Below are 55,878 nucleotides of genomic sequence, written 5' to 3'. Positions count from 1 at the left end.
GCCCGAACAGTTCGGTGCCCCACTGCAGGTTGGCGAAGCTAGCAAACAGGTGCGCCGACGCCACCGTGCTGAACGCGCCTTCGAGCATCGTGCCGCCGTACAGCTCGATACCCGCGGCGTCCGCAATCGTCGCCACCCGCTGCGCCGCGAACAGTCCGCCGCTTTGCTCGATCTTGACGGCGAACACATCGGCGCCCTCGTTCTTCGCGATCTCGAACGCGCTTTCCGGTCCTTGCAGGATTTCGTCGGCCATCAATGCGACCGGGAAACGGCGCATGAGGCGCGCCAGCGCCGCGGGCGAAGCCACCGGCTGCTCGACCAGTTCGCAGCCGGCTTCCGCCAGCGCCGGAATCGCCCACGCCGCCTGCGTCTCGCTCCAGGCCATGTTGACGTCCACGCGCACGGCGCCACGATCGCCCATCGCCTTCTTGATGTCGGCCACGTGCTTGATGTCGGTCTTGAGGTCTTTCGCGCCGATCTTCAGCTTGAAGATCTTGTGGCGGCGCACTTCGAGCATCGCCTCGGCTTCGGCGATGTCTTTGGCGGTATCGCCCGAAGCGAGCGTCCATGCTACCGGCAGACGCTCGCGGCGGCGGCCGCCCAGCAGTTCGCTCACCGGCACGTCAAGGCGCTTGCCCTGCGCGTCGAGCAGCGCGGTTTCCAGCGCGCACTTGGCGAAATGATTGACCTTCACGAGCTTGCCCAGTTGCGCCATGAGCACCTGGATTTGCGTGGCGTCCTGGCCGATCATCGCGGGGGCGAAGTACGCGTCGATCGCCAGCTTCATCGCTTCCGGGCTTTCGGGACCGTAGGCCATGCCGGCAATCGTCGTACCTTCACCAATGCCAGTTACGCCATCGCTGCAATACACCTTCACCAGCATCAGAGTTTGCCCGTACATCGTGGCGACGGACAGCTTGTGAGGGCGAATCGTCGGCACATCGACGAGGCGGGTTTCGATACGTTCAATCGTCGTTGCGGTCATGGCAGAAGATCAGTGGTGTACGTGGAATCCGGTGGACATCAGCCCGCGGGCGCTTGAACTTGGTGTCTGTAGCCCCGATGGGCATGTTGGGGCGCTGACGGCATTAGATATCCGGGCCCGCGCGAGCGCTATCCGTCTATTGGACACTCACTATCCGTTTTTTCCGGCGCGGCGCGAAACGCCAGGCGCCGGGCCGGTTGTGCGGCGTCGCGAAGACGCTTCCAGCGAAGCGGAAAAAGCTGCAAAAAAAACGGATAGCGAACGGCGACCAGGTGGATAGCGTCCGCACCGAATCGGGTATTCAATCCAGTTCATCAAGACCCCGGTCGCAAGACCGCTGAACAGCAGGAGGAGAACCCATCGTGAGTGCAGAGAAAAACACGTCGCAATGGCAGGATTTCATTGGCGGATGCCTCGATTTCCGCCCGGCGGAGGGCGTCTATCGCATTGCGCGGGAGATGTTCACGGAGCCCCAATTGTTCGACCTGGAGATGGAGTTCATCTTCGAGAAGAACTGGATCTACGCGTGCCACGAAAGCGAGATCCCAAAGCCCCACGACTTCATGACGATGCGCGCGGGCCGACAGCCGATGATCATCTCGCGCGACGGCAACGGTCAGCTCAACGCGATGATCAATGCGTGCCAGCATCGCGGCGCGACCCTCACGCGTATGGGCAAAGGCAATCAGTCGACCTTCACCTGCCCCTTTCATGCGTGGTGCTACAAGAGCGACGGACGTCTGGTCAAGGTCAAGGCGCCGGGTGAATACTGCGATGACTTCGACAAATCCTCGCGCGGCCTGAAAAAAGCGCGCATTGCAAGCTACAAGGGCTTCGTGTTCATCAGCCTCGACGCCGATGCGACCGACACGCTCGAGGACTACCTCGGCGATGCACGCATCTTCTTCGACATGATGGTCGCGCAATCTCCCACCGGCGAGCTCGAGGTGCTGCAGGGCAAATCCACGTACACGTATGAAGGCAACTGGAAGCTGCAGAACGAAAACGGCCTCGACGGGTACCACGTGAGCACGGTGCACTACAACTACGTCGCCACGGTGCAGCGCCGTCAGGAGGCCAATGCACAAAGCGGCGGCTCAACGAGCGGGACGCTCGACTACAGCAAGCTTGGCGCAGGCGATTCCGAGACCGACGACGGCTGGTTCGCATTCAGGAACGGCCATAGCGTGCTGTTCAGCGACATGCCGAACCCCAGTGTGCGTCCGGGCTACGGCAGCGTCATGCCGCGCCTCGTCGAGGCACAGGGGCAGCAGAAGGCCGAATGGATGATGCATCGCCTGCGCAACCTGAACATCTATCCGAGCCTGTTCTTCATGGATCAGATCAGCTCCCAGCTTCGCATCGTGCGTCCGGTCGCCTGGAACAAGACGGAGGTCATCAGCCAGTGCATCGGCGTGAAGGGCGAATCGGATCAGGATCGCGAGAGCCGCATTCGGCAGTTCGAAGACTTCTTCAATGTTTCGGGCATGGGCACGCCGGACGATCTCGTGGAGTTTCGCGAGCAGCAACGCGGCTTCCAGGCGCGCCTGGAGCGCTGGAGCGACATCTCTCGCGGACACCACAAGTGGGTGGCAGGCGAGACGGCAAATACGCGCCTGCTCGGCATCGAACCCGTGCTGTGCGGCACGGAGCTGACCCACGAGGGGCTTTACGTCAACCAGCACGGTGCGTGGCAGACCTACCTCATGAAGGGGCTCGCACAGAAGTCGAACGTTACGAAGGAAGCCTGAATCATGTCCGTCACCCTGCAACAATCAGTCGAGCAGTTTCTCTATCGAAAGGCCGAGCTCTGCGACGCGCAGAGCTGGGACGAGTACCTCGCCCTCTTCGACGAGAACAGCGAATTCCACGTACCCCAGTGGGACTCCGAGCACGTGTACACGACCGACCCGAAGCGCGGCATGTCGCTCATTTACTATGCGAACCGCACGGGGCTCGAGGATCGCGTGTTCCGCCTGCGCACGGGAAAGTCGGCGGCGTCGACGCCGCTGCCGCGCACGTTGCACCAGATCACCAACGTCCGTATTTCGGAGCGTGATCGCGGCGAGCTGGAAGTCAAGGCCAACTGGGCCACGTTCTACGCCCGGCATGGCGCTGCCGAACACTTCTTCGGACACGTCACCTACCAGCTGCGCCCAGCCGGCGAGACCTGGAAAATCGCTCGCAAGCACGTGCTCCTGCTCAACGACACGATCAACGCAGTGCTCGATTTCTACCATCTGTAAGCGGGAGTGCCACGAGATGAGCCACAAGGTTGCCTTCAGTTTTGCCGATGGCAGGACGGCGTTCTTTGATGTCCGGGCGGGTGAACTCCTGCTCGACGCCGCACTGCGCAATGGCGTCAACATCCCGCTCGATTGCCGTGAGGGCGTGTGTGGAACTTGCCAGGGGCGCTGCGAATCGGGCAGCTATACGCAGGACTATGTCGACGAGGAGACACTGTCTGCCGACGACCTCGCTGCGCGCAAGATCCTGTCCTGCCAGACGCGCGTGCAATCCGATGCGTCCTTCTACTTCGACTTCGATTCGAACCTGTGCAGCGCCGGCGGCACCACGCTGCTCACCGGCAAGGTCACCGCCGTGAAGCAGGTTTCAGAAACGTCGGCGATCCTGCATCTGGACGCGAGTGCCCATCCCGGGCGGCTCGATTTTCTGCCGGGCCAGTACGCCCGCGTGAAGGTGCCGGGCGCAGACGTTTGGCGATCCTATTCGTTTGCGCACCGTCCCGAGGACGGAAACCAGATCCAGTTCCTGATCCGTCTGCTGCCCGACGGCGCGATGAGCGGCTATATGCGCGAGCGCTGCCAGCCGGGCCAGACGGTCGAGTTCGAGGCGCCGCTGGGCACGTTCTATCTACGCGAGGTCGAGCGAGCGCTGGTGATGGTCGCAGGCGGTACGGGCTTGTCCGCATTTCTGGGCATGCTCGACGATATCGCTCACAAGGGCGGCTGTGGCCAGAGGGTTCATCTGTACTATGGTGTGACGAACGTGCGGGATCTATGCGAGCTAGATCGTTTGAAGTCCTACGAGGAACGCATTCCGCACTTCGCATGCGATATCGTTGTGATGAATCCCTCTGAAGCATGGCAGGGCAAGACGGGGCTCATTCCCGAGCATTTCGACCGCGGGATGCTCGAAGCGAACCCGTTCGACATGTATGTTTGCGGACCGCCGCCGATGGTTGAGGCAATCAAGACGTGGCTTGCAAGCGAACAACTGGAAGGCCGTCTCTACTACGAAAAATTCGGGGACAGCAACAGTGCGCAGTCGTCCGCCTGACGCTGCTGATGCCGGAGCGCCTTGGGGTGTTTCGGTATTTTGTCCGGGCACGGGGTGGTTTACCATTGAGCATTCGTCAATCCTCCCGTGAAACGCCATGCCTTCCCCCGCCTTCAACGACAGTCGAGGTATTGACGCGCTGAGTCGCGATCTTGAGGGCGCGCGGGACTGGATGGCGTCGATTTGCGGACCCCATGGGCTGCAGGTACGCAGCCCGAACGAACTGCAATTCCATCATTCTGGAACGGTGATGCGTTCCATGGCCAGCACGCTGGGGTATGTGGAGTACGGCACCGATGTCACCGTCTCGGTGCACAATGATGCGCCGCTAAACAGCTATAGCGTCAGCCTGCCACTCACCGGCCAGCAGGAGCTCGCCGCGCAGGGCCGCCTGTGGCTGTCGGACCAGGACAGGGGGCTCGTTCTGTCGCCGCATGAGACGCAGGACCTTGCGATCATGGGCAACTGTCGCAAGATCATCGTTTCGATTCCGATTCCGGCCCTGCGTCAGGTGCTTGAGGGACTTCTGCAACGTCCGCTCGACGCTGCATTGACGTTTGAGCCGCAGATGAATGCCGCCGAAGGCGACCAGGCGGCCTGGTGGCGCATGGTCAAGTTCCTGCTGGCCGAGATGGGGCAGGCGGGGCCGCTGCTCAGTCACCAGCAAATGGCAGGAGATCTCGAGCAGGCGCTGATCAAAGGGCTGCTGCTTGCTCAGCCCCACAACTACTCGAAGGCGCTTGCCGAGGCAATGCGTCCTTCATGTCCGCACTATTTGTTGCGCGCGAAACAGTTCATTCACGACAACGCACGCGAAAATATCGCACTCGAAGACATCGAGCGTGCTGCGGGCGTGTCGCGCTACAAGTTGTTCGAAGGCTTCCGGCAGCACTTTGGGCTTGCGCCCATGGCCTGGCTCAAGAGGCACCGGCTCGAAGCGGTACGCCGCGAGATGCTCTCGGACTGCTCGGAGCGCAACGTTTCGTCAATCGCGATGAACTGGGGATTTTCACATCTCGGGCGATTCTCCAACGACTACAAGCAACTCTTCGGCGAAACGCCATCGCAGACACTGAAGCGCGCTTCAAGACGTTAGATTGCCCGGCTTCGAGACAAGCAAAGGTAGTGTGGACGGAGTGCTCGCGCTCAGGCATCGAGGCGACGTGCGCCGCTTGACGAGGCAAGCTATGCGCCGTGGCATGGCGTGGAGGCGGCTTCAGGACATGCGAGCAGGATTTTGCGAACTGTCAATGCAGCGTGGCACTGAGCAGCCGGGAAGGGATCCAAGGGGTGGGCACTAGCGAATCCCTCTACAAGCATTCGCGTGCGCCATATCCGCAGACTCGACTCCAGCCGGCGTGCATGGCGCGAACACTTGATAAGCGTGTCACTGGAAATGATGCACGTAGCGCAGCACCAGGCGCGTTCCCTCGGGCCGGTTGCGCGCATCCGCCTCGAAATAGGCATTGAACATCAGGTGGTCCTGCCGGGAGAAACTGTACATTGCCCCCGGGCCGATCGCCCACACCGCCTCACGCTGCCCCTGCACATTCTGGCCATTCACCTTCATGTCGGTGATCTGGCGCAGCCAGTAACCATTGAGGCCGATTCGAAAACCAGGCATCACCTCGTATTCCGTGGCGATGTTGGCGTGCAGCGCCTGTCCGGCCTGCGACGAAGCTGCCCCATCCCCCAAGCCCTGATATGGTCGGTTATTCGTGGCGTTCCAGAGATAGTGCAGCCGCCAGGAAACTGTCCACTTCGGATTGATCCAGACAGTCGCGGCCCAGTATGGATCGATTGACCAGAAGCCGCTGCCCGGGTTGATCGCTTTGCCTGCGTCATAGGCACCCGTTGGCACAATGATCTGGAGTTCGAAACGGTGCGCAAAGCGCGGTCCGTCCGGGCCGACTACCGGGTCGAACTGGATGAACGGCCCAACAAGCAGATCGCCGAACCCTGTGCGCGCATTAAGCGCCACGTCGCCCATGCCGTCATCGGTGTGGGCTGATGCCACCCACGGCAGGATCACGTCGACGCCCGGATGCGCACCAGCAATCTTGAAGGGCGACTGATAAACGAGTTGCGTCAGGCCCGCGAAGATGTCGACGTTCTGCTTCGGCAAGGCGACCTTGTTTCCGGCATTCTCGTTGAGACGATCTGCAGTGTAGTACTCGAGGTACTGCGTTGCATACCAGCCGGGCCCCGCCGGCGGTGCACCATCGAGGAAGCTCGTGAAGCCGAGATTGACGTTGGGCAGGTCGCCCGCTATAGCCGATCCGGTGTGCATCAGTCCAGACACAGCGAAGCAGAGCAGCAGGCGGGACGCGGAGCGCTTCATGCGGTCACCTTATATATATGTATTACTAAATAAATCGATTAAATAAATTCTGAATTACGGGCTACTGCGCCGTACTGCCCGGAATGGAAGACCAGCGGCGCGTGGCCATCTGCTTCGAAATGTTCGATTTGCCCGATGAAGATCAGGTGATCGCCGCCTTCGTGCTGCGCCAGGTTGCGACACACGAAGTGCGCGCTGCAGCCCTCGAGCACCATGGTGCCGCCAAGGCTTTCACGGCAGGCAACACCGGAGTACTTGTCTGGCGACGGTTTCGAAAAGCGGCGCGACAGTTCCGTCTGGTCTTTGGCCAGCACGTTGATCGCGAAGTAGCCCGCCTGGACGAAATCCCCACAACTGGGTGAAGTCTTGCCGATACTCCAGATCACGAGTGGTGGATCGAGCGACAGTGACGCAAACGAGTTTGCGGTCAGACCGATCTTGCGGCCATCCCGCGCTGCGGCCGTGATGACAGTAACGCCCGTCGGATATTGCCCGAAGGCGTTGCGCAATTGCCGCATCGCATTGAGCTGGTCATCGGGTTTCGCGGCGGTGAGTTCGAGCGTGCTGCACATGAGCTTTCTCCTTTTCGTGTTCGTTACGCGGCGCGCGCAGCGTGTTCATCGATCAGCGCCATGCAGGCCGCCGGATCAAACCACCACGGCGAGAACGTGCGCGGGTCGTCGAAGCCGTTGGCAATCGTCGAGGCGAGCGTTGGGAACTGACCGGCCGCGCCGAGCAACTCGAGAATGTGCGGCGGCGGTGGCGTGAGCAGTGAGTTCGTCCACTTGACGACCTCTTGCGCATACGACCAGTAGCGGTCGAACGTCTGCTGCATCCAGTCCTCGCTGAAGGCAGCGCTGTTGCGCTCCAGAATGGCATCGAGATAGACCTTCGTGCACTTTGCAGCATTGTTCGAACCCTGGCCTGTAATCGGATCGTTCACGACGATCGCGTCGGCCATGCCGAACACGGTCTTGCCGGAAGGCAGCCTGAAGTAGGGATTGCGCACAGTGGGCGCGAAGCGCCCGCTCAACACGCCGTTGGGGTCGGTCAGTTCGACGTTTGCACAGCGCTCGGCTTCCCAAGGCAGATATTGGCGGAGAATGGCCAGACTGGTCTCGAGATGCTGCTCGGGTGTCTTGACGCCCGCCCAGCAATCGAGCTGACCGCCGGGAATGCCTTCGAACACCATGATTTCGCACGGGCCATTCGTGGTAAGAGCGGGGAACGCAAAGTACTCGCCCACGCCCGGAATCAGATTGAAGCGTACGCGCGAGTAGGGCGTGGACGGCGTCATGCCCTTCACGTAGGTCAGCGCCAGCGCGCGCTGCGGCTTGTCGAAGGGGCTGCGTTCGGCGTTGCGGCCCAGCAGATTTACGATCTCCCCCTTGCCGGCTGCCAGCAGCACGAGATCATGGCTCCTTGCGAGCTCTTCCATTTCGGGTACGCCGACGTCGCTGATTCGCACGTCGGCACCGCGTTGGACGACGGCTTCGAGCCAGGCCGACATCTTGACGCGCTGATCGACGGATTGGGCCGGTCGAGTCAGGCGCGCGGACCAGTCGATGAGCTTGCGGCCCGGCAGGTCCGGATGCGGCACCGCGAAGCCAATTCCCTCCACGGGGGGGCAGGACGCATCCCACCAGTTCAGGCCGAGATCTCGCTCGATTTGCAGAGAAGTGTTGAACATGCACTGACTCGACATGACCTTGCCGGTGCGGATTTGCTGTGCATCGCGATTGGTCGCAAGCGTGACTTCATAGCCGCGGTCGAGCAGGGAGAGCGCCAGTTGCAGACCAGACTGGCCGGCGCCGACGATGGCAATTTTTCTCATAGCGAATACCTCGAAGTCGATACGTCAGGGAAGAGTGTTTGCGAAGTGATGGGTCTTACTCAGCCAGCCTCGGAATGGCCGGCACGGCCTGCTCGGGGCCCATCGCCGAATAGCCGCCATCGACGGCGTAATCGGCCCCGGTCACGAAGCTGGCTGCATCGCTGCACAGGAAGGTGACGACATGCGCGATTTCCTCCGGGTTGCCGACGCGTCCAAGCAGATGAAAGGGCGCGGCCACGCGGTCCGTCTTTGCGCGATCGCCATGCGTGAGTTCGTCCATCACGCGCGACCAGGTCCAGCCGGGCGAAACCGAATTCACGCGGATCCTGTCCTGGGACAGGTCCATCGCCATATTGCGCGTGAGCGCCTTGAGCGCGGCTTTCGATGTCGGGTAGAGCCAGCGCCCCGTTTGAGCGCACTCGGCCGAGATCGAACTGAAGTTGACGATCGAGCCGCCGCCGCGCTTGACCATATACGGATGCACGGCCTTGACCAGCATGACCGCCGAGATCACGTTTACATTCATTGCGGCGAGCCAGTCGTTTCGGCCTGCCTGGATGCCGTTGTCCACATAGCTGCAGGCCAGATTGACGAGAATGTCGATGCTGCCGAACTGCCGCGCGGTTCTGGCAACAGCTTGCTCCAGCGCACTGTCGCTGGTGATGTCGGTTTCGACGAAGAGACCGTTGGTGCCGAGCGTTTCGGCTACGCGTCTGCCGTTCTGAACGTCGATATCGAGCACGGCAACGCTGGCTCCGGCGGCGGCGAGATCCCGGGCGACAGCCGCGCCGATCAGCGTGGCGCCACCCGTCACGATGGCGGTTTTGCCTGCGAGTGAATTCATGATGGCTTGCTCCATGTTCTTGAGAGGATGATTCGGTTAGTTCGCGTCGTTGGCGGGGGCACTGTCCCGCCAGCGCTTCATCAGCGTGTTTGATGGGAGCGTTTCGTCAAGCAGTTTGCAGGCGGTATCAGCGCCTGTTGTGGGCAGTCCACTCGGGTCGAGCAGACCGATCTGCACCAGCACGCTGGCCTGGTCCCAGTAGATGTGCTCGTGGTAGAGCTTGTCGCCGCGGAATTTCACCACGGCAAGCAGCGGAATCTCGACGCGCTTGCCCGTCGGCGCAATGCCGGGCAGCATCCAGTCGATCTCGGTGGTATGCGTGAAGCAGAACAGCGTTTCGTCGACGATCTGCGTTGCGCCGATGGTGCGCGAAACCGGGATGATCGTCGTATCGGGCGGATTGGCGTGCACGAAGTGGTGGCGATAAAAGCGCTTCAACTCGGTGTAGCCCACGCCGCCCGTGAGCGTCGGAATATGGTTGACGTAGGGCTCGGCCACCATCGTCGCCATCGTGGCTTCGACGTCGCGCGTCGCGAACTCGTGGGCGAGGTGCGCCTCCCACAGTGCAGAGAGATCGTATTGCGGCCCTATCGTTTTGCGAAACGCGGCGACCGCGCGCTCGTGCGCCATCATGGCCGAGGGCTTGTCAAAATGCTCACCACCCTTGCGGGCGAACGCGTGATCGACGCCCGGATAGACATACACTTCGACATTTTCGTTGTTGCCCAGCGCGGCCGTGATCTGCTGCTGCGCATCGGCCGGGCAGAAGCGATCGAGCGCCGCGATATTCAGGACGACGCGCCCCTTGATGTTCTTCGCTTCGTCCAGTGCCTGCTCAATACCCACGCCGTAGTAGCTGACTGCGCAAGCCACGGGAAGACGGCAGGCCGCGAGCCAGGCCAGCTTGCCGCCCAGGCAGAATCCGAGCACACCAGTCTCGCCGCGGCATTCGGGCAATGTCCGGAGTACGGCGAGCGTCGCGCCGATATCTTCGACACCCTGGTTTTCGTCGTATTGCTGATAGAGTTCGAACGCACGCGCAAAGCCGGCCTCCGTATAACCGAGTTCGATGCCCGGTTCGACGCGCCAGAACAGGTCGGGTGCCAGCACCGTGTAGCCTTCCTCGGCGTAGTAGTCGGCCACGTCGCGCATGGTCTCGTTGACGCCGAAGATCTCCTGGCACAGCACAATACCCGGCCCCGTGCCACTTGCAGGAGTTGCCAGGTAGGCCCGGAACACGCCGCCTTCCGGTGCGGGAATATCGATGTATCTTCCTTTCATTGCGGGCTCTCCACCAAGGTTGTGTCTCGAATGCCCCCAGTGTTCTGCGACAAAACAATGGGCTCTATCCGTTTCATTCAACGGGTATCCGCGGAATCCAAAAACGTGCGGAACGAGGGAAAACCCTGCCAGGCGGGCGAGGGTAATTGAGGATGGCTGCCGCGGCAGGGCAGGCCTACAGTACGCAGCTTCCGGCAGAGGGCACAGCTCCTGTGCCTTTGGCGTCGCCCGGCTTGCTGGAGGCTTCCGGAGCGAGGAAACTATCTGGATCTCCCACGCGACTATCCGCTTCCTTCAGACGGTTCGTGGAGTCGGGAAACTCGTGCACGGATCAGGTGCGCGCGAACGTTCTTGGAGCGCTTCTATGGAGCATCTTCCCGCTGCGAATGTGCTGGTCGGCGCGGCCTGCTTCAACAGCGACACCCTGTTGCTCGAATCGGGCGACCTCAACGAGGTGCGCGAGTGCGTCGGCTCTGTGTTCAAGCCTCACAAGCTCGCGCTGCCGGGCGCTTCACACCAGTTGCCGAGCCGCATGTATCACGCCCGGCACGGGAGCCTGTCGCTCAATCTGCTCCACTACGATGGCGACGTGACGATCGATCCCGAACGTCTCGACAGCTTCTTCCTGTTGCAGATCCCCGTGAGTGGCGGTGCTGAAATCGAATGTGGGGATCGCCGTTTCGACTCGTCGCCGGCTGTTGCGTCGCTCGTGTCGCCGACGCTGCCCTTGCGGATGCGCTGGATTCGTTGTCCGCAGGTCGTGCTGCGCATCGAGCGCGAAGCGATCGAGCGCCACTGCGCGCGCCATTTTGGCACCGAAGAGCACGCAGCGGTGGAGTTCGAGCCTGCATTCGAACTAGCTTCGTCATCGGGGATGTGCCTGTTGTCACTGCTTTCGGTGCTGGGGAATGCATTGAACGATCCGGCGCACCCGCTGCGTCATCCACTGGCCTACGAGCAGTTCGAGTCGACCTTGCTCAACGCGCTCGTCTATGGGCAGCCCAACACGGCGCGCAGTGGCATGCGGCCCTCACGCGGACCGCTTGCGCCGTTCTACGTGAAGCGGGTTGAGGAGTACGTGCGCGCGCATCTGCATGAACCCCTGACGATTGAACGGCTCGCCGAGTTCGCAGGCGTAAGTGCAAGCACGCTGTTTGCCGGCTTCCGCAATTGCCACGGCGTAAGCCCGATGGCCTGGGTGCGTCAGCTGCGCCTTGAGCGTGTGCGCGATGAACTGCGCGGCGCGGCGGCTGAACCGATGTCCGTTACGGACGTCGCGCTCAAATGGGGGTTCGCCCATCTGGGCCGGTTCGCAATGGACTACAAGCGGATGTTTGGTGAATCGCCATCGGTTTCGCTACGAAACCGTTCCGGCTAAGCGATCGGCAGACAGTCTGCGAGCGTCCCGTCGATTTTAAACATACAAGAATGGACCCAGCGGTTTGTTCAGCAGGCGTTGCCGTGCCGCGCTGATGCAGCGCTTCGAGACGACCTCGTTTGCCGATCTGCTGCGGCGCGCCGCGCCGATTGTCGGCTAGCCGCGCATGCCGATTCAGGGCAACTGCCCCAGCGATTGCTGCAAGCTGATCAAATTGACCGGCACCACGCGAATCATGCCGCCGCGCGGGCTGTCGATATCGGCGATCAATGAGAGCGAAAGCGCCACGGTCACGGGCAGCACGAACATCAGCACGCGCCGGCCGGTCGTGCCGCGTGCGCCGTAACCCTGCATGAGGTTGCTGACAAACGCGATCGCCATCATCAAGCCCCACGCCGACACCGGAATGCGATTGAGCCAGGCCGCCTGCGTATAACCTTGTGTATTCAGCACGTCGTTCATGCCGGACACCGCCAACGCCGTGATCGGCGTGGGCCGCGCGAGCGCTGCGCCGCGCACGTTCTCCCACAATTGAGCCTCGAGCCCCGTGGTTTTGTTGTTAATGACATCGAGTTCGTGCGCATTGCGCGTTTTGTAATAGTCAATGCGCAATTGGAGGTATTGAGCCAGCAGCGCCTTGATTCTGGGCGCCTCGGCTTCGCCGATCAGATCGGCACGCACGTATTCGGTGCCGATTGCATTCGCTTCTTCTTCCTCGTAATTTTTGCGCTGGTCATAGCGGCTCACCGCCATCGAGAGCGTAAAGCCGATTAGCAGCGCGAGCAGCGTGAGCGTTGCGCCTTGCACGACGTTGTAATTCTCGCGCGCATCGTCGGAGAGCGGAAAGGCGCGCTGCATGAAGAGCGCGCCAAAAGCGGCGGCCACACTGAACAGCACGATCAGTGCGACGAACAGGACGGCAGGGTGGTGAACGAGCATGGCCATTTCAATTATTCCTGGACTGGAGTTTTATTGAGTAGCAGGGCCGGGCGTCAGGATTTTACGGCAATTGACTCGTTTCGGGTTCTTGCAGCGCGGCACCAAAAACAATGGCTTCGGATGGAGTATCAGGCGCGTACTTTTTCTGAATTGCCGCGCGGGGCAATTAATTGCCCTTACTACCTATAGCGGGTTTATGCCGAATTACGAAAACTTGCATGCGGAGGTGAAAGGTCGCCATCAAGCGGGCAGGACGGCAATAACCAGCGCGGCGGCGGCAACGCAACATAGTTCCAGTTGCTGGCCGACTACAATCTGTCACGCACCACCGACGTCTATATCGAAGGCGATTGCGCCATGCACTGCGGCGGGCTGGTTGGGGCGCAGTTGAAGGGCTTCGTGGGCTTCGAGCGCGGCGGCGAAGACCACGCAGGGGCTTGATGGCGGACCCGTGGCACATGTTCTGCGTAGAGGGGCTGGCCCGGGGCGATGCAGGTTGACGTGGCCTCGGGCGGCAGTCGTTGGTTCTTGCAGTGGACGCCGCGCGACGCGGCGCGTGATCTCACTGCGCGTCTTGAAGCCCCCATGCCTCGCTCGTGCTTCGGCAGTATTGCGGGCGCAGCTTGACTGTGTGGTCTCCCGCATGCACCGTCACGGCGACGAACCGGCAGGTTTTGCGGTTCTTGATCGAGGTGTTCTCCGGCGTGATGTCCGCGCTGACTTCGGCGCGATCGGCGGTGGCGGGGCGGACCCATTGCGTGGTCTCGCCGTCGTTCTTCGTGTTCAGCACGACGTGCACCGTGCTGTTGAGCGCAGCGATGTCGTTCTTGTCGAGCTGGGGCATCGGCGTGCTTTCGAGAAAGTCGCCAGGCGCGGACCAGGCGGGCACCGATGCCAGCGCGAGCAACAGTGCGCCGAGTGCGGCGCCCAGGTGAGTTTCCCGTCTGGCCAGGCCGGTCGAGTCGTGGTTCGACATGGTGAATTCCAGTCTCTCAAAGCATGCGGTGGAGGAGCGCGGCGCAGCGCCTTTGCACGTTTGCGGCTCGCAGGCGGATCAGCTGGCTCCGAATCCATATGCTGCCAGATTCGCCGCTTCAGCGGCAATTCGACGATTTGATTCAGCCCAGGCGGGCATCGGCATCGGCGGCGAGCACGGCGACGGCGCACTGCGCGTGGGCGGCAGCACGACGGGATATTACGGCCTCTTGGCCGCTTCGCTTGGCGCGACCCTCGGCATGCAGTCGAAGGCCGTGGTCTATCTGTTCATGACGCAGGACGCAGGACGCGCTCGACAAATTCCGCGCCTCCAAGGGCTGGTCGGCGAGCGGCGACGCATCGGCTGCGGTCGTGAAGATGGGCGCCAATGGCCAGCTCGACACCACGACCACCACCAAGCCGGTCGAGGTGTTCGTGCCGACGAACAGCGGCTTGATGGGCGACCTCTCGCTCTCCGGCACCAAGATCACCCGTCTGGACCTGTGAGGCCGAGTTGCGGCTCACGGGCGCCGCCCGCGGCCCCGAGATGAAAAAGCGCCTCAACGCCATGCTCGCGCTGCTCAGCTACACGGTCACGCCGGATCAGACCGCGAGTTCGCTGGGCATTAACAACGGCAACACGTGCAACCCGGCGCTGAACATGACCCCGCTCGGCGGCCCAGTCCCGATCAACCGGCACATCGACGAGAACAAGAACAGCCCGAATGTGTCGGGCGCTTCGCTCGGGATTGCGCTCAGCTTTTGATCTCCGCGCTCCAGCGTTGAACGCGATTGCGCCCGGCATGTTTCGCCGCGTATAGCGCCGCATCGGCGCGCTTGAGCGTGGCTTCGAGGCTGTCTTCCGCTTCGTCGTAGCAGGCAATGCCGATGCTGCAGGTCTGCGTGAGCGTGCCGCCATCGTCGAGTTCGATGGGCGTGTCCTGCAGCGCATGCCGAATCCGTTCGGCCACCATACGGGCGCGCTCTTCGGGCGTGTCCAGCAAGATCGCGGTGAACTCCTCGCCGCCGATGCGCGCGGCAAGATCGTCTTCGCGCAGCGCGTGCTCGAATACCCGCGAGGTCACCGCGAGCACGCGGTCCCCAATGGCATGGCCCCACGTGTCGTTCACGCGCTTGAAATAATCGAGGTCGAGCGCGAGCACCGAAAGCGGGCGATGATGCCGCCGCGCATGCGCCACTGCCTGCCCGGCGGCCTTTTCGAAGTAGCGGCGATTGGCGAGCCCCGTGAGCGGGTCGAAGTCCGCATCGGTCTGCAATTGCTTGAGCAGCAGATGCTGATGGGTGATATCGGTCAGCACCACGAGCAGGGGATCGTCGTCGCCGGGCTCCGCAAGTGCAGGCAGTCTCGTGCAGTGAACCAGCATGTGGCGAACGCCCGAACGTGTCTGGAACGGTTCGGGGTCCATGGTGTCCTCTGCCTGCATGCGCACCCAGTTTGTATCGTCGACCAGCAGGCGCGCAAACGGCTGGCCTTGGTCAGCCACCGCGCCGAACACGGCAAGCAGGGCGTCGTTGCCGAGCAGAATGCGTTGCGATTTTGCATCGACCACGGCCACCGGCGTCGGCATATTTTCGACGATGGTGGAAACCGTGCTCGCGTAGCGTTGCACGTGGCCGACGAGATCCTTTTGCCGGCCCAGCAGGACGAAGCTGCTGCCCAGCATGACGAGCAACAGCGCCGTGCCGCCCAGATTGATGTAGAAGCTCGCCCAGAGGCTGTCGCGGTATGTGCTGATGGCATAGCCCAGATCGAGCGTCCAGTACGCTGTGTTCGATCCGAGTCCGATCCTCTGCTCCGCAACGAGACGCTCGGTATGGTCGCGCCGCCATAGCGCATAGACCGTGCCTTCCATCGGCCCAGCGCGCGTACCCCCGTCGTCGGTGAGCCGTTGCCCGATGGCGAGCCCTTGCACGTCAGGATAGCGCGCGACGACGCGATGCTCGTTGTCGCGCAGCAGCAGCGCGGTGCCGGGAACCAGCTTCACGTTCTCCAGCAGATGCTGTTCGAGCGGCACGAGGTGAATCGTGACCGCGTTCAGCTGGCCGGCCTGGTCGAGATGCTTTTCGGCGACCACGAGGGCGCCCCGGTTGCCCCACACGACAGGCAGCCACAGCCGCCGGGACGGCGCGGCCCGCACCTGCGCGAAGATCGCGTCGAAGCCGGGGATCGCGTTGCGCGCGTTGGGGCGCGAGGCAGCCACCAGGCGCGCGTTCGCATCGAATACTGCAATCAGGGATTCGCCCAGTGACATCTGCAGCGTTTGCGTGAGATCGCCGAGCGTATCGTTGGTGGCCTTGCCTTCGTCGACGAGCGTCGCGGTGGCCGACATCATGCCGTCGAGATCGTGAAGACGGTCCTCGATGAGCCGTGCGACCAGCGAGGTTTGTGCGGTGAGCCGCTGGGCGGCTTGCAGATTCGCGGCGCGGAAGTCGTGCCACGACTGCCATGCATTGATAAAGATATTCGCCGCGACCAGCACCGAAAGCAGGACGAGGAATTCACGCATCCACGATTTGCGCGTGACCGGCTGCAATGTCCAGCGATGATTCCTGGGGGGCGGCGAGTGCATGGGTCGTTAATGCGTTTTGATTTTCCGGCTAATTGAAGGAACGCGGGCGTGAATGCTCCTTTGGGACATTCGGCTTGCCCAAAACCCGGATGGTTGCGGCCTGATTTCGGGGCAATACGTACGATGTTCGCATTCATCGCGCGCACACCGATCGCGATTTCGCCGCCGACTGAGCAGAAAAATGCCCGCTCAAGGCGGGCACAAGTACGAGGAGACCGGATAAGGGCGTCGGGGTATGCCCTTGGGACACACTGTAGCGCACGGTGCGCGTGCGAAACACCTATCTGAATGAACAGGGGAGGGCCGTGACCTGGCGCGCATCGCGCGATCGGCTCAGGTGGCCTGCCGATCCTTGATCGTGAGCCGGCACACGGTTGCGAGCGCGAGCAGATTCGGGTCGCGCTCGCGCCGGCGCAGGAAGCTCAGGCCGATGGTCTGCCGCATGTTGAACCGGGCGGATAGCGGGATCAGCATGATCTTGTGCGCGAACAGGTCGCGCACGCGGCCCGGCAGCAACGTATAGCCCACGCCGCCACTGACGAGGTTGATCAGCGAGAAGATGTCGCTGACTTTCATCACGACGTTCGGCGTGAAGTCCGCAATGCGGAACGCTTCGAGAAAGTCTTCGGACGTCGCGAATCCCTCGCTCAACGAAACGAAGGGCTCGTCGCGGCACTGGCGCAGGTCGATCGCGTCGTATTGGCCGTATGCGGAGCCGATTGGCGCCGCGAAGAAAATCTCGTCCTCGAACAACTCGATCGATTCGATCTCCGAATCATGCGAGGGAGCCGCCATGAGCGAGGCGTCGATCGCGCCGCGCTTGAGCTTGTCGAGCAGGTCGGCGTTCGAGCCGAGAATCAGCTCCGCCTGCAGATCGGGGCGCCGGCTCTTGATGACGGTGACGATTTCGGGCACGGCGCGGATCGTCAGCGAGTACAGCGAGCCGATCTTCAGATGTTCCGAGCCGTAGCCTGCGGCTTCGCGCGTCGCGCGGATTCCGTCGATCATCGTATTGAGGACTTCGCCGGCAACTTCGGCGAGCACACGGGCCGCGTCGGTCGGGGTCAGGCTGCGGCCTTCGTGACGGAACAGCGTGCAGCGCAGGCCTTTCTCGAGCGAATGCAGCGCGCGATGGACGCTGACCGTGCTGATGTCGAGCGCCTCGGCCGCCTTGGCCAGGTTGCCGCATTGCATGAACGCGAGCAGCACTTCGAGCTTGCGGAAGGTGATCTCTTCGTCGACGCGGGGGAGCATGATGGGGCGGCTGTTCGGGAGGCGGCAGGAAATTCTGCACCAGAACACGAGCCGTCGCAATTCGGGCGGGGCGGCTGGAAGGACGCCGGCGGTCCTCTGCGATCATTAGCCGGAGAGTAACGTTCCGAACGCCAACGAGATTGATGGAGATTGTCCGCGTATCTATTATCTTTCGAAATCCGGCTTTCCAATACGAGCAACGTCGCTGCGCACGGGCCGCCGCCGTTGTCGGTAATGCGCTCGAATGGTATGACTTTATCGTCTGCGGCCTTCTTTGCCGGCATTTAGCGCTGGCGCTGGAATCGCGCGGAACTATGAAGCTCTCCGGTCCCCATCCACAATCCTTCGTTCAAGAAAGTCACGCATGAATCAGGCATCGCCTTCTCCCGCCCAGCCCACGCATGGCGAAATCGTCGCCGCCAGCGCGCTCGAACTTTCGCAATGGATCCGCCTTCGCAAGGTCTCCTGCCGCGAAGTGATGAGCGCCTTCCTCGACCACATCGAGCGCGTGAACACGCCGGCCAACGCGATTGTCTCGTTGCGCGAGCGCGCCATCCTGCTGGCCGAGGCCGGCGAGCGCGACGCGCAACTCGCGCGCGGCGAATACCTTGGCTGGCTGCACGGCATTCCGCAAGCGCCCAAGGACCTCACCGCGACGGCCCGGATTCCCTCCACGCAGTGCTCGCCGATCTTCCGCGACGAAGTGCCGAAGGCCGACGCGCTCGTGGCCGCACGCATGCGCGCGCAAGGTGCGATCTTCATCGGCAAGACCAATTCGCCGGAGTTTGGCCTGGGTTCGCATACTTACAACCCGGTGTTCGGCACCACGCTCAACGCTTACGATCCCACGCGCAGCGCGGGCGGCAGCAGCGGCGGCACGGCGGTGGCGCTCGCGCTGCGCATGCTGCCGGTGGCGGATGGCAGCGACATGATGGGCTCACTGCGCAATCCGGCGGGTTGGAACAACATCTTCGGCTTCCGGCCTTCGCAGGGGCGCGTGCCATCGGTGCCTGCCGTCGACGTGTTTTACAACCAGCTTGGCTGCGCGGGGCCGATGGGCCGCAGCGTGCCCGACGTGGCCATGCTGCTTTCCACGCAGGCGGGCTACGATGCACGCGCGCCGCTCTCGATTGCCGAAGATCCGGCGCAATTTACCGGTCCGCTCGCGCGTGAATTCGGTGGCGCGAAAATCGGCTGGCTCGGCAATTACGGCGGCTATCTGCCGATGGAAGACGGCGTGCTCGCTCTTTGCGAAACCGCTCTCAAGGACTTCGAATCAATTGGCTGCAAGGTCGAGGCGACGCGTCCCGACTATGCGATGGACAAGCTCTGGGACTGCTGGCTCACGCTGCGCCACTTCTCCGTGGCGGGCACGCTGGGCGCACTGTATCGCGATCCCGCCAGGCGCGCGCTGCTCAAGCCCGAGGCGCAATGGGAAGTAGAGGGCGGGTTGAAACTTTCGGGCGAGGACGTGTGGAACGCCACAGTCGCGCGCACGCAGTGGTACAACGCGCTGCTCGCGCTGTTCGAGCGCTTCGACTACCTCGTGCTGCCGAGCGCGCAGATCTTCCCGTTCGATGCGAAGGAGCACTGGCCGAAGTCCGTCGCGGGCCGCACGATGGACACCTATCACCGCTGGATGGAGGTGGTGATCGGCGGGACGCTCGCGGGCCTGCCCGTGATGTGCGTGCCGGCGGGCTTCAACGCGCAGGGCCTGCCGATGGGCTTGCAGGTGATCGGCAAGCCGCACGCCGATCTTGCCGTGCTGCAACTGGCGCATGCCTACGATCAAGCCACGCAGTGGGTGACGCGGCGTTTGCCGGGGGGGCTTGGGACGTAAATCCCAAACAGCGGGGTATTGGCATTATCAATGCGCATTGCATATTCCAGATGCGGGATTTGCCGATGGACGTCATCGCCATCGAGCAGCCGAAGAGGTGCACCGGGAAAGTCTATGTCGCATTTTCCTAACATGCATGGCATTCCAAAATATTTGAGCGCTACAAATCGGACCCGAAGCTGCGCACGGCGCGGATGCAGTACATCGAGCCTTCGAAGTGGATCGACGGTGGCGAGGATGCGCATGGGCATGCGGTTACCGCGACCGAAGCCGCCATTGACGACGTGCTTGAATATCTGCCGGCCTTCGATCCGAAGCAGCTCAGCCTGCCCGACGACAAGCAGCCGTTCAGTACGGAAAAAGGCGATTACAGGGAAGACTGGCTGAAGCTGAAAGCCACCCGCTATCCGCTCTCCATTCGGCAGGTCTCGCCGCGCTCGGCGAGCCAGGCGCTGGTAAAACTGATGACGCGGATCGGGACGGACGCTTCCGGTTCACACCACCCTCCGATGCTGTTTGGCGCTCTGGGACAGTATTGGCACCGTCCACGAACTCAACGGATTTCGGGGCGATCCCGTGTCGTGGCTCGACCGCTACGTCGCGACCGAACGGACGTTGCAGGTCGGGGCGCAGCATGACATCGACGCGGCAAAAGCGATCGTAGAGTCGCGCAACGAAACGATGTACAAGGCGCAGGATGTCGTCATGAACCCGCTGGCGAGTCCGGACGCGCAGACGATGCTGGCGAAGCAGCGTGCCAAGGCACTGGTGGGGGCCGATCCGGCGCGAGCTGCGCAGATCAACGCGTTCTACGACGACCAGGCCTGGATGGCGGCGAACAATACGCCGCCCAGTTACCAGCGACGGCTCAACATAATGGGCATTAGCAGTTCAGTATCCAATCCCGGTTCGAACGTGCCCTACACCGGCAAGTACCGCGACGAAATCATGTCGGAGGCTCGTGCGTACGCACAGAAGAAGGAGGCCAGCATGCAAGCGATCTGCAAAAGCAGATCGATTCGGCGACGGCCTACGACTGGTCGAAATATGCTGCCCGCCTGAGGGGAAAAGACCTCGACCATTTCCGCGACCAATACCAGAAACTCCGGACTTCCGTTCATGAACAGCAGGAAACCAGAAGTGCCGATGTGGGCGCCTGGCTGCAGGCGTCATTGCTGTTCGACACGCTCGAGGATTATGGGTCCACCGACCTGAATGATGCTGCCGCGTTCGAAGTTGTCGTCACCGACGCAACGCCAGGTCTGGGCAGCACGCCAAAGGGGAACGTTCTTCGCTCCGTTGAGCGCGCCGTCCATGCCGGAGATGTCGAACCGGGCGATCGAGCACGCCGGAAACGTTCGGAGATATTGGGGGAACACTACGTCGAGCAATGCGTCGGCAAACTCCGGATAAGCGTCAGAGGCGGCTGTCGAGACGGGCGGCGAGCAGCGCGAACGATTGCAGGAGCCGTTCGACATGGGGATCTTCGACATGGTCGCCAACCATTCCGAGGCGGGCAGCAATCTTGGGGTAGCGCTCCGCAAATACGCCGATTGAGCGGCGCAGCAGACCTGGTTCCCTTTCGTAATGCGGAAGCAGATCCATCGTGTAAGGCAAAAATTTCCAGGATGCTGAATGTGCGCGGGGGGGGTGGGTGGCGGATATTGTCGAGGCCCCCGACCTCAACGCAATCCCATTTGCCTGTCCGCGAGACTGACCAGTTGCACGAGTTCAGGTCCGAGCGTGTCGTGCAGTTCCTTCTCGCCCATGCGCAGGCCGGGAACCGCGCAATTGAACAAAAGCCTTCTCGGCCCGTAATGGATTCGGGACGCCACGCCAACCGCGAGCACGCCGAGCCCCGAATCGCCCATGTTGATCGCATATCCGCGTTGGGCGTAGCCCGCCACGGCGTCCATCGCGCGCTTGTGGGTGCGGGCATAGCTTTCGGGGCGAAGCTGGCGGGCGCGTTTGAGGAAGTCCTGCCGTTCGGGCGCCGTCAATTGCGCTAGCCACGAGCGCCCCATGGCCGTCTCCAGCACGCCGTTCACCGCGCCCACGCCGGGGCGCTTGAGCGTGCCTTCCTCGTAAGCGCAGGTTTCCAGATACACCACGTCCAGATCCATCGTTACGCCGACCGAAACCGCGCCCTCCACGCGATCGGCCAGCGCCTGCATGGCCGGGCGCACGAGCGCCAGCATCGGCGTCTTGATCAGGTACGGATACGCAAGCATCACGGCGGCGGGCCCGATAAAGTAGCGGTCCAGCCGTTCGTCGTGGTCGAGAAAGCCCAGCGCATGCAGCGTTCGGCATAGCCTCGAAACCGTCGGGCGCGACAGTCCCAGCCGGGCCGCAAGCTCGCTGTTGGCATGGGCGCGCGGCTCGCTTACGAAGCACTTCATGATCAGCAGGCCCTTGGCCAGGGTGCCGGAAAAGTATGGGTCGTCTTCCTTCACGCGGCGCAGATCGGTGTCGTCCTGCATCGAATAAGCGTTCAGCGATTTGCGCATACGAATTCCCCGAAATAGCCGCCAATGGCCTTGCTGCAACCGGATTTCAATATTTGAAATTCTAGTTCATTCCCTGTGATGCTTGCGCGTAGAGTCGCCGCATTGGTCGGGCGCGTCGCCACTGACGCATCCCTTATCACCAGCCAAGACCGGTGAAGCCCGCCCCCATGAAGGAGACATCGTTGAACACCGCCAAATTCGTCACCGCAACGGACGATGCCCATACGCCCGCCGCGCCCGCCGACGTCGACGCCACCTATCGAAAGATTCTGTTCCGGCTCTTGCCGCTCCTGATTGTCTGCTACGTCTGCGCGTACCTCGACCGCGTGAACATCAGCTTCGCGAAACTGCAGTTCATGAGCGATCTGGGCTTCAGCGAGGCGGCATACGGACTGGGCGCCGGATTGTTTTTCCTCGGTTACGTATTGTTCGAAGTCCCGAGCAATATGCTGATGCAGCGTATCGGCGCGCGCCGCACGTTGCTGCGCATCATGGTGACCTGGGGCGTGATCTCCAGCGCGACGATGTTCGTGAAGACGCCCATGCAGTTCTATGTCTTGCGGGTGCTGCTCGGCGTGGCCGAAGCGGGCTTTTTCCCCGGCGTGCTGTTCTATCTGACGATCTGGTTCCCTTCCGCACGGCGCGGACGCGTAACGGGCTATCTGATGGCCTCCACGGCGCTTGCCGGCATTATCGGCGGCCCGGTATCCGCGTGGATCATGGTGCACATGGCGGGCCTGCTCGGCTTGAAGGGATGGCAATGGCTGCTGCTGGCCGAGGGGCTGCCGTCGCTGCTGCTGGGGGCGCTGGCCTTCCTGATCCTTAGCGATCGCCCGGCCGACGCACGCTGGCTCAGCGACAAGGAAAAGGCCATCGTCATCGAGCAATTGCGCGCCGACGAGGGCGGCGGCTCACGGGGGCACGCAGCGGGACATGGGATCCTCAAGGTGCTTGGACAACCGCGGATCTATGTTGCGATGGTCGCCTATTTCTGCGTGATCATGCCGTTCAATGCGATCGGTTTCTGGACGCCGACCATCCTCAAGGACATGGGCATCAAGGACCTGATTCACGTGGGCTGGCTGTCGAGCCTCGTGTTCGTTGCCGCTGCAATGGGGACCTGGATCCTGGGCGCGAGTTCTGACCGTCTCAAGGAGCGGCGCTGGCACCTGCTGATCAGCAGCGCCGTCATGGCGATCTGCTTTGGCATGCTGCCGCTGGCGCTGCATAGCCAGGGCTTCGCCGTCGCCATGCTCGGTGTCGCCGCCGCGGCGTCGTACGGCGCGTTCGTGGTGTTCTGGACGATCCCGCCTTCGTTCCTCGACGGCGACGCCAAGGCCGCCGGGATTGCCCTGATCACCAGCATCGGCGGCACGGGCGCCTTCGCCAGTCCGACCCTGGTGGGCTGGATCAAAACCAGCACCGGCAGTCTCTATCCGGCGCTGACCGCGCTGGGAGTGATCGCAGTCGGCGGCGCCGTGCTCATGATGTTGGCGACCCGTCGCGCATCGCCGGACGTGCGAACCTGAATTCGCTTTGGCGTCTCATCCCTATTCACGCTTGCCCGGAGTTAGATTCGTGATCCGAAATAATGCAAACCTTGAAGCCCTGATTGCCGATGTTCGCGCTTTTGTGCGCGATCAGTGGCTCCCCATCGAAGAACAGGTCGCCCGCGACGATCTCGTGCCGCCGGACATGGTCGAAGCGCTGCGGCGCAAGGGCTATTTCGGCTGGAGCATCCCGGAAGCCTACGGCGGCCTGGGCTTGACCACGGAAGAACTGGTGCTGTGCGCGATGGAGTTGTCGCAAGCGTCCGTGGCCCTGCGCGCCCGCGTGGGCACCAATACCGGAATAGGCTCCGAGGCGCTGGTGGCCGATGGAACCGAAGAACAGAAGCGTCGCTGGCTGCCGCGCATGGCGACGGGCGAACTCACGGGCTGCCTTGCCTTGACCGAACCGGAGGCCGGCTCCGAAGCGAGCAACGTGCAGACCACGGCGCGCAAGGACGGCGATCATTACGTGCTGAACGGCACCAAGTGTTTCATCACGAACGCTCCCGTGGCGGACGTATTCACGGTAATCGCCCGCACCGAAGAAGGCACGCGCGGCAGCACGGGTCTCTCGGCGTTTCTGGTCGAACGCAGCGACGGACTCACCACTGGCGAGCCGTATCGCAAGATGGGCCAGGCCGGATCGCCGGTGTCCGATGTATATTTCAAGGATTGCCGTGTGCATGCGAGCCAACTGATCGGCGGGCGCGAAGGCGTTGGCTTCCAGACCGTGATGAAGGTGCTGAACAAGCAGCGCCTGCACCTCGCGGCATTGTGCACGGGCCCCGCGATCCGCATGCTCGACCTCGCCATCGACTATGTCACGCATCGCACGCAATTCGGCCAGCCCGTGGCGAACTTCCAGCTGGTTCAGGCGATGATCGCGGATTGCCGCACCGAAATCTTCGCCGCGCGCTCGATGATCGTCGAAGCCGCGCGCGCCCGTGACCGGGGCGAGGACGTCGCGCTCCCGGCATCGATGTGCAAATACTTCGCGTCGGAAATGTGCGGGCGGGTGGCCGACCGCGCGGTCCAGATGTTCGGCGGCTCCGGCTACGTGGCGGACTTCAGCCCGATCGAGCGCTACTACCGCGACGTGCGCCTGTTCCGCCTCTACGAAGGCACCAGCCAGATTCATCAGTTGAATATTGCCAGGCTCGTGTTGCGCGGCGAGGGGAAGTAGGCAGATGGAGACCGCACATTACCCGCTGCACGGCGTGCGCATCCTGGACATGGCCACGGTATTTGCCGGTCCATTTTCGGCGACGCTTTGCGGCGACCTGGGCGCGGAAGTCGTCAAGCTGGAATTGCCGGGAGGAGGCGATTCCCTGCGCACGCTGGCGCCGGTGCACGACGGCATTCCGCTTTTCTGGAAGACCGCCAATCGTGGCAAGAAAGGCATTTCGCTCGACGTTCGCAAGCCCGGGGGGCGCGCGCTCTTTTTGCGCCTGATTCGCGATTTCGACGTGCTGGTGGAAAATTTTCGCACCGGCACGATGGACAAGTGGGGGCTCGATCTGGCGACTTTGCATGAGCACAACCCGCGATTGATCGTGCTGCGCATTACGGGTTTCGGGCAAACCGGACCGTATGCGCGCCGCCCTGGCTTCGCACGTATTTTCGAATCGATGAGCGGCTTTGCGAACCTGACGGGAGAACCGGATGGTCCCCCGCAGCATATGAACTATCCGCTGGGCGATGCGGTTGCAGGCCTGTTCGGCGCGTTCGCCATTTCTGCCGCGCTGGCCGAGCGTAACGCGTTGCCGGCCGGCCAGCAAAAGGGCGTGGAGATCGACCTGTCCGCCACCGAGGCAATGCTGCGTCTGCTCGACCCTCTGGCGGCCGAATACCGTTACACCGGAGAGGCGCGGATGCGCACCGGATCGCGCGCGACCTATACCGCGCCGTCGAACGTCTATAAGACGGAGGATGGCCAATGGGTCACGCTGGTCGGCACCGGCGACGCCATTTTCGCGCGCGTGTGCCGGGCGATGGACAAGCCCGAATTGACACAGGATCCACGCTTTCTGACCAATACGGACCGGGTTGCGAACCTGGCTGAACTGGATCGCTGCGTGCAAACGTGGTTCAGATCCTTGCCGTATCCGGAGATCGCGAAGCGGCTCGAAGATTGCGAGGTGCCGTTCAGCAAGATCTATACGATTGCCGATGTGGAGGCGGACCCGCATTTTCAGGCGCGTGGCGTACTCGTCGAATTGCAGGACCCGGAATTGGGCACGGTTCCCGCGCCAGCGCCCGTGCCGCGTTACGTGGGAAGAACCCCGGCCGAGATGACGACGGGACCGCAAACGGGACAGCACAATCGGGAAATCTATGCACGCCTCGGCATGGATGAGGCGCAACTGGAAGCGTTGCGCGCGGCAGGAATTATTTAGGCCGTGTGACGGGTATGGTGCGCTGAAAGGCCATTTAAAACAAGGCCTTCTACATACTCGAGTTCGATTTGGAAAAGCCCGGGCAAGCGGGAAAATTCGCCACTCAGGGATACCGGAGCGTGCCGGTTGTCCCGCACGAATATCGTAAGTCGCGCAGACCGATTGCTGTCCGACCCCAAACCCCTGAGACGAGGCAACCGGCGGCGCTGCATGCCGTGGCCAAATTTGTCACTAGAGCGGCAGGTTTGGCCAGGCTGCCCCTTTCCCCGCGATGCTAGGATCGCCGCATGACGATACGTAATAGTACGTAATAGCAACGCGTGACCGTGCGCGCAGGAGAAACTTGCGATGAAAATCGAAACATTGGGCGTCATCGGCGCTGGAACGATGGGCGCCGGCATTGCCCAGGTCGCCGCTGTCGCGGGCCTCAAGGTCATCATGATCGACGTGGCCGACGCCGCACTGACCAAAGGCATCGCCGCGCTCAGCAACAGCCTCGGCCGTCTCGTGGCGAAGGGCAAACTGGAGGCGGCTGCGCAGGACGCCGCGCTCGGCCGCATCGAAACGTCCACCGACTACCAGCGTCTCGCGGGCGCGGACCTCGTGATCGAAGCGGCCACGGAAAACCTCGATCTGAAGATTCGCATTCTGAAGCAGATCGAATCGGTAGTGGCGCCCACCGCCATTATTGCGTCCAACACCTCGTCCATTTCGATCACGACATTGGGCGCGGCACTCGGCGATCCGGCGCGCTTCGTCGGAATGCACTTTTTCAATCCGGTCCCGCTCATGCCGCTGGTCGAAATCATTCGCGGCCTGCAGACCAGCGCCGCCACGGCGGAGGCGATTCGCGAACTGACCACGCGGCTCGGCAAGTCGCCTATCAGCGTCAAGAATTCGCCGGGCTTCGTCGTCAACCGCATTCTCGTGCCGATGATCAACGAAGCCTTTTTCTTGCTGGCCGAAGGGGCTGCGACCGCAGAGGAAATCGACGCCGGCATGTGCCTGGGCGCGAATCATCCTATTGGGCCGCTCGCGCTGGCGGATCTCGTGGGTCTCGATGTTTGCCTTTCCGTGATGGATGTTTATCTCAAGGATTTTGGCGATCCTAAGTATCGGGCGTGCCCGCTCCTTCGCGAGCTGGTGTCCGCGGGCCGGCTGGGGCGCAAGACCGGCCAAGGTGTTTATAGCTACGCTTGATTGCTTGGCCCGGGCACGCCCACCCGAGGCGATTCAAACGGGCGCGGTTTGATAGCCAGCGTCTGCCAGCGCATGCCGCAGTTCCTGATAGCTGCGCAGCCCGGCCAGACCGAGCTCGCGCCCGATACCGCTGAGCCCGAGCCCGCCCCAGCAGATTTGCGGAAAGATCAGTTGCGGCGTGTTGATCCACACCAGCCCCGCACGCAACTGCATTTGGTAGCGGCGCGCGGCGTCGCGGTCGGCGGTTACGACGGTCGCGACAAGTCCATAGCGCGTGTCGTTGGCGAGCGCGATGGCTTCCTCGTCGCTGCGGAACGACTTGACGCACGCCACCGGGCCGAATACCTCGTCGGTCCATAGCAGGTTGTCGGCTGGCGGCTCGGCAATCACCACCGGGGCCATGAAGAAGCCCTCCGCGCAGGCTTGATCGAGGCGGCCCGAGAACGCGATGGACGCACCGGCTGCCAGGCCTTGCTCCACGAGAGACTGCACGCGCGCGCGCTGCGCTGCGCACACGAGCGGTCCCATCGTGATGTTCGCCGCTTGCGGCGGTCCGACCACGATGGCGCGCACCGCAGTTTCGAACGCGGCCATGAACTTGCGGTACACGTCGTCGTGCACGAGGATGCGCGCGGTGGCCGAGCACATCTGGCCCGCGTTCGTGAGCGCGCCGCCCACGGCGAGCGTGACGGCGTGCTCCACGTCGGCATCGGCGCGCACGATGAGCGCGGACTTGCCGCCGAGCTCCAGCGTGACGCGCTTCATGTCCTGCGCGGCTGTCTGCATCACTTTCTTGCCCGATGCCGTGCTGCCCGTGAACGAGATCTTGTCGACGAGCGGATGCGCGGTGAGCAGCGCGCCCACTTCGCCGCCGCCGTTCACGAGGTTGACGACGCCGTCTGGCACGCCCGCCTCGTCGATGATGGCGGCGATCATGTGCTCGACCGGTGACGTGATCTCGGATGGCTTGAGCACCACCGTGCAGCCGGCGGCCAGCGCGGGCGCGATCTTCCATGCGGTGGTGACCATCGGGAAATTCCACGGCACGATCAGCGCCGCCACACCAACGGCTTCATAGAAACGCTCGCCCGACACGCTGTCGTCGGGCAATGCGAGCGATTCGGGCGCGAAGGTCTTGTCGTCGAAGCACAGGTCGGCGTAATAGTTGAACGTGGCCGCAGCGTCGCTCACGTCGATGTCGGCTTCCGCGGGCGGCTTGCCGCTCACTTGCATCTGCATCGCGCTCAGGCGCGCGCGGTCCGATTCGATCAGCTCTGCGATCTTTTTCAGCAACTTGCCGCGCGCGATGGGCGTGGTGGCACGCCATGAGCCAAGCGCGGCGTGGGCCATACGCACCGCCTTGTCGACGAGCGCTGCATCGGCGTGCTCCTGCCAGCCGATGGTCGCGCCCGTCGAGGCGTTGACGATGGGCGTCGCGTGATGCATACCGTTTTGCGCGCCGTTGCTCACAGGCGCGCCGGCAATCGTTGCGGCCGGCAAGACGAATTCGCGTTGCTGTTCTGCGGGCGTCGTAATCGAAGGTATCGTGGCCATCGTAAGGTCTCGTGGATCACCGGTACGCCACGCCCGGCATGATGCAGAGCATTTCGAACGCGAGGTTGGCGCCGACCAGTGCGGTCGTGCCGGCCTGGTCGTACGGCGGCGAGACCTCGACGAGGTCGGCGCCCACGACATTGAGGCCTTTCATGCCGCGAATGATTTCGAGGCCCTGCTGCACCGTGAGGCCGCCGATTTCGGGCGTGCCCGTGCCGGGCGCGAACGAGGGATCGAGACCGTCGATGTCGAAGCTCAGGTACACGGGCGTGTCGCCCACGCGCGCGCGTACTTCTTCCATGAGCGGTGCGAGCGACTTGTTCCAGCAGGCTTCGGCCTGCACCACCGTGAAGCCCTGCTTGCGGCACCAGTCGAAATCGTCGGCGTGATAGCCCGTGCCACGCAGACCGATCTGCGTGACCTTATCGCACTGCAGCAAGCCATCTTCCACCGCGCGGCGGAATGGCGTGCCATGCGCGATTTTCTCGCCGAACATGGTGTCATTCACGTCCGCGTGCGCGTCCACGTGAACCACGGCCACCTTGCCGTACTTCTTGTGCAGCGAGCGCAGGATCGGCCACGCGATCGTGTGGTCGCCGCCTAGCGTGATCGGCCGGCAGCCGTTGGCGACGATCTCGTCGTAGGCTGCTTCGATCAGGTGGATCGAGTCCTTGAGGTCATACGGATTGGTCGCGACGTCGCCGATGTCGGCCACTTGCAGCGAATCGAACGGCGCCGCGCGCGTGGCCATGTTGTACGGGCGCAGCAGCACCGATTCCGAGCGGATCTGGCGCGGGCCGAAGCGCGCGCCCGAACGGTTCGAGGTGCCGATGTCGAGCGGGACGCCCACGAAGCAGGCGTCGAGGCCTTCGGTGGTGGCGGCTTGCGGCAGGCGCATCATGGTGGCGATGCCGCCGAAGCGCGGCATCTCGTTGCCGCCGAGCGGCTGGTTGAATTCGCTTTGCATGGACCGTGTCTCCGTCTGATTGATGCAGGTTGATGCGGGTTGATGCGAGTGCGCCGATGGTAGGCGACACGCCGCCCATGCAAATCACGAAGTTGAGATGTTTACATCGATGCCGATCGATGTTGGCGGGGTGTTACGCCGGCGATGAGGAAGGGTATCAGGGATTAACCGGAGGAAATAACCCGGCTGCGCAACGGCGGCGGAGGTGCAGCAGAGAGGCAGCGGATGTTATGGCGCTTGCAGACGAGTCGGCGCATGCCCCCACGCAACCAGCTCGCGCTTGGTGCGCACTCCCAGCTTCGCGAATGCGCGCTTCACATAAGTTTCGGCCGTGGCCGCCCGCACGCCGACGATTTCCGCCGCCTCGGGCACCGTTTTGCCCTCGATGAGATGCGCGCAGATTTCGTATTCGCGTTTCGAAAGCCGCACGCTATCGGCCGCGATGCGCGCGTCGAATTGCGCGAGCGGGTGCAGATACGAGGTGGGATGGGCCACGCGCCTGGCCGCGCTGGTCGAGGCATGTAGTTCCAGCAGCGGAAACAGGAAATCGCTCACGTTGCGAAACAGGCTCATTTCCGCGAGCGAAAACGGCGGTTCATGGAGCGCGCGCTCGATAGCGATGGAGTGCTGGGCGTGGCGCGTGCCTCGCGCGAGCACGCATTCATGAGCGATGAAGGCTTCATCGAAAAGCCGTTGGCGGAACTCGCCGGGCGGAATCGCGCCGATGTCGCGCACCACGAGCAGGGTGCCGATCTTGCCGCGAATACCCGCGAACAGCGGATCGACTTCATGGAACCGGTCGTAGTAGAGCGTCATGACCTCGGAGATCGCGCCGGTGTCCATGCCCACGCCGCTGCTGCCGATCCATTCGCACAGAAAGCCGTTGGGCATCGTGCTGTCCGCGCGTGAGCGCTCGAGATGCACGACGTTCAGCGGAATGATCTCGTTGAGCAGCAACGTGAGGCGCCGCACGAAATCGGGCGTGCCGACGGCCTCGATAACGTTGCCGAGGGTCTTGAACGAGAGCGGAAAATTCGACGGATCGCTGGCTGGGGAGGGGACGGAAATCTGCATGGCGTGCCCCGATTGAAAGGCGAACTCATTATAGCCGAAGCCTCGAGCGCCCCCCGGAAGCCGTCAAAACGCACGTTGTCCCCCCTGAGGGAGGGCATACCGGGACGTCGCGAATCGGTAACTTTGGCGTCACTGATTTCATTGAATAAAACAGGACACACATGAGCAAGCTGATTCAGGACATCGTGCAACTGGGCGCAGACCTGGGCGAATTCACCAAACTCGATTTCGGCATGGACGAAAGCGACTGGCGTGCGGCCGAGGGGCAGAGCGGCAAATACGTGATCGGCTGGTGGGAAGGCAAGGTGGGCGCGGTGGACTTCCCCGAGACGACCGCTGACGAAGCCGTGTGGCTCGTCGAAGGCAAGATCGCGCTCACCGATGCGAACGGCGGCCGCAAGGAATTCAAGGCAGGCGAGGGCTATCTGCTGCCGGCGGGCTTTGCAGGCCGCTGGGAAACCATCGAAGACGCCAGGAAGTTCTACGTCCTGCTCGAAAAGCAATAAGCCTTAAACCCGGAATAACCAGGAATAACCTGGAATAGCGTGTAATTAAACCAGGCATTAAATCCGGAACCGCGTCAAGCCGTGCCGTCCTCTTGAGGGCGGCATGCTCCCCTCACGCCTCAAGCAGTGAACGCCATCATGAGTAAAAGTGCGCAACTCTACGAAGCCGGCATGCCGGCGCCCGCCGCCGCGCGCCAGGCGGGCCGCAAGCCCAACGCGCTGAGCGTCGAAGATGCGCTCTCGCGCACCAGGCTCTCGCCGTACTGGCTTGATAACCCTGACCAGCCGCCGGCCGAGCCCAAGCTCACGTGCGACACCCAGGCGGATCTGCTGATCGTGGGCGGCGGCTTCACGGGGCTGTGGGCGGCCGTGCAGGCCAAGGAGCAGATGCCCGAGCTCGACGTGGTGGTGATCGAAGCGGGCCGCGTCGCGCATGGCGCATCGGGCCGTGCGGGCGGCATCATCTCGACTTCGGTGATGCACGGCCTGCCCAATGCGGTGCGGGTGTTTCCGAACGATATCGCGCAGCTCGAGGAATTCGGCCATCGCAATCTGGATGGCTTCGAAGAAACGCTCAAGCGTTACGGCATTGACGCCGACATCGAATGGAACGGCGAAATGACGGTGGCGGTGGACCCCGACCACGTCGAGCATCTGCGCGCCGACTACGTACTGCACAAGCAGCACGGCCACGACGTTGTGCTATTGGGCGAGCAGGCCACGCGCGAGCAGCTGGATTCGCCGTTGTTCGCGGGCGCGCTGTGGTCGCGCAATCGTAGTGGCATCGTGCACCCGGCCAAGCTGGCATGGGGCCTCAAGCGAGCGGCGCTCGCGCTCGGCGTGCGGCTATACGAGCACTCGCCGCTCACGAGCGTGAAGGATGAGGGTGAGACCGTGTTCGTCAAGACGCTCGGCGGCAGCGTGCGCGCGCCGCGCGTGCTGTTCGGCAGCGGCACGGCCAAGGTCGGCATTCCCGATATCAACCGGCGCGTGCTGCAAGTGCGCGATCACGTGCTCGCCACCGAGCCGCTCACCGAAGAACAGCTTGCGCGCATTGGCTGGAAGAACCGCCAGGGCATTTACGACACGCGCACGCAACTCAATTATTTCCGCCTCACCAAAGACAACAACATTATTTTCGGCGGCCTCGTGAGCTATCACTTCGACGGCGATCCGCATCCGCCGCAGGACGGGCAGCGCGAAACCTACTATCGGCTCGCGGAAGCGTTCTACAAGACCTTCCCGCAACTCTCCGACGTGCGCTTCTCGCATGCATGGGGTGGCCCGATCGACTATTGCTCGCGCGGCTCGGTGTTCGCCAAGCGCTACCTCGGCGGCAAGGGCGTGTTCGTTGCGGGCTACACGGGTTTTGGCGTGGCCGCGAGCCGCTTCGGCGCATTCATGGGCCTCAATATCCTGTTCGGCCGCAACAGCCCGGAGCAGGAACTCGATATCGCCAGGCTGGGACCGAGCTGGATTCCGCCCGAGCCGGTGCGCTGGCTGGCGGCCAAGGTCACCTTCCATGCCTTCGATGGCGCCGACGCCGAAGGCGGCTGGAAGCGCGCGTGGATCAAGGGCATCAAGGCCATGGGCTTTCCGATGTGAGTTGCGGTGTGAGTGTGAGTCGGCATGTTTTCCAATACCTCTGACCTCGACCTGCGCCTCGTGCGGGTCTTTCTCGCGGTGGTGGACGCGCGCGGCATCACCGCCGCCGAAGCCACGCTCGGTGTGCGCCAGTCGACCATCAGCTCGCAGCTTTCCGCGCTTGAGGCGCGCGTGGGCTTCACGCTGTGCGAGCGCGGGCGCGGCGGCTTTCGCCTGACGTCGAAGGGCGAGCGCTTCGTGGCGTCGGCGCGCGCGCTGCTGGCGGCGACTTCGCAGTTCGTCGCGCAGGTGCGCGACATCGACCGCAAGCTCGTGGGCACGCTGTCGATCGGCTTGATCGGGCAGGCCTCGCAGGTGGAGAACGCCCGTCTTGCCGAAGCCATCGGCGCATTTCGCAAGCGTGACCAGGCCGTGCGCTTCGCGATGCGCGTCGCGCCGCCGCAGGAGCTCGAAGAAGGCCTCGTGAATCAGCAGCTCGATCTCGCGATCGGCTACTTCTGGCACCGCGTGGCCGGGCTCACCTATACCGAGCTATTCAGCGAGCGCCAGGTGATCTGCTGCGGGCGCGGGCATCCGCTTTTTCACGCGGAGCCGCACGTCACGCTCGACGACCTGCGCGCGCACGACTGGATCTGGCGCAGCTACCCGGTGCCCGAAGAGCTTGCGAGCATCGGCGAGCGTCAGGTGACCGCCATCGCGGACAGCATCGACGCCGCCACCGTGCTGATTCTCTCGGGCAGCCATATCGGCTACCTGCCGGAGCATCACGCGCAGACTTTCGAGCAGCGTGGCCTGATTCGCGTGCTCGGGCGTTCGGCGTTCGGCTTCGACGTGCCGCTACACCTTGCGATCAAACGTGGCGCAGCGGACAAGCCGATCGTGCGCGCTTTCTGCGACGACTTGCTCAATGTGTACGGTGCGCGTGTCCTGGTGGAGGAGCCGGCGTGCGCGTGATGCGTGTGCGCATACATCGCGCGGGCTCGAAGTGAACGTTTTAAATACGCAATATGGCGCGCACTCGACTAATTTAGAGTGACCGCCTGAGACTTGTACCGGCCGGCCTCGAGCGATCCTCGGGGCGGCGCCGTGCCGGTGCGCCAAGGAGTGAGACATCATGGCTGAAAATACCAGTATTACGCAGATCGAAGCATTCGGCTTCGAGCGCATTCCCGACGCTTCGCGCTATGCGCGTCCCATCGATCTCTTCCGGCTGCTGTTCGGCGGCTGCAATACCTTCTCCACTTCGGTGCTCGGCAGTTTTCCCGTTCTGGTCGGCCTTTCGTTCAGGGCGAGCGTCTACGCGATTGTGCTGGGCGTGCTCGTGGGCACCTGCATTCTCGCGCCGATGAGCCTGTTCGGTCCGCGCAACGGCACCAGCGATCCGGTTTCCTCGGGCGCGCACTTCGGCATTCATGGGCGGATCGTCGGCTCGTTTCTTGCGCTGCTGACTTCGATTGCGTTCTTCTCGCTGGCGGTGTGGAGCTCGGGCGATGCGCTCGTGGGCGGTGCGCACAACCTCGCGGACGTGCCGGTCAATCACTGGACGCTCGGCACTGCGTACATGATCTTCGCGGTGCTCGTGCTGATCGTTTGCATCTACGGGTTTCGCTTCATGCTGTGGGTGAACAAGATTGCGGTGTGGGCCGCCAGCCTCATGTTCATCGTCGGTGCATTTGCGTTCGCGGGCACGTTCGATATCAACTATGCCGGCACGCTGCAAGCGGGCGGCGCGGGCTTCTGGGCCGCGTTCGTGGGCTCCGTGCTCGTCGCGCTGAGCAACCCGGTGTCGTTCGCCTCGACGCTCGGCGACTGGGCGCGCTACATTCCCGAAACCACGCCGCGCCATCGCATCATGGGCGCCGTGTTTGCCGCGCAGATCGCCACCTTCGTGCCGTTCTTCTTCGGTCTTGCCACGGCCACCATCATCGCCACGCATGCGCCCAGCTATATCGCTTCGAACGATTACGTGGGCGGGTTGCTCGCGGTCTCGCCGCGCTGGTTCCTGCTGCCGATGTGCCTGATCGCGATCATCGGCGGGATGTCGACGGGCACCACTGCGCTATACGGCACGGGCCTCGACATGTCGAGCATGTTCCCCAGGCTGCTCGACCGCGTGCGTGCGACGCTGCTGATCGGCACGTTCGCCATCGGCTTCATCTTCGCGGGCCGCTTCGCGTTCAATCTGGTGGAGAGCGTCTCGACGTTCTCGACGCTCATCGACACCTTCAGCTGCCCGTGGATGGCGATCATGGTGATTGGCTTCTTGCAGCGCCGCGGCTTCTATCTCGCCGACGACCTGCAGATCTTCAATCGTGGCGGACGCGGCGGCCATTACTGGTTCACGCGCGGCTGGAATCTGCGTGCGATGGGCGCGTGGCTGCCGGCCGCGTTTATCGGGCTGGCGTTCGTGAATCTGCCGGGGCAGTTCGTCGGGCCGCTGGGCAATCTCGCGGGCGGCTGCGACCTGAGCGTGCCGGCTTCGCTGATCGCGGGTGGCGCGCTGTATCTGGCGCTGCTGGGGATGTTCCCGGAACCCGATGCGGTGTACGGGCCCAACGGGCGCCGCTTCGTGCGCGGCATGCGGAGCCAGGCGTATGCGGCCAATCGCGAGCATGTGGAGGAGTTTGCCGAGTAATCGACGGCAGTGCATGGCAGCACTGCGCAGTGAGCAATCCAGCGTTGACGCGTTCGATTCTTCAGGATGACGAATCGAACGCGTTTTTACATCAATAGCGCGAAAGCTGGCTGCCGTTCACCTGGACGCGCTCGCCGGGGCGCAGGTCGCCCGGCGTCGGCACGTCGAACGAGCGCATCGAACCGTCGCTCAGTTGGACGTCGATGCGATAGCCCGCGGGCTGGCCCATGCTCTGGCCGACCTGGTTGCCCGCGTAGGCGCCGCCAAGCGCGCCGATAACCGTCGCCACGTCGCGGCCATGGCCGCCGCCGAACTGATTGCCCACCACGCCGCCCACCAGCGCGCCCACTACGGTGCCTGCGATGCCTGAAGCACCCGTGGCGTTGCTGATAGCGCGAATGTTCGCGATGGTGCCATACTGCGTGCCGTATTGATTCCCGTACTGGCTGCTGCTCTGATTGCCGTACTGCGAGTCGTACGGTTGCTGATATTGCGGCTGTTGATAGGGTTGCTGCTGATACGGCTGCTGCACGGTGCCCGGTTGCGCGTAGACCGGCTGGCCCTGGTAGCCTTGTTGCTGTGCACCGTACGGCGTATAGCCTTGCGGATAGCCCGGCGCGACGCACGCCGAAAGCGAAAGGCTGGCGGCGGTGGCAAGGGCGACGATCAGGGTGGACTGGGTAGAGAACATGGTCATGGGTCTGGTGTGCATCGGCGTCGCATTGGGCGCGGCGAGCATGATCGAGAAGGCGGATGCGCGGGAGTATAAGGAATGCCCGGCGGGCCGTCCGCTGCGCGCGTGTAACGACGTGTAAAGTTTGTTGCGGCGTCGTGGTTGACGAGGCGCCCGCCCACGGGCGCGAGGGTTCCCGCCATTCTCAGAACCGGTTGCCAAGCTGGAAATAGACGTTGTAGGTGCCGCCCGGCGCCATGGCCAGCCCCAGGTACACGGGCCCGATCACGGTTGTCGAGCCGGCAAACACGCTCGCGCTGGTAAGCCAGGGGCCGCGCGCGAAGTGTTGGGGCGAGTTCCAGACATTGCCGGCCTCCAGGCTCGCGCCAGCGAACACGCCGCGCAACGGCCCGGAATCGAACTTCGAGAGCTGCGCGAAGCCGGTCACGCGTCCGTAGAGAATATAGCTGCCGCTGAACTGGTCGGGGGCGTACGCGGAGAGCCGCTGGAAGCCGCCGAGGTTGAACATATAGGCCGACGAATCGCGATTGCCGCCGAATTGCCCGCCTGCTTCGAGCGCCGCATTCACGCTATAGATGCCGTGGCTCGCCGCCCACAGGCCGCGCGCCTGCGCGATGTTGTAGCTGCCGTCGTTCCGGTTCAGGCTGAATTGCGCGCCGCTGTCGAGGTAGAAGCCGTGGCGCGGAAAGAGCGAATCGTCGAGTTGATCGACCGTCATGCCGACCGTGCCCACCGTCTGGCTCGTCGACCCGGCGGATAGCGCGGCGGCCTGATATGACCAGTCGCCTTCGCCATTGTCGGTCGCCGTAATGATGGACGAGCGCGGATGATATGCAGTCCAGACTTGTGCGATGCCCGCGCGCGCCTTGCCCCAGGTGCCGAGCGGCACGCCGAGGCCGAGCCCGGCGCGCAAATCCTGCTGCATGTACGAGGCGATCGGGCGGCTGTTTTCCTTGGCGTCGGTGTTGTCGTCGGGGTAGAGATTGATGTCGTTGCGCCGGATCGATGCGTAAGGGGCAACGTACACGTCGCTGTGAAGGAGCGGCTGACGCAGCTCCGTGCGCCAGCCCAGATCGCGGCTGCCGAGCACGACGTCGTTGCGCCACGAGAGCCCGCTCTCCGTGATCCAGGGCAGGCGATGGCCGATTTGCAACGTGAAGCCGCCGTCGCCGTTGAAGTTGGTCGACACGCCAAGTCCGAACAGCAGCAGATTCGGCCCCCAACTCTTCGTGGTGGCGTCCACGTGCAGCACGCGATCCCCGGGCGGCCCGCTCAACGACTGCGAGACGCTTTCGAGGTCGGCGGTGTTGATCAGCGTGCCCAGATGCCTGTCGATGGCGGCGGCGTCGTACACATCCCCCGGCTTGACCTGCAGCGCCGCCTGCACGCGGCTTGCCGGCACGTTGCCGTGCGTGGCGATGTCGATGCGGTCGATGCGCGTGCCGGGCGGCAGGAACACCTCATGGGAGAGGCCGGCGCGATACGCCGCATAGTGGGCGTCGCCGATCGAGAGCGCGGCCAGCTGCGTGGCGTGCGCCAGCGCAGACGCGGTGCCGGCGGCCACGCCCTGCTGCATCGCGCCGAAGTCGCTGAACGAGAGCTCGCCCAGATCCGGCTCGAGCAGCACGTCGGCCGGACGCAGCGTGGCCTTTTGCTCGAGCACGTTGCGCGTCATCATCAGGCGAAGCATTTGCGACGTGACGCCCGCCATCGACGTGATCTGGTCGGCGCGTTTCAACGGTGTGCCGATGTCGACGGCAATCACAATATCGGCGCCCATCTGCCGCGCAATATCGATCGGCAGATTCGACGCGAGGCCGCCGTCGATCAGCGTGCGGCCTCCGATCTTGACGGGCGCGAACAGGCCAGGCACCGCCATGCTCGCGCGAATGGCTTGCGGGAGCGAGCCGTCGTGCAACACGATTCGCTCGCCGGTCTCGAGATCGGTCGCCACGGCGCGATATGGAATCGGCAGCCGGTCGAAGTCCACGTCCGCGGGAATTTGCGCGGTGTTGGCGCGCAACAGCGCCGTGAGCTTGTTGCCCTGCACGAGACCGTTGGGCATCTTCAACTGGCCGTTGCCGAAGCCCACGGGCATGCCGATGGGGTAGGCGAGGTTATCCTCGCGCATGGACTGCGGCCAGTGCTCGCGGGCGTCGCGATCGTACGCCACGTCGTTCAGGTTCAGCGCGGTGAGCGCGTGTTCGATCTGGTCGGCGGACAAGCCGCTCGCGTAGAGCCCGCCGATCACGGCACCCATGCTGGTGCCGGCGATGCAGTCCACCGGCACGTGCAGCCTTTCGAGTTCGCGCAGCACGCCAATATGCGCATAGCCGCGCGCGCCGCCGCCCGACAACGCCAGGCAGATGCGCGGCCGGCGCGGCGCGGGCGTACCGATCGCGCCGGGCATCGGCGCCGCCACGGGGACGGATGGTGCCGCGAGTGCGATGGAGGCGATGAACGCGGACAGCACGCCGAACAGTGCGGCACAGGCGATGCGAAGGGAAATCGGGAAGGCGGTCACGGGTCCGTAGGCTGGCTAGCCGCACGGCCGGGATGCCGGTGCGGGGCCGGAAGTCTACGAATCAGGACCGGGGCGGAGCTATCGGCGCAGGCTGAAACCGCCACGTCTTTTAATTTGTGTCAATTCCTGCTGCCGAAAGCTGATTGTATGCAAAGGTCAGTAACATAGCCACCAGTGGAAGGATTCGTCATATTTTTGGACGTTCCGGTGTCGGCCATCGCCACTGGCCCTGTCTTCCCGCCCTCGTTACAACGCGACAACAACGCAGCGCCAGCCGCCGTTGATTGCGCCATCGACCTGCGCCGGCCTGTCTGAATGCCGGGGCATTGAACCAGACATGAAAGTCCGCAATGCCCGCAACTGGGCACCCCGAGGCCCGCGCCGCTGGTGGCTGGCCGCTGCCGCGCTCGCCGTCGCGAGTGCCATCCGCATCGCGCTGCACCCCGTGCTCGGGCCGATGATGCCGGGAACGCTGTTCTGCATTGCGGCTTCGCTGGTCGAATACTATTTGGGCCTCGCGCCTGCAGCGGTCGTCATGGTGCTCGGGCTCGGCATTGCCGACTTTCTGTTCGTCCCTCCTTACGGGAACCTCAGCTACCTCGATCGTCGGGATGTGGTCCTGCTGGTGTCTTATCCGTTCCTGACGATCATCGTGATGACCTTGATCGAGCGTTTGCGGCGTGAACAGTTTCGCGGCCAATTGCTCGCTGAAGTGGCTCAGTCGCGCTACGAGATGCTGCTGCGGCACGACAACGAGCGCGTGCTGGCGCGCCGCGCCGTCGACGAGACACATCGCCTGCTGCGCCATCTCGCGCAGCACCACGACGGCTTCATCCTCATCAAGGCGCTCGAGCGCGATGCCGCGCAGCGCGCGAGCGTGGGGCAGAGTATTGCGGCATTGCCGGCGGCGACCGAAGTCGCGCCGGGCCCGCTATTCGACGCGGTGCATCCCGAGGACATCCAGCGCGTGAGCAAAGCGCTGTGGCCGGGGCAGCACCGGGTGCGTCTGCGGCGCGAGTCGAACGAGCGCGAGTTCCGCATGACGAATTGCAGCTGCGAACGCTTCACCACGCACGCGGGCGATTTTCTCGTGCTGCGCACAGAGCGCTGAGATGACGACGGTCGAAATGGAGCGGACCGCGCCCGAGGCGCCCGCATCAGCGGTTCAGCCCGAGGGCATCTTCAGCGAAGGCGATGGCCACGCGGTCTTGCTGCTGCATGGGCTGTCGAGCTCGCCGATTGAGCTGCGCTACCTCGCGCGTTATTTGCAGAACGAAGGATTCACGGTCCGCGCGCCGCTCATCGAAGGGTATAGCGCGGGCTCGCGCGAGCAGGTCATGGAACGCTGGGTCGAGGGCGCGGTGCGCGAGTTCGATGCGCTTGCGACACGCTACGAGCGCGTGTCCGTCTGCGGCCTTTCGATTGGCGGCGCGCTCGCGCTGCGGCTCGTGCGCGAGCGGCCCGCCGCGCAGTCGCTGGTGCTGCTTTCGCTCACGCTCGCCTACGACGGCTGGGCGATACCGTGGTATCGCTTTCTGCTCGACTGGGCGTATTACACGCCGCTGCGCCACCGCTACCGGTATCGCGAGGCGGAACCGTTCGGCGTGCGCAACGAGGCGTTGCGCAAGAAGATCGCGCGCGCCATGCAGCGCAATGCGTTCAGCGAGGTGGGGCCGTCGACGATCTCGCTGCCCGCGCTGCACCAGGCGTTGCGTCTGTCGCGCGCCGCGCGCAAGGACGTCCCGAGCATCGAGACCGACACGCTCGTGATTCACGCCATCGACGACGAGACCTCGAGCCCGCGCAACCCGCGCTATGTGATCGACCATGTCGGCGCGAATTTTCTGCGCACGCTGTGGCTCGACGACTCGTACCACATGATCACCTCGGACAACGAGCGCGAGATCGTGGCGCGCGAAACCGCGCTGTTCCTGCGCGAGAGCGAAGTGGCGCGCGGCTCGGGCGACGCGTCCAATCAACCGGTTGTTTCGAAGGCGCTCGCGCGGCGCTTGCGCCAGCTGGCCGCCGTGGGAAGGAAGAAAGCATGAAGCCGTTCATATCGACGGCACGCATCGCGTGCGCCGCTGTCATGGTGCTCGCGCTGGCGCGCACGGCATGGGCCGACGACGCAGCGGCGCCTGAGCAAAGCGCTGCCGCTGCGCGGGCCGGGTCGCAGTCAGGGGCGCAGGCCGACTCGCCCTGGAAGATTGCAATCGGCCCCGGCGCGTACTTCGCGCCGCAGTATCCGGGCGCGAAGCACATGAAGGTGTATCCGTTCCCGGCGCTCGACATCTCGTACCGCGACCGCATTTTTTCGCAGGGGCCGGACGTGCTCGGCATCAACGTGCTGACTGGGGAAAACTATCACGTGGGCGCGTCGCTGAGCTTCGACTTCCAGTCGCGCAACGTCGCGGACGAACCGCATCTGCACGGCCTCGGCAATGTCGATGAGGGCCCGAAGCTGCGCCTGTTCGCCGACTACACCGTGTGGGCTTTCACCGGTGCAGTGGCCATGTATCAGGACATCAGCGGCAATGGTCAGGGAACGACGGCCAGCGCCGACCTGTACGCGTCGTTGCCGCTGCAGGGCTGGCTCCTTTCGGTCGGCCCGGGGCTCACATGGGCCAATGCCGTTTATACGCGCACACTGTTCGGCGTGTCGGCGGCGCAGAGCGCGGCGTCGGGCTTGCCGCAGTACGCAACGGGTTCCGGCGTGCGCGACCTGCACATGACGCTCTACGCGTCGCACGATTTTTCGAAGCACTGGGTGGGCTCCGTGAACGCGACGCTCGGGCGTTTGCAGCACTACGCCGCGGGCAGCCCGATCACCGAAAGCCGCCGCGAACTGACCACGTTCGCGGCGCTCGACTACCGGTTTTGATGAACTGGCTTTCTACGCCTCGCCGGCACGCCCCAGGGCCGGCGCACGGGCGGGTCCGATCCGGCCCGAAACTGGCGGCAGACCCGCGGGTAAGCGGCTAAAAACCGGCTGAAAACCGGCCCGAAACAGCTTTTACAGACGATTACATATCTGACGCGTGCGGGCGATATCGGCGCTCATACAATCCCTCATCGAAGCGAATTTTGGGGAGAAGATGATGGCAAAAGTACGAGCAATCGTTGCGGTGTCCGCCTTTCTGGTGGCTTGCGCAAGCGCACCGGCATTCGCAGGTGCCGGCGGTGGCGGCAATGGCGGAGGTAATGGCGGCGGCAACGGAGGGGGCAATGGCGGTGTCGGCGGCGGAATGGGCGGCGGAATGAGCGGCGGCCACGCTGCGGGCGGCATGTCGGGCGGTCATATGAGCGGCAAGGGCGAGGCCAACACGAACGGCCATTTGTCCGCCGATCGCGATACCGGCCATGAGCGTGCCGCCGATCGCGCGAGCATGCATGCGGTCTCGCATCCGGGCAAGCACGATGGCAAGCATGTCGGCAAGGCGGGCAAGCGCGGCGAGAACGGCGAGCACCTCGCCGTTGACCAGAAGATCTGATGTAGTGCAGGAACGAAGCCGCGCGCCGGCGAGGGCGCACGGCTTCGCGCACGTTCCCGTGCGCATTCTCATGCTCAAAGAAAGGGCACGGCCTCTTTCTGGCCTGCCGCACGATAATCTGCATTCCTGATGGAATGCGCCGTGCCGGTTATTGCACGACCTTCACGTCGTGAATCTTGACCTTTGGCGTGCCGAACCATTCCTTGTCGTACTTGCCCGTGAGGTCGACGGTGGTGGTGTCGTTTACCGGCTGCCCCGACGGCCAGTGCCTCGCGTCGATCTTGACCGGAATCTCGCCGGTGCTGTCCTTGAACGTATATTTCTCATCGCCGAGCGATTTCACCACTTGACCGCGCAGCACCACGCGCTGGTCGTCCTTGCCCGCGCTGGCCAACTGCTGGACCGTCGTGGCCGCGGGCCGCTCGCCCGGGCCCGTATACTGGGCATGCGCAGCCGCAGCGAAGGTTGCGATCAGGCCGGCGATAATGAGCTTTTTCATCGGTTTTCCTTGTTCAAAGGTGCGGCCCCCGAGGCCGCGACAGGAAGCAGTCTACGAAAGCGAGACTGAAGTCCGTATGAAGCGGGAGCAGCGGCGCGGTCCGTCGCGTTAATGCTCTCTTAATCTGCGCAAAGGTAAGCTCGTGAGCCTATTTTGGAGAACCGGCCAGTACAGGAGATGGCGACAGCATGCGAATACTGCTGGTTGAGGACGATCCGCTGATCGGCAATGGGCTGCGCATCGGCTTGCGTCGGGAAGGCTTTGCCGTGGACTGGGTGCAGGACGGCGACGCCGGCGCGCTGGCGCTGCGCACCACGGTCTATGGGCTCGTGCTGCTCGATTTGGGCTTGCCGAACCAGGATGGCATGACGCTGCTTGCCGCATTGCGCAAGCGCGACGACTCGACTCCCGTGATCGTCATTACCGCGCGCGACAGCGTGCCGGACCGCGTCGCCGGGCTCGATGGCGGGGCCGACGATTATCTCGTCAAGCCATTCGCGCTGGAGGAACTGCTCGCGCGCATCCGCGTCGCGAACCGCCGCCAGGCCGGGCGTGCCCAGGCCATGCTGACGGCGGGCGCGTTGCGGCTGGATCCGGCGCGGCGCCGCTGCTGGCTCCACGATCAGGAAATCTCCATCACGGCGCGCGAATTCGCGCTGCTCGAAGAGCTGATGCGCGATCCGGGCGCCATCGTCACGCGCGAGCAGCTCGAAGAACGCCTGTATGGCTGGAACGAGGAAATCGAGAGCAACGCCATTCAGGTGCACGTCTACAACCTGCGCCGCAAGCTGGGCTCGGATGCCATCCGCAATGTGCGCGGCGTGGGCTACGGTATCGGGAAGATCGAATGACCACGTTGCGTGCGCGTTCCGCGCGCTGGTTCATGTCGTCGCTGCGCCGGCGCCTGTTGCTGTGGCTGTTGCCGTCCATGCTGTTCGCCGGCGTGCTGGCGAGCGCGGCCACCTGGTGGGGCTCGCTGGGCGAGATCGACGAAATCCTCAACGACCAGATGAAGGCGGTCGCGCGGCACGTGGTGGTGGACGCCGACGGCCGTCTCTCGCTCACGGGCGCGGACCGCAAGGGCCGGCTTTCGGGCAAGCAGTCGCACGGCGTGCTGCTGCAAGTGTGGGAAGACCGCAAGCTCGTGTTCAGCAGCGACCCCGATGCGCGGCTGCCTGCGCCACAAGGCCCGGGCTATGCCGACATGACCGTCGACGGCCAGGTCTGGCACACCTGGGCGAGCCCGAGCGGGACCATGCTGGTGCGTGTGGCGCAGGCGCGCCTCGCACGCTGGGAGGCGCTGGCCGAGGTCTCGATGCATCTGTTCTGGCCGGTGCTTTCGCTGGTGCCGGTGGTCGCGCTGCTGCTGTGGTTCGGCATCGGCTACGGCTTGCGGCCGCTGCGCGAGGTGGCTTCGGGGCTCAAGCGCCGCGACGCCAACAACATGCAGACCATAGAAACGTCGCAGATGCCCAACGAAGTGAAGCCGCTCGTGGACGCGCTCAACGACCTGCTCGTGCGACTCGATCAAGCCTTTACCTTGCAGAAGCATTTCATCGCGGATGCCGCGCACGAATTGCGCACGCCGATCATGGGGCTTGGTCTGCAGGCCGAACTATTGCCGAAAGCGGAGAGCGTGCAGGAGCGCGACGAAATCGTCATGCAGATCCGCTCGGGTACGGAGCGGCTCGCGCACCTGGTCGCGCAGCTGCTCACACTCGCGCGGCTCGATCCCGACACTCACGATATGGGCCGCGAAGGAAGGCAGGAAGTCGATCTGACCGCGCTCGCGCGCTCTGTGGTGGCCGAGCGCGTGCGGCTTGCCGAGGCGAGCCAGATCGACCTCGGGCTCGCGGGCGAGCAGGCGGTGAGCGTGCGCGGTTATGGCGAGAACCTGCGCGTGCTGCTCAATAACCTGGTCGATAACGCGATTCGCTATGCCGGCGCGCACGCGCGCGTCGACGTTGTGGTGCGCAAGGAGGGCCCGTGCGCGGTGCTCGAAGTCAGCGACAACGGCCCAGGGATTCCCGAGCGGGATCGCGAGCGTGTGTGGGAGCGCTTTTATCGTGGCGGCGGCCATGCAGCCCAGGCGATTTCGGGCAGCGGGCTGGGGCTTTCGATCGTGCGGCGCATTGCCGAGCAGCATCAGGCGTACGTTACGCTCGACAGCGGGGCCGATGGCCGGGGGCTGACGGTCCGCGTGCGCTTTCCGGCGCGGCAGCGGCTCGCGCAGCCTGGCGCTGAAACAAGCGCCTGTACATCAATCTGAATTCGACTTTTGCAATGGAAACACTCGAAGCATTGAACCGTTCGCTCTTTCTCGCGATCAACGCCACGCCGGCCACGCCGCACTGGCTCATCGAAACGGCGCTCGTTGTCGCGAACGACTTGATCCTGCTGGTGCCGCTCGCGCTGGTGCTGATGTGGCTGTCCGGCGACGAGCGCAAGCGCGCCATCGCCCTTCGGGTGTGCGTGGTCGCGCTGGTTACGCTGGGCATCAATCAGGCGATCGCTTTCGCCTGGCCGCATCCGCGGCCATTCGTGATCGGGCTTGGGCATACCTTCTTCGAGCACGCGCCCGACTCGTCGTTTCCGAGCGATCACGGGACCGTGTGCTCGGTGTTCGTGCTCACGTTGCTATTGGGCGGCATGGTGCGCAGCGGTTTGCTCGCGCTGGTCGCGGGAGTGGCGATTGCCTGGGCGCGGGTCTTTCTCGGCGTGCACTTTCCGTTCGACATGATCGGCGCACTCGTGATCTCGTGCCTCGTCTACGCGGTGATTACGCCGGTCTGGGGTGCGTACGGCACGCCGCTCACGCAGTTTGCCGTCACGCTGTACCGCATGCTGCTTGCGCTTCCCATTCGCCAGGGCTGGCTGCGGCCCTGAGTCTCGCAGAGCCGGCTTCCGATTAGTGGTTAATCAGAAACTTCGTCCGGTCCGGCTCGTCCTTGATCCAGTTCGGCGGCTTGCCGCGCCCCGACCATTCCGCGCCGGTTGCCGGGTCGCGATACTTCGGCGGCACCTTGCTGGCCTTCGCGGCTTGCACAGGGCCGCGAATGTCATCGAGCGTGATTCTGTGAAGCTTCATCTTGCAGATGATCTCGTCGAGCACGTTCACGCGTTCTTCCTTGAACGCTTCCTGAAGCTGGGCCTCGAGCTGCTCGCGCTGGGCGATCAATTCTTTGTAGCTGGACATCGGCGGGTGGGGTGTTGAGGGTAATGCGCATATTTTAACGCGAGCGGGCGCGTGCTCGATTAAACCGCTGCGCGCCGTTAAATCAAGGCGCACGTAAGGTCATTGATAGTATGACCTTGTCGTGCACTCGCCTGCGTGGATGAAAAAGTGCGTGCAGTATGAGGCCCCGATAGCCTCGCCGCTTACCTGCTCGGCCACAAGACACGCTCGGCGCTGCGTCTGATAACGCGCCGGCAAGTCATCAGGATCACTGATTTTCAACGTGGCGCACTGACTTCCCGAAGCGGGGTTGTGGCTGATCCTCCGCACGGATACGTTCCTCGACATGGGGCGCGCGGCCGCCCAACGTGCCCGGCAACGGCGCGGCCGCGGCGGTCGTGGCGAAATGGGAGGGCCAGCCGGGCCCGGCGATGAGCGATGAAGAATACGAAGCGCTCGTTACCGCGAGAGAGGCGGAGAAGGTATGAGCCGGCGGCCGCGCGAGCGGCCGCCTGAAACTGAAGACGCGCTTTAAAGGATACGATCCAGCGCGTTGGCGAGTCTGGCGAGCGCGCTATCGACATCATGCAGTTTGTCGAGGCCGAACAGCCCGAGGCGGAAGGTCTTGAAGTCCTCCGGCTCGTCGCATTGCAGGGGAACGCCGGCGGCGACCTGCAAGCCGACATCGGCGAACTTCTTGCCGGAGCGGATGCCATCGTCGTCGGTGTAGCTGACTACCACGCCCGGCGCCTGAAAACCCTCGGCCGCCACGCTCCTGAACCCCTTGCTCTCCAGCAGCGCGCGAACGCGCTTGCCGAGTTCGAGCTGCTCCGCCCGCACCTTGTCGAAGCCGTAAGCCTCGGTTTCCTTCATCACGTTGCGCAGCGTCGCGAGGCTGTCCGTGGGCATCGTGGCGTGGTATGCGAAACCGCCGTTCTCGTAGGCTTCCATGATCTGCAGCCACTTGCGCAGGTCGCAGGAGAAGCTGGTGCTGGTGGTGGCGTCGATTCTTTCGCGCGCGAGCGGGCTGAGCATGACCAGCCCGCAGCAGGGCGAGGCGCTCCAGCCCTTTTGCGGCGCACTGATCAGGACATCGACGCCGCTTGCCTGCATATCGACCCAGATCGTGCCGGAGGCGATGCAATCGAGCACGAACATGCCGCCGACCGCATGCACGGCGTCGGCCACTGCGCGCAAATAATCGTCGGGCAGGATCATCCCCGATGCCGTTTCGACATGCGGGGCGAAAACCAGATCGGGCTTGTGCGCCTTGATGGCAGCGACGACTTCTTCAATCGGGGCTGGTGCATAGGCGGCTTGCCTGCCGGGCTCGACCGGGCGGGCCTTCAATACGACTGATTCGGACGGAATGCCGCCCATGTCGAAGATCTGCGACCAGCGGAAGCTGAACCAGCCGTTGCGGATGACCAGACACTTTTTATTCGTCGCGAACTGCCGGGCCACGGCTTCCATGCCGAAAGTCCCGCTGCCCGGGACCACAATGGCCGCCTTCGCGTTGTAGACCTTTTTCAGCAGACCGGAAATGTCGCGCATGACGCCCTGAAAGAGCTGCGACATATGGTTGATCGAGCGGTCGGTGTAGACCACTGAATATTCGAGGAGTCCCTCGCGGTCGACATTGGGGAGTAAACCTGGCACGCTCGCCTCCGGTATGAGATGAATGAGGTGAGCAGTATTTGTGATTCGATACGACGGCAACAACACAAATATGCTTTTCGCCTCGATGAAAGCAAATTCTAGCGAAAGCGGCGGCCTGTTTGGGGCCTATTTTTTTACGCTTAGGGTATTCCAGGCAGAAAAAAACCCGCGCGAGGCGGGTAATCGGAGTTACAACGAAGAGCGGCGGGCAGGCCAGCAGGCCTGCCCAAGGCCATACCGCGACACGTTAGAAGCGGTGACGGATACCCGCGCTCACGACCACCTGGTTGCGGCTCGTCGACGGTGCTCCCGTACCGTTGACTTGCGCCACGTTGAAACCGTTCTGGTTGTTCGCGCCGAGGACGGCCATGGTCTCGCCATAGAGGTCGGTGCGGCGCGACAGCGCGTAGTCGGCCTGCAGGCCGAACTGGTTCCAGTGCGCGGAAAGGTTGTTCGACGTGCCGCTTGCCGGCGTGTTGCGCAGGCCTTGCGTGTAGGTGTACACGGCGCCAAGGTAGAACTGCGGCGTCAAGTTGTAGCGGCCGTTGACTTCAAAGTTGTTCCACCGCAGCGAGCTGTTGGCGATCTGGTTCTGCAGACGGGTCTGCGTGAACACGAGGCCAACCAGCGCCGGGCCGAACGCATAGCTGCCACCCACACCCCAAGTGCGCTGGTTCTGGGTGCCCGGCAGATTGACGGTGACGAACGTCTGCGTTCCCTGCACTGCGCCATTGGGGTTGTTGGTATTCAGCCCTTGAAGCTGCAGGTAGGCGGCGCCAAATTTGAAGCCGCTGAACTCGTAGCCCGCACCAAAGCTATACGCGCGATTGTCCGCAAAGCCCGAGCTGTTGGAGAAGCCATACAGGGCGTTCGCCGAGAAGCCGGCGTAGACCGGGCTCTGGTACTTCACCGTATTGCTGAGGCTGATTGAGCTATTGAGGTTGTCGTTGTCAAACGGGTGAGCGAAGTAGGTGCCGCCCCACGTGCCCGTTGCCGAAAGCGGGCCCAGGTAATCGACCACGGAATCGTATTGGCGGCCCAGCGTCAGCGTGCCGTAGTCGTTATGCGTGAGACCGACATAAGCCTGACGATTGAAAAGCGCGCTGTTCTCGAGGGTGCCGTTCGCGACATTGAAACCGCTTTCGAGAGTGAAGATTGTCTTCAGGCCGCCGCCGAGATCTTCAACGCCGCGCAAACCCCAGCGGCTTTTTTGCACATTGCCGCTGAACAGCCCAACCGTCGCCTTGCCATCGGCCAGCCCGTTCGGCGTGATGGTGGAAGTCCGGCTCGCTTCGTTGCTCACATAGGTCAGTCCGGCGTCGACGATACCGTACAGCGTCACGCTGCTCTGGGCATGGGCTGCGCCCGCAAAAGCCGCAGTCGCCGCAGCAAAAACCAGGGTCTTCTTTTTCATCGTCGTCAATTCCTGTACAGGGTGGAGTAAACAGCTAAATTCATGCGCCGCGAATGCGTTTGATATTCATGTTGTAAAACATTTGCATATCGGAATACAGGAAGTGCATAACGGCTTTTATGCCGTTTGCGCGGAAATTTAACTGCTGCGCGTAGTTTGTATCTTATCGGCTTTAACGGTAAGCCCGTAGTCAGTTTCTTCAATATCGAGCGCCGCGGCAATAACCTGTTGTTACCCGGCAACAATAAAAAGAAGCGACTTTTTGTCATAGTCGGATTGCATATTTTCATACGATAAAAACAATGATCCGAATAATCGTTGAGTTGTTTATAAACATTTTGGCTGGAATGGAAGATTATTTGTTCGCTTTGAAATTCGGCGCGATGCGATGCGGACTGAATGCAAGTGATTCTCGTTGAGAAGATTGCCGGCTACCAGGCCGCATTTCATGGAAATCCCCCATGTTTCGCCGCCTGGCGCGAAAGCATCGAGAAGGGTTGCGCTGGCTAGAATGCCGCCATTCATCGAGGCAGGCGGTATCGTGCCGCCGGCCCAAAATAATGGAGACAGTCGATGCAACCCACTTCCCGCGCATTGCGCCGTCGTTTGCCTGCCATGGCGATCGCCTGTGGCCTGTTGTTCGGCGCTGCGCTGCAAAATGCGCAGGCCGCCGACGCGCCCGGCAAGATCACCATCATGGTCGGCGGAATCACGAAGCTCATCTATCTGCCCGCGAAGCTCACGGAGCAGCTCGGCTACTTCAAGGACGAAGGGCTCGACGTCGAACTGCTTTCGCAGCCGGCCGGCGTGGACGCCGAGAACGAACTGCTCGCCGGCGCTGTGCAAGGCGTGGTGGGCTTCTACGACCACACCATCGACTTGCAGACGAAGGGCAAGGACGTCAAGGCGATTGCCGTGTTCGGCCAGGTGCCGGGCGAAGTGGAGGTGGTGTCGTCGAAGTCCGCCGACACGATCAAGAGCATGGCCGACGTCAAGGGCAAGACCCTTGGCGTGACGGGGCTGGGCTCGTCCACGAGCTTCCTCACGCAGTATCTCGCGGGCCAGCATGGCATTGCGTCGACCGAGTACACGATGCTGCCCGTGGGCGCCGATGCAAGCTTCATCGCCGCCGTCAAGCAGAGCCGCATCGATGCGGGCATGACCACTGAGCCCACCGTTTCGCGCCTGCTGCAGACCGGCGACGCGAAGGTGCTGGTGGACATGCGCACCGTGGACGGCACGCGCGCCGCGCTCGGCGGCACCTATCCGGCCGCGAGCCTGTACGTGCAGGACGCTTGGGTGGCCTCGCACAAGGCCGAGGCGGCGAAGCTCGCGCATGCGTTCGCACGCACGATGCAGTTCATCCACACGCATAGCGCCGAGGACATCGCGGCAAAGATGCCCGACGACTACCAGAAGGACAAGGCGCTCTACGTCACCGCGCTCAAGGCGTCGCTGCCGATGTACACCGCGGACGCGAAGATGCCCGCCGACGGTCCCGCTACCGTGCTGAAGGTGCTCTCGGCGTTCAATCCGTCGGTCAAGGGCAAGCACGTGGACCTGGCCAGGACGTACACCAACGAGTTCGTCAGCGCGAAATAACTGCGTTTCGACGTCGTTACGGCAAGGCGGTCCGCGAGGACCGCCGTGCTGCTGCTTTCCTGTGTTTTGTGGTTTCGGCGCCGGCTGCTTCTCTGGCCGAGTCCGAACAATCGTGAGATGTCCTTGATGAAGCAAGCTCCAGTTCAACCAGGCGCGCGAACTTCCGCGCAAGACCCTGCGCAATCCACTATGCCGGCCATCGAATTCCGCAACGTCTCGTGCCGCTTTATCGCACCCGACGGCAAGGCCACCGTGGCGCTGCGCGATTTCAGCATGGCTGTCGCTCAGGGCGAATTCATCGCCATCGTCGGTCCCACGGGCTGCGGCAAGTCCACCACGCTCAGCATGATCACGGGCCTGCTCAAGCCCACCACGGGCGAAGTGCGCGTGATGGGCGCGCCCGTGAACGGCATCGATCCGCGCATCGGCTTCGTGTTTCAGGCCGACGCCGTGTTTCCGTGGCGCTCGGTGCTCGACAACGTGGCCGCCGGCCCGCTGTTTCGCGGCCGCTCGAAATCGGCGGCCTACGACGAGGCGAACGAATGGCTGCGCCGCGTCGGCCTCGACAAGTTCGGCAAGCACTATCCGCATCAGCTTTCCGGCGGCATGCGCAAGCGCGTCGCGCTCGCGCAGACCTTCATCAACAAGCCCGAAATCCTGCTGATGGACGAGCCGTTCTCGGCGCTCGACATGCAAACGCGCACGCTGATGCAGGACGAACTGCTGCAACTGTGGGGCGGCACGGGCTCGGTGGTGTTCGTCACGCATGACCTCGAAGAAGCGATTGCGCTGGCCGACCGCGTGTTCGTGCTCACGGCGCGGCCCGCGACGCTCAAGAAGGTTTATGAAATCGACTTGCCGCGCCCGCGCATCACCTCGGAAATCCGCTACGAACCGCGCTTTATCGAAATCTCCCGTGACATCTGGCACGACCTGCGCGAGGAGGTGCAAATTGCCTGAAACGCTTCAACTCCGGAAACCGCCCATGACTGCTCCTGCAACTGTTTCGAACGCGGCCGCACTCGACCGCAACTCGCTCGCGCAAGTCGAGCGCGCCGCGCAGCGCCGCATCCGCCAGCGCCATGCGCTCGTGATCGGCCTGCGCGTGCTCGTGCTGGTCGTCGTGCTCGGCGGTTGGGAACTCGCGGGACGCAACAAGTGGATCGACCCGTTCTTCTTCTCCATGCCTTCGCTGATCTTTCAACAGATCGTCGACTGGTTCGTGAATGGCACCTCGCAAGGCCCGCTGCTGCTGCAGGTGTGGGTCACGCTTGAAGAGACCGTGCTCGGCTTTCTGATCGGCGCCGTGGGCGGCGTGGTATGCGGCGTGGTGCTGGGCCGCAACAAGCTGCTCTCCGACGTCTTCAGCCTCTACATCAAGATCGCCAACTCGATTCCGCGCGTGGTGCTGGGCTCGGTGTTCGTGATCGCGCTGGGACTCGGCATGGCGTCGAAGGTGGCGCTCGCCGTGGTGATGGTGTTTTTCGTGGTGTTCGCCAATGCGTTCCAGGGCGTGCGCGAAGCGGACCGCTACATGATCGCCAATGCGCAGATCCTCGGTGCATCGCGCCGCCAGGTGACCACGTCGGTGGTGATTCCCTCGGCGCTTTCGTGGATTCTCGCGAGCCTGCACGTGAGCTTCGGCTTCGCGCTGGTGGGCGCCGTGGTGGGTGAATTCCTGGGCTCCAGGCAAGGCATCGGTCTGCTGATCTCGACCGCGCAAGGCGCGTTCAACGCGAGCGGCGTGTTCGCGGCGATGATCGTGCTCGCAGTGGTTGCGCTCTCAACCGATTACCTGTTGAGCTCGCTGGAAAAGCGCCTGCTCAAATGGCGGCCCTCCGCATTCTGAGCGCTTCGATCACTTGAAGGACCCGGCCGGAGACCGTTCCGGCGGGCGAGGTCCGAAGCGTTCTAACGCCGTCCCGCGCTGCGGGACGGCTTCTTTTGTACCGGAGAACGTGACATGGTGCATAGCCTGCGTGCGCGTCTGCTGTTGTGGTTGCTGCTGCCGCTGGCGGCGTTCACCGTCGTCACGGGCGGCATGTCTTACGATGCCGCGCGGCAGACCGCGGATCTGTTGCAGGACAATTCGCTACTCGCTTCGGCGCGCACGATCATCGAGGACGTCGACTGGGAGAACGGCGCGCTCGTTGCGAACATTCCCCCGGCGGCGCTGGAGATGTTCGAGTCGCCGTACCAGGACCGGGTGTTCTACAAGGTGCTCGCCGGCGACGGCCGGCTGCTCGGTGGCGTGCCGGAACTCGCGCCGCCGCCCGCGAGCGCGCAGTCGTCCGCGCAATCATCCGCGCAGTCGTCAGCGCCGTTGCCCGCGTTCTACGACAGCCAGTACGACGGCGCACCCATTCGCGCGGTGGCCTACGAACGCACGCTCTACGACTCGGGCCGCGCCGAGCGCGTCACGGTGATCGTCGGCAAGACCGTGGCCTCGCGCCAGGCGATGATCGACGGTCTCTGGCGGCCGCAGTTGATGCGCCAGTGGCTGATGCTCGCGCTCGCCGCGCTGCTCGTGCCGCTCGGGCTCACGCTGGAACTGCGCCCGCTCATGAAGCTCAAGAACGACGTGGCCGACCGCGAGCCCACCGAGCTCGAACCTATCCGGCCCGATCATTTGCGCTCCGAGCTGAGGCCGATCGTCGACGCCATCAATCAATGCATTGCGCGCCTGAAGGTGCACGCCTCGACCCAGCGCCAATTCATCGCCGACGCGGCGCATCAACTGCGCACGCCGCTCACGCTGCTCGCCACGCAGATCCAGTTCGCGAGCCAATGCGATGCGCAAGACCCGGCGCTGTTCGTCGCGCTGCACGGCGTGCGCCGCACGAGCCAGAAGATGGCGGAACTGACGAGCCAGTTATTGCTGCTCGCCCAGGCCGAATCGATCGCGCCCGAGCGCATGGGTACGCGTGTGGATCTTGGCGCGGTGGTGTCCTCGGTGCTCGAAGAATTGATTCAAGCCGCGCAGCAGCGCGATATCGATCTGGGCGCGGAACTGGACGACGGCGTAGTGGTGGCGGGCAACGCGGGCTTGCTGGCCTCGCTCGCCGCGAATCTGGTCGACAACGCGATCCGCTACACCCAGACGGGCGGCAACGTGACCGCCATCTGCCGCCGCGAGGGCGCCGAGGTCGTTCTGCAGGTGGTCGACAACGGCCCCGGCATTCCCGCTGAAGCGCGCAAGCACGTGTTCGAGCGCTTCTATCGCATTGCAACGGACACCGAAGGAACCGGGCTTGGGCTCGCCATCGTTCACCAGGTGGCGCGCTCGCATGGCGGCACGGTGAGCGTGGGGTCCGGCGCTGGACGGGTCGGACTCGTCGTGACGGTGCGCCTGCCGGTGTGGCGCGAGGCGGCGGCGCGCAGCGGCTCGAAGGAGCGGCCCGCGATGCTGGAGACAGCGCTGACGTGAACAAGGAACAACAATGAAGCTGATGCTCGTGGAAGACAACGCCGAGCTCGCGCACTGGATCGTCAATCTGCTGCGTGCCGAGAATTTCACGGTCGATTGCGTGGCCGACGGCGAGGCCGCGGACTCGGTGCTGATGACGCAGCGCTACGACGTGGTGCTGCTCGACATGCGCTTGCCGCGCATGAGCGGCAAGGACGTGCTCAACCGCTTGCGGCGCCGGCGCGATAACGTGCCGGTGCTGATGCTCACCGCGCACGGCTCGATCGACGACAAGGTGGCGTGCTTCAGCGCCGGCGCCGACGACTACGTGGTGAAGCCCTTCGACAGCCGCGAGCTCGTTGCGCGCATCAAGGCGCTGATACGCCGGCAGGTGGGCGACAAGTCGGGCTGGCTCACCTGCGGCGATCTGCATTACCTGTCCGACACGCGCGAATTCCGCCACAACGAGGAACCGCTCGCGCTGCGCCGCCGCGAGCACGCGATTCTGGAAGCGCTGATGCTGCAGCAGGGCAAGACCGTGTCGAAGCACACGCTCATGGAGCGCGTCTACAGCCTCGACGACGAGCCGAGCGCGGACGCCATCGACATCTATATCCACCGGCTGCGCAAGCACCTGGCAGAGTCGAGCGCGCAGATCATGACGCTGCGCGGCCTTGGCTACATCCTGCGCGCGAAGGACGCCACGCCGCGCGACCAAAGCGCCATTTCCCCGGTTTAGACATTGGTGAATCCACTAAGCGATGCGAAGCATTCGCGAAAGGAGCGCGAAGGATTGGGCGCACTACGATTCGTACCAATCCGTTGATTGTCATGCAAACCGGGAGCAGCAGCCGGCCAGAAAAGGGCAACGGAATAAACAGAACTTCAATGCAGTTACCTGAGGAGACAATCTTGAAGAAGAAGCATCTCGCATTCGCCATGGCGGCCGGCACTCTGGCGGCGAGCGGCGCACACGCCCAGTCGAGCGTTCAACTCTACGGCCTGATCGACCTGAGCGTTCCCACCTACCGCACGCACGCGGACGCCAACGGCAACCACGTGATCGGCATGGGCAACGACGGCGAGCCGTGGTTCAGCGGCAGCCGCTGGGGCCTGAAAGGCGCCGAGGACATCGGCGGCGGCACCAAGGTGATCTTCCGTCTGGAAAGCGAATACACCGTGAATAACGGCGCGATGGAGGACCCGGGCCAGATCTTCGACCGCGACGCATGGGTGGGCGTGGAAGACGAACGCCTGGGCAAGTTCACCGCCGGCTTCCAGAACACGATCGCGCGCGACGCCTCGGCCATCTACGGCGACGCGTATGGCAGCGCGAAGCTGACCACGGAAGAGGGCGGCTGGACCAACTCTAACAACTTCAAGCAGATGATCTTCTACGCCGCCGGCGCGACCGGCACCCGTTATAACAACGGCCTGGCGTGGAAGAAGCTGTTCAGCAACGGCATTTTCGCGAGCGCGGGCTACGCGTTCGGCAACCAGACGAGCTTCGGCAACAACGCGACCTACCAGTTTGCGCTCGGCTATAACGGCCCTTCGTACGCGGCGTCGACGTACTATAGCCACGTGAACCTGAACGGCAACACGAACCAGTCGTTCTCGGTCGGCGGCAACTACACGCTGGGCATCGTGCGCGCCAACGCGGGTTACTTCCGTTACTGGGGCAACCAGGGCGCGCTGGGCCAGCGTCAGGACAATTCGTGGACGGTGTCGCTCAAGGTCGCGCCGAAGGGTGCGTTCGACTACGAACTCGGCTATCAGCAGATGCGCGTGCATAACGCCGCGTACAACTCCGATGGCAACATTCCGAACGCCAACCTCGGCACCTTCGATCTGACCA

At 63.4% G+C, this 55,878-nt stretch carries 52 protein-coding genes and 3 pseudogenes (2 of these 55 only partly in view); 34 read left to right on the top strand and 21 right to left on the bottom strand.

Annotated elements, in window-relative coordinates; all coding sequences use genetic code 11:
• A protein-coding gene (locus tag P5W99_RS26945) for a muconate/chloromuconate family cycloisomerase (RefSeq protein WP_421027839.1) crosses the window boundary here: on the bottom strand, positions 1–985 show its 5' portion. The gene continues 152 nt to the left of window position 1, outside the view; 985 of the gene's 1,137 nt are visible here — the first part of the coding sequence; the start codon lies at positions 983–985; the stop codon falls past the left edge of the window.
• A gap of 362 nt (positions 986–1,347) precedes the next feature.
• On the opposite strand from P5W99_RS26945, the gene antA reads away from it, so the two are divergent.
• The 4 genes from antA to P5W99_RS26925 all read left to right on the top strand — a co-directional run bounded on the left by antA (position 1,348) and on the right by P5W99_RS26925 (position 5,381).
• Positions 1,348–2,736 (top strand): anthranilate 1,2-dioxygenase large subunit, encoded by a 1,389-nt coding sequence (gene antA, locus P5W99_RS26940; protein ID WP_434665209.1) that lies wholly within the window; start codon positions 1,348–1,350, stop codon positions 2,734–2,736.
• Positions 2,737–2,739: 3 nt separating this feature from the next.
• A complete protein-coding gene (antB, locus tag P5W99_RS26935) occupies positions 2,740–3,231 on the top strand; it encodes an anthranilate 1,2-dioxygenase small subunit (RefSeq protein ID WP_421027837.1) in 492 nt (163 codons plus the stop codon).
• Positions 3,232–3,247: 16 nt separating this feature from the next.
• The gene (gene antC / locus P5W99_RS26930) at positions 3,248–4,285 is read left to right on the top strand and encodes an anthranilate 1,2-dioxygenase electron transfer component AntC (RefSeq protein WP_421027836.1); all 1,038 of its coding nucleotides are present in this window, start codon (positions 3,248–3,250) and stop codon (positions 4,283–4,285) included.
• Positions 4,286–4,382: 97 nt separating this feature from the next.
• The gene (locus tag P5W99_RS26925; RefSeq protein ID WP_421027835.1) at positions 4,383–5,381 is read left to right on the top strand and encodes an AraC family transcriptional regulator; all 999 of its coding nucleotides are present in this window, start codon (positions 4,383–4,385) and stop codon (positions 5,379–5,381) included.
• A gap of 291 nt (positions 5,382–5,672) precedes the next feature.
• Here P5W99_RS26925 and P5W99_RS26920 read toward each other — a convergent pair whose 3' ends face one another.
• From P5W99_RS26920 to P5W99_RS26900, 5 genes are read right to left on the bottom strand one after another with little or no spacing between them, the layout of a single operon-like run.
• The gene (locus tag P5W99_RS26920; protein WP_434665206.1) at positions 5,673–6,626 is read right to left on the bottom strand and encodes a SphA family protein; all 954 of its coding nucleotides are present in this window, start codon (positions 6,624–6,626) and stop codon (positions 5,673–5,675) included.
• Between the two features lie 38 nt (positions 6,627–6,664).
• Entirely contained in the window at positions 6,665–7,198 is a 534-nt protein-coding gene (locus tag P5W99_RS26915) for a flavin reductase family protein (RefSeq protein WP_421027833.1), read from the bottom strand.
• 23 nt (positions 7,199–7,221) lie between these two features.
• Complete coding sequence (locus P5W99_RS26910; RefSeq protein WP_421027832.1) at positions 7,222–8,460, bottom strand: styrene monooxygenase/indole monooxygenase family protein; 1,239 nt, start codon at positions 8,458–8,460, stop codon at positions 7,222–7,224.
• 55 nt (positions 8,461–8,515) lie between these two features.
• Complete coding sequence (locus P5W99_RS26905) at positions 8,516–9,304, bottom strand: SDR family oxidoreductase (RefSeq protein WP_421027831.1); 789 nt, start codon at positions 9,302–9,304, stop codon at positions 8,516–8,518.
• 36 nt (positions 9,305–9,340) lie between these two features.
• Complete coding sequence (locus P5W99_RS26900) at positions 9,341–10,585, bottom strand: dienelactone hydrolase family protein (RefSeq protein ID WP_421027830.1); 1,245 nt, start codon at positions 10,583–10,585, stop codon at positions 9,341–9,343.
• 364 nt (positions 10,586–10,949) lie between these two features.
• Between P5W99_RS26900 and P5W99_RS26895 the strand changes: the two genes are divergently transcribed.
• On the top strand, positions 10,950–11,963 hold the full coding sequence (locus tag P5W99_RS26895; RefSeq protein ID WP_421027829.1) for an AraC family transcriptional regulator: 1,014 nt from the start codon (positions 10,950–10,952) through the stop codon (positions 11,961–11,963).
• A gap of 174 nt (positions 11,964–12,137) precedes the next feature.
• Here the strand turns inward: P5W99_RS26895 and P5W99_RS26890 are convergent, their stop codons facing one another.
• Positions 12,138–12,908, bottom strand: coding sequence for a hypothetical protein (locus P5W99_RS26890; RefSeq protein WP_434665199.1), 771 nt, complete (start codon positions 12,906–12,908; stop codon positions 12,138–12,140).
• Between the two features lie 291 nt (positions 12,909–13,199).
• Here P5W99_RS26890 and P5W99_RS26885 point away from each other — a divergent pair, with 291 nt between their 5' ends.
• On the top strand, positions 13,200–13,343 hold the full coding sequence (locus tag P5W99_RS26885) for a hypothetical protein (protein ID WP_421027827.1): 144 nt from the start codon (positions 13,200–13,202) through the stop codon (positions 13,341–13,343).
• 121 nt (positions 13,344–13,464) lie between these two features.
• Here the strand turns inward: P5W99_RS26885 and P5W99_RS26880 are convergent, their stop codons facing one another.
• Positions 13,465–13,878, bottom strand: a complete 414-nt coding sequence (locus P5W99_RS26880) for a hypothetical protein (RefSeq protein ID WP_421027826.1) — start codon at positions 13,876–13,878, stop codon at positions 13,465–13,467.
• 148 nt (positions 13,879–14,026) lie between these two features.
• Between P5W99_RS26880 and P5W99_RS26875 the strand changes: the two are divergent.
• Together P5W99_RS26875 and P5W99_RS26870 are read left to right on the top strand one after the other, a co-directional pair.
• A pseudogene (locus tag P5W99_RS26875) lies at positions 14,027–14,384 on the top strand (YSC84-related protein); the annotation flags it as partial.
• A gap of 40 nt (positions 14,385–14,424) precedes the next feature.
• Positions 14,425–14,643, top strand: coding sequence for a hypothetical protein (locus tag P5W99_RS26870; RefSeq protein WP_421027825.1), 219 nt, complete (start codon positions 14,425–14,427; stop codon positions 14,641–14,643).
• Here the strand turns inward: P5W99_RS26870 and P5W99_RS26865 are convergent.
• Positions 14,633–16,468 carry a diguanylate cyclase gene (locus P5W99_RS26865; protein ID WP_434665195.1) on the bottom strand — a complete coding sequence of 612 codons (1,836 nt, stop codon included), beginning with the start codon at positions 16,466–16,468 and terminating at the stop codon, positions 14,633–14,635. The genes P5W99_RS26870 and P5W99_RS26865 overlap by 11 nt on opposite strands.
• A gap of 333 nt (positions 16,469–16,801) precedes the next feature.
• Positions 16,802–17,722 carry a LysR family transcriptional regulator gene (locus P5W99_RS26860; protein ID WP_434665192.1) on the bottom strand — a complete coding sequence of 307 codons (921 nt, stop codon included), beginning with the start codon at positions 17,720–17,722 and terminating at the stop codon, positions 16,802–16,804.
• Between the two features lie 143 nt (positions 17,723–17,865).
• Between P5W99_RS26860 and P5W99_RS26855 the strand changes: the two genes are divergently transcribed.
• From P5W99_RS26855 to P5W99_RS26840, 4 genes are all read left to right on the top strand, one after another.
• Positions 17,866–18,090: a hypothetical protein gene (locus P5W99_RS26855; protein ID WP_421027822.1), complete on the top strand. Its 225-nt coding sequence runs from the start codon at positions 17,866–17,868 to the stop codon at positions 18,088–18,090.
• Entirely contained in the window at positions 18,087–19,562 is a 1,476-nt protein-coding gene (locus P5W99_RS26850) for an amidase (protein WP_421027821.1), read from the top strand. The genes P5W99_RS26855 and P5W99_RS26850 overlap by 4 nt, the downstream gene beginning before the upstream one ends.
• A 194-nt stretch (positions 19,563–19,756) precedes the next feature.
• On the top strand, positions 19,757–20,200 hold the full coding sequence (locus P5W99_RS26845; protein WP_421027820.1) for a hypothetical protein: 444 nt from the start codon (positions 19,757–19,759) through the stop codon (positions 20,198–20,200).
• Positions 20,139–20,624 (top strand): hypothetical protein, encoded by a 486-nt coding sequence (locus P5W99_RS26840; protein ID WP_421027819.1) that lies wholly within the window; start codon positions 20,139–20,141, stop codon positions 20,622–20,624. The genes P5W99_RS26845 and P5W99_RS26840 overlap by 62 nt, the downstream gene beginning before the upstream one ends.
• Before the next feature lie 266 nt (positions 20,625–20,890).
• Here the strand turns inward: P5W99_RS26840 and P5W99_RS26835 are convergent.
• Both P5W99_RS26835 and P5W99_RS26830 read right to left on the bottom strand, forming a co-directional pair.
• A pseudogene (locus tag P5W99_RS26835) lies at positions 20,891–21,167 on the bottom strand (type VI secretion system baseplate subunit TssF); the annotation flags it as partial.
• 77 nt (positions 21,168–21,244) lie between these two features.
• Entirely contained in the window at positions 21,245–22,069 is an 825-nt protein-coding gene (locus P5W99_RS26830; protein WP_421027818.1) for an IclR family transcriptional regulator, read from the bottom strand.
• A gap of 182 nt (positions 22,070–22,251) precedes the next feature.
• On the opposite strand from P5W99_RS26830, the gene P5W99_RS26825 reads away from it, so the two are divergent.
• From P5W99_RS26825 to P5W99_RS26810, 4 genes are all read left to right on the top strand, one after another.
• On the top strand, positions 22,252–23,598 hold the full coding sequence (locus P5W99_RS26825; RefSeq protein WP_434665186.1) for an MFS transporter: 1,347 nt from the start codon (positions 22,252–22,254) through the stop codon (positions 23,596–23,598).
• Positions 23,599–23,647: 49 nt separating this feature from the next.
• The gene (locus P5W99_RS26820; RefSeq protein ID WP_421028043.1) at positions 23,648–24,802 is read left to right on the top strand and encodes an acyl-CoA dehydrogenase family protein; all 1,155 of its coding nucleotides are present in this window, start codon (positions 23,648–23,650) and stop codon (positions 24,800–24,802) included.
• Positions 24,803–24,806: 4 nt separating this feature from the next.
• Positions 24,807–26,015 (top strand): CaiB/BaiF CoA transferase family protein, encoded by a 1,209-nt coding sequence (locus tag P5W99_RS26815; protein WP_421027816.1) that lies wholly within the window; start codon positions 24,807–24,809, stop codon positions 26,013–26,015.
• Between the two features lie 348 nt (positions 26,016–26,363).
• Entirely contained in the window at positions 26,364–27,215 is an 852-nt protein-coding gene (locus tag P5W99_RS26810) for a 3-hydroxybutyryl-CoA dehydrogenase (RefSeq protein ID WP_434665183.1), read from the top strand.
• A gap of 33 nt (positions 27,216–27,248) precedes the next feature.
• Here P5W99_RS26810 and P5W99_RS26805 read toward each other — a convergent pair whose 3' ends face one another.
• The 3 genes from P5W99_RS26805 to P5W99_RS26795 form a co-directional block, all read right to left on the bottom strand.
• Entirely contained in the window at positions 27,249–28,769 is a 1,521-nt protein-coding gene (locus P5W99_RS26805) for an aldehyde dehydrogenase family protein (RefSeq protein WP_434665180.1), read from the bottom strand.
• 16 nt (positions 28,770–28,785) lie between these two features.
• On the bottom strand, positions 28,786–29,736 hold the full coding sequence (gene speB / locus P5W99_RS26800) for an agmatinase (RefSeq protein ID WP_421027813.1): 951 nt from the start codon (positions 29,734–29,736) through the stop codon (positions 28,786–28,788).
• Positions 29,737–29,964: 228 nt separating this feature from the next.
• Positions 29,965–30,810, bottom strand: a complete 846-nt coding sequence (locus P5W99_RS26795; protein ID WP_421027812.1) for a helix-turn-helix transcriptional regulator — start codon at positions 30,808–30,810, stop codon at positions 29,965–29,967.
• A gap of 161 nt (positions 30,811–30,971) precedes the next feature.
• On the opposite strand from P5W99_RS26795, the gene P5W99_RS26790 reads away from it, so the two are divergent.
• The 4 genes from P5W99_RS26790 (at position 30,972) to P5W99_RS26775 (ending at position 35,556) form a co-directional block, all read left to right on the top strand.
• The gene (locus P5W99_RS26790; protein WP_421027811.1) at positions 30,972–31,316 is read left to right on the top strand and encodes a cupin domain-containing protein; all 345 of its coding nucleotides are present in this window, start codon (positions 30,972–30,974) and stop codon (positions 31,314–31,316) included.
• 171 nt (positions 31,317–31,487) lie between these two features.
• Positions 31,488–32,921 (top strand): NAD(P)/FAD-dependent oxidoreductase, encoded by a 1,434-nt coding sequence (locus P5W99_RS26785; protein WP_421028042.1) that lies wholly within the window; start codon positions 31,488–31,490, stop codon positions 32,919–32,921.
• A 24-nt stretch (positions 32,922–32,945) separates the two neighbouring features.
• Positions 32,946–33,875 carry a LysR family transcriptional regulator gene (locus P5W99_RS26780; RefSeq protein ID WP_421027810.1) on the top strand — a complete coding sequence of 310 codons (930 nt, stop codon included), beginning with the start codon at positions 32,946–32,948 and terminating at the stop codon, positions 33,873–33,875.
• A gap of 160 nt (positions 33,876–34,035) precedes the next feature.
• A complete protein-coding gene (locus P5W99_RS26775) occupies positions 34,036–35,556 on the top strand; it encodes a purine-cytosine permease family protein (protein WP_421027809.1) in 1,521 nt (506 codons plus the stop codon).
• A gap of 91 nt (positions 35,557–35,647) precedes the next feature.
• Here the strand turns inward: P5W99_RS26775 and P5W99_RS26770 are convergent, their stop codons facing one another.
• Together P5W99_RS26770 and P5W99_RS26765 are read right to left on the bottom strand one after the other, a co-directional pair.
• On the bottom strand, positions 35,648–36,268 hold the full coding sequence (locus P5W99_RS26770) for a glycine zipper 2TM domain-containing protein (RefSeq protein WP_421027808.1): 621 nt from the start codon (positions 36,266–36,268) through the stop codon (positions 35,648–35,650).
• 166 nt (positions 36,269–36,434) lie between these two features.
• The gene (locus P5W99_RS26765) at positions 36,435–38,774 is read right to left on the bottom strand and encodes a patatin-like phospholipase family protein (RefSeq protein WP_421027807.1); all 2,340 of its coding nucleotides are present in this window, start codon (positions 38,772–38,774) and stop codon (positions 36,435–36,437) included.
• Positions 38,775–39,111: 337 nt separating this feature from the next.
• Here P5W99_RS26765 and P5W99_RS26760 point away from each other — a divergent pair, with 337 nt between their 5' ends.
• The 4 genes from P5W99_RS26760 to P5W99_RS26745 all read left to right on the top strand — a co-directional run bounded on the left by P5W99_RS26760 (position 39,112) and on the right by P5W99_RS26745 (position 42,265).
• A complete protein-coding gene (locus P5W99_RS26760; protein ID WP_421027806.1) occupies positions 39,112–39,885 on the top strand; it encodes a DUF4118 domain-containing protein in 774 nt (257 codons plus the stop codon).
• A gap of 16 nt (positions 39,886–39,901) precedes the next feature.
• Positions 39,902–40,822 (top strand): alpha/beta hydrolase, encoded by a 921-nt coding sequence (locus P5W99_RS26755; protein WP_421028041.1) that lies wholly within the window; start codon positions 39,902–39,904, stop codon positions 40,820–40,822.
• Positions 40,819–41,655, top strand: a complete 837-nt coding sequence (locus P5W99_RS26750) for a MipA/OmpV family protein (protein WP_421027805.1) — start codon at positions 40,819–40,821, stop codon at positions 41,653–41,655. Before P5W99_RS26755 ends, P5W99_RS26750 begins: the two co-directional genes overlap by 4 nt.
• A gap of 217 nt (positions 41,656–41,872) precedes the next feature.
• The gene (locus P5W99_RS26745; protein WP_421027804.1) at positions 41,873–42,265 is read left to right on the top strand and encodes a hypothetical protein; all 393 of its coding nucleotides are present in this window, start codon (positions 41,873–41,875) and stop codon (positions 42,263–42,265) included.
• A gap of 148 nt (positions 42,266–42,413) precedes the next feature.
• Here P5W99_RS26745 and P5W99_RS26740 read toward each other — a convergent pair whose 3' ends face one another.
• Complete coding sequence (locus P5W99_RS26740; RefSeq protein WP_421027803.1) at positions 42,414–42,764, bottom strand: YgiW/YdeI family stress tolerance OB fold protein; 351 nt, start codon at positions 42,762–42,764, stop codon at positions 42,414–42,416.
• Positions 42,765–42,952: 188 nt separating this feature from the next.
• Here P5W99_RS26740 and P5W99_RS26735 point away from each other — a divergent pair, with 188 nt between their 5' ends.
• Genes P5W99_RS26735 through P5W99_RS26725 form a run of 3 tightly spaced genes read left to right on the top strand, consistent with a single transcriptional unit; the run spans position 42,953 to position 45,650 of the window.
• Positions 42,953–43,615, top strand: a complete 663-nt coding sequence (locus tag P5W99_RS26735) for a response regulator (RefSeq protein ID WP_421027802.1) — start codon at positions 42,953–42,955, stop codon at positions 43,613–43,615.
• Positions 43,612–45,033 (top strand): ATP-binding protein, encoded by a 1,422-nt coding sequence (locus P5W99_RS26730; protein WP_421027801.1) that lies wholly within the window; start codon positions 43,612–43,614, stop codon positions 45,031–45,033. Before P5W99_RS26735 ends, P5W99_RS26730 begins: the two co-directional genes overlap by 4 nt.
• Positions 45,034–45,047: 14 nt before the next feature.
• Positions 45,048–45,650, top strand: a complete 603-nt coding sequence (locus P5W99_RS26725; protein WP_421027800.1) for a phosphatase PAP2 family protein — start codon at positions 45,048–45,050, stop codon at positions 45,648–45,650.
• A gap of 22 nt (positions 45,651–45,672) precedes the next feature.
• Here the strand turns inward: P5W99_RS26725 and P5W99_RS26720 are convergent, their stop codons facing one another.
• Positions 45,673–45,960 carry an H-NS family nucleoid-associated regulatory protein gene (locus tag P5W99_RS26720; protein ID WP_421027799.1) on the bottom strand — a complete coding sequence of 96 codons (288 nt, stop codon included), beginning with the start codon at positions 45,958–45,960 and terminating at the stop codon, positions 45,673–45,675.
• Positions 45,961–46,234: 274 nt separating this feature from the next.
• On the opposite strand from P5W99_RS26720, the pseudogene P5W99_RS26715 reads away from it, so the two are divergent.
• Positions 46,235–46,427 (top strand): annotated as a pseudogene (locus P5W99_RS26715) (cation:dicarboxylate symporter family transporter); the annotation flags it as partial.
• 43 nt (positions 46,428–46,470) lie between these two features.
• Here the strand turns inward: P5W99_RS26715 and P5W99_RS26710 are convergent.
• Positions 46,471–47,598: an aminotransferase class V-fold PLP-dependent enzyme gene (locus P5W99_RS26710; RefSeq protein ID WP_434665169.1), complete on the bottom strand. Its 1,128-nt coding sequence runs from the start codon at positions 47,596–47,598 to the stop codon at positions 46,471–46,473.
• A gap of 247 nt (positions 47,599–47,845) precedes the next feature.
• The gene (locus tag P5W99_RS26705) at positions 47,846–49,012 is read right to left on the bottom strand and encodes a porin (RefSeq protein WP_421027798.1); all 1,167 of its coding nucleotides are present in this window, start codon (positions 49,010–49,012) and stop codon (positions 47,846–47,848) included.
• 615 nt (positions 49,013–49,627) lie between these two features.
• Between P5W99_RS26705 and P5W99_RS26700 the strand changes: the two genes are divergently transcribed.
• The 6 genes from P5W99_RS26700 to P5W99_RS26675 all read left to right on the top strand — a co-directional run.
• Positions 49,628–50,614, top strand: coding sequence for an ABC transporter substrate-binding protein (locus P5W99_RS26700; protein ID WP_421028039.1), 987 nt, complete (start codon positions 49,628–49,630; stop codon positions 50,612–50,614).
• A gap of 189 nt (positions 50,615–50,803) precedes the next feature.
• On the top strand, positions 50,804–51,574 hold the full coding sequence (locus tag P5W99_RS26695) for an ABC transporter ATP-binding protein (protein WP_421027797.1): 771 nt from the start codon (positions 50,804–50,806) through the stop codon (positions 51,572–51,574).
• A 25-nt stretch (positions 51,575–51,599) separates the two neighbouring features.
• Positions 51,600–52,463, top strand: a complete 864-nt coding sequence (locus tag P5W99_RS26690; RefSeq protein ID WP_421027796.1) for an ABC transporter permease — start codon at positions 51,600–51,602, stop codon at positions 52,461–52,463.
• A gap of 114 nt (positions 52,464–52,577) precedes the next feature.
• Positions 52,578–54,041, top strand: coding sequence for a sensor histidine kinase (locus tag P5W99_RS26685; protein ID WP_434665165.1), 1,464 nt, complete (start codon positions 52,578–52,580; stop codon positions 54,039–54,041).
• A gap of 13 nt (positions 54,042–54,054) precedes the next feature.
• Positions 54,055–54,759, top strand: a complete 705-nt coding sequence (locus P5W99_RS26680; RefSeq protein WP_421027794.1) for a response regulator — start codon at positions 54,055–54,057, stop codon at positions 54,757–54,759.
• 200 nt (positions 54,760–54,959) lie between these two features.
• Positions 54,960–55,878, top strand: the 5' portion of a protein-coding gene (locus tag P5W99_RS26675; protein WP_421028038.1) for a porin. 182 nt of this gene lie beyond the right edge of the window; the window shows 919 of its 1,101 coding nt (coding positions 1–919); it begins with the start codon at positions 54,960–54,962; its stop codon lies beyond the right edge, outside the window.

This window comes from Paraburkholderia sp. A3BS-1L, assembly GCF_051125215.1.
In the GTDB taxonomy this organism is placed as follows: Bacteria; Pseudomonadota; Gammaproteobacteria; order Burkholderiales; family Burkholderiaceae; genus Paraburkholderia.
This window is presented reverse-complemented; position numbering and strand designations above follow the sequence as displayed.

Excerpts from the sequence above, each read along its gene's own strand:
- antB (WP_421027837.1), top strand. The coding sequence starts at position 2,740 with ATGTCCGTCACCCTGCAACAATCAGTCGAGCAGTTTCTCTATCGAAAG.
- antC (WP_421027836.1), top strand. The coding sequence starts at position 3,248 with ATGAGCCACAAGGTTGCCTTCAGTTTTGCCGATGGCAGGACGGCGTTC.
- P5W99_RS26925 (WP_421027835.1), top strand. The coding sequence starts at position 4,383 with ATGCCTTCCCCCGCCTTCAACGACAGTCGAGGTATTGACGCGCTGAGT.
- P5W99_RS26920 (WP_434665206.1), bottom strand. The coding sequence starts at position 6,626 with ATGAAGCGCTCCGCGTCCCGCCTGCTGCTCTGCTTCGCTGTGTCTGGA.
- P5W99_RS26915 (WP_421027833.1), bottom strand. The coding sequence starts at position 7,198 with ATGTGCAGCACGCTCGAACTCACCGCCGCGAAACCCGATGACCAGCTC.
- P5W99_RS26910 (WP_421027832.1), bottom strand. The coding sequence starts at position 8,460 with ATGAGAAAAATTGCCATCGTCGGCGCCGGCCAGTCTGGTCTGCAACTG.
- P5W99_RS26905 (WP_421027831.1), bottom strand. The coding sequence starts at position 9,304 with ATGAATTCACTCGCAGGCAAAACCGCCATCGTGACGGGTGGCGCCACG.
- P5W99_RS26900 (WP_421027830.1), bottom strand. The coding sequence starts at position 10,585 with ATGAAAGGAAGATACATCGATATTCCCGCACCGGAAGGCGGCGTGTTC.
- P5W99_RS26895 (WP_421027829.1), top strand. The coding sequence starts at position 10,950 with ATGGAGCATCTTCCCGCTGCGAATGTGCTGGTCGGCGCGGCCTGCTTC.
- P5W99_RS26890 (WP_434665199.1), bottom strand. The coding sequence starts at position 12,908 with ATGGCCATGCTCGTTCACCACCCTGCCGTCCTGTTCGTCGCACTGATC.
- P5W99_RS26880 (WP_421027826.1), bottom strand. The coding sequence starts at position 13,878 with ATGTCGAACCACGACTCGACCGGCCTGGCCAGACGGGAAACTCACCTG.
- P5W99_RS26870 (WP_421027825.1), top strand. The coding sequence starts at position 14,425 with ATGAAAAAGCGCCTCAACGCCATGCTCGCGCTGCTCAGCTACACGGTC.
- P5W99_RS26865 (WP_434665195.1), bottom strand. The coding sequence starts at position 16,468 with ATGCACTCGCCGCCCCCCAGGAATCATCGCTGGACATTGCAGCCGGTC.
- P5W99_RS26860 (WP_434665192.1), bottom strand. The coding sequence starts at position 17,722 with ATGCTCCCCCGCGTCGACGAAGAGATCACCTTCCGCAAGCTCGAAGTG.
- P5W99_RS26855 (WP_421027822.1), top strand. The coding sequence starts at position 17,866 with ATGGAGATTGTCCGCGTATCTATTATCTTTCGAAATCCGGCTTTCCAA.
- P5W99_RS26850 (WP_421027821.1), top strand. The coding sequence starts at position 18,087 with ATGAATCAGGCATCGCCTTCTCCCGCCCAGCCCACGCATGGCGAAATC.
- P5W99_RS26845 (WP_421027820.1), top strand. The coding sequence starts at position 19,757 with ATGCAGTACATCGAGCCTTCGAAGTGGATCGACGGTGGCGAGGATGCG.
- P5W99_RS26830 (WP_421027818.1), bottom strand. The coding sequence starts at position 22,069 with ATGCGCAAATCGCTGAACGCTTATTCGATGCAGGACGACACCGATCTG.
- P5W99_RS26815 (WP_421027816.1), top strand. The coding sequence starts at position 24,807 with ATGGAGACCGCACATTACCCGCTGCACGGCGTGCGCATCCTGGACATG.
- P5W99_RS26810 (WP_434665183.1), top strand. The coding sequence starts at position 26,364 with ATGAAAATCGAAACATTGGGCGTCATCGGCGCTGGAACGATGGGCGCC.
- P5W99_RS26805 (WP_434665180.1), bottom strand. The coding sequence starts at position 28,769 with ATGGCCACGATACCTTCGATTACGACGCCCGCAGAACAGCAACGCGAA.
- speB (WP_421027813.1), bottom strand. The coding sequence starts at position 29,736 with ATGCAAAGCGAATTCAACCAGCCGCTCGGCGGCAACGAGATGCCGCGC.
- P5W99_RS26795 (WP_421027812.1), bottom strand. The coding sequence starts at position 30,810 with ATGCAGATTTCCGTCCCCTCCCCAGCCAGCGATCCGTCGAATTTTCCG.
- P5W99_RS26790 (WP_421027811.1), top strand. The coding sequence starts at position 30,972 with ATGAGCAAGCTGATTCAGGACATCGTGCAACTGGGCGCAGACCTGGGC.
- P5W99_RS26785 (WP_421028042.1), top strand. The coding sequence starts at position 31,488 with ATGCCGGCGCCCGCCGCCGCGCGCCAGGCGGGCCGCAAGCCCAACGCG.
- P5W99_RS26780 (WP_421027810.1), top strand. The coding sequence starts at position 32,946 with ATGTTTTCCAATACCTCTGACCTCGACCTGCGCCTCGTGCGGGTCTTT.
- P5W99_RS26775 (WP_421027809.1), top strand. The coding sequence starts at position 34,036 with ATGGCTGAAAATACCAGTATTACGCAGATCGAAGCATTCGGCTTCGAG.
- P5W99_RS26770 (WP_421027808.1), bottom strand. The coding sequence starts at position 36,268 with ATGCACACCAGACCCATGACCATGTTCTCTACCCAGTCCACCCTGATC.
- P5W99_RS26760 (WP_421027806.1), top strand. The coding sequence starts at position 39,112 with ATGAAAGTCCGCAATGCCCGCAACTGGGCACCCCGAGGCCCGCGCCGC.
- P5W99_RS26755 (WP_421028041.1), top strand. The coding sequence starts at position 39,902 with ATGGAGCGGACCGCGCCCGAGGCGCCCGCATCAGCGGTTCAGCCCGAG.
- P5W99_RS26750 (WP_421027805.1), top strand. The coding sequence starts at position 40,819 with ATGAAGCCGTTCATATCGACGGCACGCATCGCGTGCGCCGCTGTCATG.
- P5W99_RS26745 (WP_421027804.1), top strand. The coding sequence starts at position 41,873 with ATGGCAAAAGTACGAGCAATCGTTGCGGTGTCCGCCTTTCTGGTGGCT.
- P5W99_RS26740 (WP_421027803.1), bottom strand. The coding sequence starts at position 42,764 with ATGAAAAAGCTCATTATCGCCGGCCTGATCGCAACCTTCGCTGCGGCT.
- P5W99_RS26735 (WP_421027802.1), top strand. The coding sequence starts at position 42,953 with ATGCGAATACTGCTGGTTGAGGACGATCCGCTGATCGGCAATGGGCTG.
- P5W99_RS26730 (WP_421027801.1), top strand. The coding sequence starts at position 43,612 with ATGACCACGTTGCGTGCGCGTTCCGCGCGCTGGTTCATGTCGTCGCTG.
- P5W99_RS26725 (WP_421027800.1), top strand. The coding sequence starts at position 45,048 with ATGGAAACACTCGAAGCATTGAACCGTTCGCTCTTTCTCGCGATCAAC.
- P5W99_RS26720 (WP_421027799.1), bottom strand. The coding sequence starts at position 45,960 with ATGTCCAGCTACAAAGAATTGATCGCCCAGCGCGAGCAGCTCGAGGCC.
- P5W99_RS26705 (WP_421027798.1), bottom strand. The coding sequence starts at position 49,012 with ATGAAAAAGAAGACCCTGGTTTTTGCTGCGGCGACTGCGGCTTTTGCG.
- P5W99_RS26700 (WP_421028039.1), top strand. The coding sequence starts at position 49,628 with ATGGCGATCGCCTGTGGCCTGTTGTTCGGCGCTGCGCTGCAAAATGCG.
- P5W99_RS26695 (WP_421027797.1), top strand. The coding sequence starts at position 50,804 with ATGCCGGCCATCGAATTCCGCAACGTCTCGTGCCGCTTTATCGCACCC.
- P5W99_RS26690 (WP_421027796.1), top strand. The coding sequence starts at position 51,600 with ATGACTGCTCCTGCAACTGTTTCGAACGCGGCCGCACTCGACCGCAAC.
- P5W99_RS26685 (WP_434665165.1), top strand. The coding sequence starts at position 52,578 with ATGGTGCATAGCCTGCGTGCGCGTCTGCTGTTGTGGTTGCTGCTGCCG.
- P5W99_RS26680 (WP_421027794.1), top strand. The coding sequence starts at position 54,055 with ATGAAGCTGATGCTCGTGGAAGACAACGCCGAGCTCGCGCACTGGATC.